The organism is Maribellus sp. YY47, assembly GCF_023111095.1.
Lineage (GTDB): Bacteria > Bacteroidota > Bacteroidia > Bacteroidales > Prolixibacteraceae > Draconibacterium.
In genome coordinates this window covers 1-57,671 of record NZ_JALGYW010000008.1, presented here as the reverse complement: position 1 = coordinate 57,671, position 57,671 = coordinate 1, and the positions used below count along the sequence as shown (strand labels likewise).

At 41.7% G+C, this 57,671-nt stretch carries 45 protein-coding genes and 1 tRNA gene (1 of these 46 running past the window's edge); 24 read left to right on the top strand and 22 right to left on the bottom strand.

Annotated elements, in window-relative coordinates:
* Nucleotides 1-1,115, bottom strand: the 5' portion of a protein-coding gene (locus MR764_RS08110; protein WP_247978907.1) for a DUF3857 domain-containing protein. It extends 796 nt beyond the left edge of the window; the window shows 1,115 of its 1,911 coding nt (coding positions 1-1,115); the start codon lies at nt 1,113-1,115; its stop codon lies beyond the left edge, outside the window.
* Between the two features lie 63 nt (nt 1,116-1,178).
* The gene (locus MR764_RS08105; RefSeq protein WP_247978906.1) at nt 1,179-3,209 is read right to left on the bottom strand and encodes a DUF3857 domain-containing protein; all 2,031 of its coding nucleotides are present in this window, start codon (nt 3,207-3,209) and stop codon (nt 1,179-1,181) included.
* 516 nt (nt 3,210-3,725) lie between these two features.
* Here MR764_RS08105 and MR764_RS08100 point away from each other — a divergent pair.
* The 7 genes from MR764_RS08100 to MR764_RS08070 all read left to right on the top strand — a co-directional run bounded on the left by MR764_RS08100 (nt 3,726) and on the right by MR764_RS08070 (nt 16,806).
* Complete coding sequence (locus tag MR764_RS08100; RefSeq protein ID WP_247978905.1) at nt 3,726-4,346, top strand: sigma-70 family RNA polymerase sigma factor; 621 nt, start codon at nt 3,726-3,728, stop codon at nt 4,344-4,346.
* Between the two features lie 50 nt (nt 4,347-4,396).
* Complete coding sequence (locus tag MR764_RS08095) at nt 4,397-5,581, top strand: FecR domain-containing protein (protein WP_247978904.1); 1,185 nt, start codon at nt 4,397-4,399, stop codon at nt 5,579-5,581.
* 148 nt (nt 5,582-5,729) lie between these two features.
* Complete coding sequence (locus MR764_RS08090) at nt 5,730-9,098, top strand: TonB-dependent receptor (RefSeq protein ID WP_247978903.1); 3,369 nt, start codon at nt 5,730-5,732, stop codon at nt 9,096-9,098.
* Between the two features lie 18 nt (nt 9,099-9,116).
* On the top strand, nt 9,117-11,081 hold the full coding sequence (locus MR764_RS08085; protein WP_247978902.1) for a RagB/SusD family nutrient uptake outer membrane protein: 1,965 nt from the start codon (nt 9,117-9,119) through the stop codon (nt 11,079-11,081).
* A 128-nt stretch (nt 11,082-11,209) separates the two neighbouring features.
* Nucleotides 11,210-12,484 (top strand): DUF4959 domain-containing protein, encoded by a 1,275-nt coding sequence (locus MR764_RS08080; RefSeq protein ID WP_247978901.1) that lies wholly within the window; start codon nt 11,210-11,212, stop codon nt 12,482-12,484.
* Between the two features lie 34 nt (nt 12,485-12,518).
* On the top strand, nt 12,519-14,156 hold the full coding sequence (locus MR764_RS08075) for a DUF4998 domain-containing protein (RefSeq protein ID WP_247978900.1): 1,638 nt from the start codon (nt 12,519-12,521) through the stop codon (nt 14,154-14,156).
* A 343-nt stretch (nt 14,157-14,499) separates the two neighbouring features.
* Nucleotides 14,500-16,806, top strand: coding sequence for a GH92 family glycosyl hydrolase (locus tag MR764_RS08070; RefSeq protein WP_247978899.1), 2,307 nt, complete (start codon nt 14,500-14,502; stop codon nt 16,804-16,806).
* 408 nt (nt 16,807-17,214) lie between these two features.
* Here the strand turns inward: MR764_RS08070 and MR764_RS08065 are convergent, their stop codons facing one another.
* Complete coding sequence (locus MR764_RS08065) at nt 17,215-18,906, bottom strand: Na/Pi cotransporter family protein (protein WP_247978898.1); 1,692 nt, start codon at nt 18,904-18,906, stop codon at nt 17,215-17,217.
* Nucleotides 18,907-20,027: 1,121 nt separating this feature from the next.
* On the bottom strand, nt 20,028-20,255 hold the full coding sequence (locus tag MR764_RS08060; RefSeq protein WP_247978897.1) for a hypothetical protein: 228 nt from the start codon (nt 20,253-20,255) through the stop codon (nt 20,028-20,030).
* Between the two features lie 313 nt (nt 20,256-20,568).
* Here MR764_RS08060 and MR764_RS08055 point away from each other — a divergent pair, with 313 nt between their 5' ends.
* The gene (locus MR764_RS08055; protein ID WP_247978896.1) at nt 20,569-21,975 is read left to right on the top strand and encodes a sulfatase-like hydrolase/transferase; all 1,407 of its coding nucleotides are present in this window, start codon (nt 20,569-20,571) and stop codon (nt 21,973-21,975) included.
* Between the two features lie 224 nt (nt 21,976-22,199).
* Entirely contained in the window at nt 22,200-22,826 is a 627-nt protein-coding gene (locus MR764_RS08050; RefSeq protein ID WP_247978895.1) for a carbonic anhydrase, read from the top strand.
* A 72-nt stretch (nt 22,827-22,898) separates the two neighbouring features.
* Here MR764_RS08050 and MR764_RS08045 read toward each other — a convergent pair.
* From MR764_RS08045 to MR764_RS08035, 3 genes are all read right to left on the bottom strand, one after another.
* Nucleotides 22,899-22,971, bottom strand: a tRNA-Arg gene (locus tag MR764_RS08045).
* 70 nt (nt 22,972-23,041) lie between these two features.
* The gene (locus tag MR764_RS08040) at nt 23,042-23,344 is read right to left on the bottom strand and encodes a thiamine-binding protein (protein WP_247978894.1); all 303 of its coding nucleotides are present in this window, start codon (nt 23,342-23,344) and stop codon (nt 23,042-23,044) included.
* Nucleotides 23,325-24,077, bottom strand: coding sequence for a hypothetical protein (locus MR764_RS08035; RefSeq protein ID WP_247978893.1), 753 nt, complete (start codon nt 24,075-24,077; stop codon nt 23,325-23,327). The genes MR764_RS08040 and MR764_RS08035 overlap by 20 nt, the downstream gene beginning before the upstream one ends.
* A gap of 146 nt (nt 24,078-24,223) precedes the next feature.
* Between MR764_RS08035 and feoB the strand changes: the two genes are divergently transcribed.
* Together feoB and MR764_RS08025 are read left to right on the top strand one after the other, a co-directional pair.
* The gene (feoB, locus tag MR764_RS08030) at nt 24,224-26,689 is read left to right on the top strand and encodes a ferrous iron transport protein B (protein WP_247978892.1); all 2,466 of its coding nucleotides are present in this window, start codon (nt 24,224-24,226) and stop codon (nt 26,687-26,689) included.
* A 4-nt stretch (nt 26,690-26,693) separates the two neighbouring features.
* Nucleotides 26,694-26,954: a hypothetical protein gene (locus MR764_RS08025; protein ID WP_247978891.1), complete on the top strand. Its 261-nt coding sequence runs from the start codon at nt 26,694-26,696 to the stop codon at nt 26,952-26,954.
* Here MR764_RS08025 and rpe read toward each other — a convergent pair.
* From rpe to bcp, 7 genes are all read right to left on the bottom strand, one after another.
* Nucleotides 26,934-27,584, bottom strand: a complete 651-nt coding sequence (rpe, locus tag MR764_RS08020; RefSeq protein ID WP_247978890.1) for a ribulose-phosphate 3-epimerase — start codon at nt 27,582-27,584, stop codon at nt 26,934-26,936. The genes MR764_RS08025 and rpe overlap by 21 nt on opposite strands.
* Nucleotides 27,585-27,594: 10 nt before the next feature.
* A complete protein-coding gene (locus MR764_RS08015) occupies nt 27,595-28,461 on the bottom strand; it encodes an RNA polymerase sigma factor RpoD/SigA (RefSeq protein ID WP_247978889.1) in 867 nt (288 codons plus the stop codon).
* A 153-nt stretch (nt 28,462-28,614) separates the two neighbouring features.
* Nucleotides 28,615-29,940 (bottom strand): threonine synthase, encoded by a 1,326-nt coding sequence (gene thrC, locus MR764_RS08010; protein WP_247978888.1) that lies wholly within the window; start codon nt 29,938-29,940, stop codon nt 28,615-28,617.
* A 97-nt stretch (nt 29,941-30,037) separates the two neighbouring features.
* The gene (locus MR764_RS08005; RefSeq protein ID WP_247978887.1) at nt 30,038-31,249 is read right to left on the bottom strand and encodes a cofactor-independent phosphoglycerate mutase; all 1,212 of its coding nucleotides are present in this window, start codon (nt 31,247-31,249) and stop codon (nt 30,038-30,040) included.
* A 131-nt stretch (nt 31,250-31,380) separates the two neighbouring features.
* Nucleotides 31,381-33,801 carry a bifunctional aspartate kinase/homoserine dehydrogenase I gene (gene thrA, locus MR764_RS08000; protein ID WP_247978886.1) on the bottom strand — a complete coding sequence of 807 codons (2,421 nt, stop codon included), beginning with the start codon at nt 33,799-33,801 and terminating at the stop codon, nt 31,381-31,383.
* A 78-nt stretch (nt 33,802-33,879) separates the two neighbouring features.
* Nucleotides 33,880-34,905 carry a recombinase RecA gene (gene recA / locus MR764_RS07995; RefSeq protein ID WP_282189166.1) on the bottom strand — a complete coding sequence of 342 codons (1,026 nt, stop codon included), beginning with the start codon at nt 34,903-34,905 and terminating at the stop codon, nt 33,880-33,882.
* Between the two features lie 6 nt (nt 34,906-34,911).
* The gene (gene bcp, locus MR764_RS07990) at nt 34,912-35,376 is read right to left on the bottom strand and encodes a thioredoxin-dependent thiol peroxidase (RefSeq protein ID WP_247978885.1); all 465 of its coding nucleotides are present in this window, start codon (nt 35,374-35,376) and stop codon (nt 34,912-34,914) included.
* Nucleotides 35,377-35,531: 155 nt separating this feature from the next.
* Here bcp and MR764_RS07985 point away from each other — a divergent pair, with 155 nt between their 5' ends.
* Genes MR764_RS07985 through floA form a run of 4 tightly spaced genes read left to right on the top strand, consistent with a single transcriptional unit; the run spans nt 35,532 to nt 38,640 of the window.
* Nucleotides 35,532-36,911 (top strand): SPOR domain-containing protein, encoded by a 1,380-nt coding sequence (locus MR764_RS07985; RefSeq protein WP_247978884.1) that lies wholly within the window; start codon nt 35,532-35,534, stop codon nt 36,909-36,911.
* Nucleotides 36,908-37,186 carry an ATP-dependent Clp protease adaptor ClpS gene (locus MR764_RS07980; RefSeq protein ID WP_247978883.1) on the top strand — a complete coding sequence of 93 codons (279 nt, stop codon included), beginning with the start codon at nt 36,908-36,910 and terminating at the stop codon, nt 37,184-37,186. Before MR764_RS07985 ends, MR764_RS07980 begins: the two co-directional genes overlap by 4 nt.
* A gap of 1 nt (nt 37,187) precedes the next feature.
* Nucleotides 37,188-37,661: an NfeD family protein gene (locus MR764_RS07975; protein ID WP_247978882.1), complete on the top strand. Its 474-nt coding sequence runs from the start codon at nt 37,188-37,190 to the stop codon at nt 37,659-37,661.
* 1 nt (nt 37,662) lies between these two features.
* The gene (gene floA / locus MR764_RS07970) at nt 37,663-38,640 is read left to right on the top strand and encodes a flotillin-like protein FloA (protein WP_247978881.1); all 978 of its coding nucleotides are present in this window, start codon (nt 37,663-37,665) and stop codon (nt 38,638-38,640) included.
* Between the two features lie 1,460 nt (nt 38,641-40,100).
* Here floA and MR764_RS07965 read toward each other — a convergent pair.
* Together MR764_RS07965 and MR764_RS07960 are read right to left on the bottom strand one after the other, a co-directional pair.
* Nucleotides 40,101-40,814, bottom strand: a complete 714-nt coding sequence (locus tag MR764_RS07965) for a LytTR family DNA-binding domain-containing protein (RefSeq protein WP_247978880.1) — start codon at nt 40,812-40,814, stop codon at nt 40,101-40,103.
* Nucleotides 40,798-41,874, bottom strand: a complete 1,077-nt coding sequence (locus MR764_RS07960) for a histidine kinase (protein WP_247978879.1) — start codon at nt 41,872-41,874, stop codon at nt 40,798-40,800. Before MR764_RS07960 ends, MR764_RS07965 begins: the two co-directional genes overlap by 17 nt.
* A 209-nt stretch (nt 41,875-42,083) precedes the next feature.
* Here MR764_RS07960 and MR764_RS07955 point away from each other — a divergent pair, with 209 nt between their 5' ends.
* From MR764_RS07955 to MR764_RS07945, 3 genes are all read left to right on the top strand, one after another.
* Nucleotides 42,084-42,440 carry a MotA/TolQ/ExbB proton channel family protein gene (locus tag MR764_RS07955; protein ID WP_247978878.1) on the top strand — a complete coding sequence of 119 codons (357 nt, stop codon included), beginning with the start codon at nt 42,084-42,086 and terminating at the stop codon, nt 42,438-42,440.
* 115 nt (nt 42,441-42,555) lie between these two features.
* Entirely contained in the window at nt 42,556-42,858 is a 303-nt protein-coding gene (locus tag MR764_RS07950) for a DUF5995 family protein (protein WP_247978877.1), read from the top strand.
* The gene (locus MR764_RS07945) at nt 42,813-43,313 is read left to right on the top strand and encodes a DUF5995 family protein (RefSeq protein WP_247978876.1); all 501 of its coding nucleotides are present in this window, start codon (nt 42,813-42,815) and stop codon (nt 43,311-43,313) included. Before MR764_RS07950 ends, MR764_RS07945 begins: the two co-directional genes overlap by 46 nt.
* Before the next feature lie 44 nt (nt 43,314-43,357).
* On the opposite strand, the gene ftcD is transcribed toward MR764_RS07945, so the two are convergent.
* Both ftcD and hutI read right to left on the bottom strand, forming a co-directional pair.
* Nucleotides 43,358-45,055 carry a glutamate formimidoyltransferase gene (ftcD, locus tag MR764_RS07940; protein WP_247978875.1) on the bottom strand — a complete coding sequence of 566 codons (1,698 nt, stop codon included), beginning with the start codon at nt 45,053-45,055 and terminating at the stop codon, nt 43,358-43,360.
* A 97-nt stretch (nt 45,056-45,152) separates the two neighbouring features.
* Entirely contained in the window at nt 45,153-46,415 is a 1,263-nt protein-coding gene (hutI, locus tag MR764_RS07935; protein WP_247978874.1) for an imidazolonepropionase, read from the bottom strand.
* Nucleotides 46,416-46,821: 406 nt separating this feature from the next.
* On the opposite strand from hutI, the gene MR764_RS07930 reads away from it, so the two are divergent.
* On the top strand, nt 46,822-48,417 hold the full coding sequence (locus MR764_RS07930) for an AbgT family transporter (protein ID WP_247978873.1): 1,596 nt from the start codon (nt 46,822-46,824) through the stop codon (nt 48,415-48,417).
* Between the two features lie 79 nt (nt 48,418-48,496).
* On the opposite strand, the gene MR764_RS07925 is transcribed toward MR764_RS07930, so the two are convergent.
* Nucleotides 48,497-48,667 carry a 4Fe-4S binding protein gene (locus MR764_RS07925; protein WP_247978872.1) on the bottom strand — a complete coding sequence of 57 codons (171 nt, stop codon included), beginning with the start codon at nt 48,665-48,667 and terminating at the stop codon, nt 48,497-48,499.
* A gap of 315 nt (nt 48,668-48,982) precedes the next feature.
* Between MR764_RS07925 and MR764_RS07920 the strand changes: the two genes are divergently transcribed.
* Complete coding sequence (locus tag MR764_RS07920) at nt 48,983-49,633, top strand: hypothetical protein (RefSeq protein ID WP_247978871.1); 651 nt, start codon at nt 48,983-48,985, stop codon at nt 49,631-49,633.
* On the opposite strand, the gene MR764_RS07915 is transcribed toward MR764_RS07920, so the two are convergent.
* A complete protein-coding gene (locus MR764_RS07915; protein ID WP_247978870.1) occupies nt 49,627-50,769 on the bottom strand; it encodes a glycosyltransferase family 2 protein in 1,143 nt (380 codons plus the stop codon). The genes MR764_RS07920 and MR764_RS07915 overlap by 7 nt on opposite strands.
* Nucleotides 50,770-50,890: 121 nt before the next feature.
* Nucleotides 50,891-51,493: an OmpH family outer membrane protein gene (locus MR764_RS07910; RefSeq protein ID WP_247978869.1), complete on the bottom strand. Its 603-nt coding sequence runs from the start codon at nt 51,491-51,493 to the stop codon at nt 50,891-50,893.
* 269 nt (nt 51,494-51,762) lie between these two features.
* On the opposite strand from MR764_RS07910, the gene MR764_RS07905 reads away from it, so the two are divergent.
* Nucleotides 51,763-52,638 carry a proline dehydrogenase family protein gene (locus MR764_RS07905; RefSeq protein ID WP_247978868.1) on the top strand — a complete coding sequence of 292 codons (876 nt, stop codon included), beginning with the start codon at nt 51,763-51,765 and terminating at the stop codon, nt 52,636-52,638.
* A gap of 49 nt (nt 52,639-52,687) precedes the next feature.
* Here the strand turns inward: MR764_RS07905 and MR764_RS07900 are convergent, their stop codons facing one another.
* Entirely contained in the window at nt 52,688-53,257 is a 570-nt protein-coding gene (locus MR764_RS07900; RefSeq protein ID WP_247978867.1) for a nitroreductase family protein, read from the bottom strand.
* 275 nt (nt 53,258-53,532) lie between these two features.
* Between MR764_RS07900 and MR764_RS07895 the strand changes: the two genes are divergently transcribed.
* From MR764_RS07895 to MR764_RS07885, 3 genes are all read left to right on the top strand, one after another.
* Entirely contained in the window at nt 53,533-54,528 is a 996-nt protein-coding gene (locus MR764_RS07895) for a winged helix-turn-helix domain-containing protein (protein WP_247978866.1), read from the top strand.
* 111 nt (nt 54,529-54,639) lie between these two features.
* The gene (locus MR764_RS07890) at nt 54,640-56,124 is read left to right on the top strand and encodes an FGGY family carbohydrate kinase (protein WP_247978865.1); all 1,485 of its coding nucleotides are present in this window, start codon (nt 54,640-54,642) and stop codon (nt 56,122-56,124) included.
* A gap of 44 nt (nt 56,125-56,168) precedes the next feature.
* The gene (locus tag MR764_RS07885; RefSeq protein WP_247978864.1) at nt 56,169-57,521 is read left to right on the top strand and encodes a Gfo/Idh/MocA family oxidoreductase; all 1,353 of its coding nucleotides are present in this window, start codon (nt 56,169-56,171) and stop codon (nt 57,519-57,521) included.
* The last annotated feature ends 150 nt before the right edge of the window (nt 57,522-57,671 follow it).

Sequence of the window (57,671 nt, the reverse complement as noted above, 5' to 3'; positions counted from 1 at the left end):
AAACCCTGCGAAGGAAAATCGGCATCGATGTTTCCTGCATTTGATCCTGCTTTTACAAGGGTATAATAGGAATCAATACCAATGCTCTCCAACATCGATTTCATATAATTTGTTAAGGCCTTACAATCGCCATAGCCAACTTCATCTACCTTTTGGGCCGGAAAAGGCTGAAATCCGCCAATCCCCAACTGAACACTGACATAACGGGTCTTCTCCTGCATAAACTGATATACCCGTTTCACTTTTTCAGCAGTATCATCCGCTTCTTTCGTTAAACTTTTCAGAAACTGCACCCTTTCTTCAGGAAGATTGTTTTTATCTGCGATTAAGCCATATACCCAATCACCGAAATCCTTCCAACTGGTCATACTGCCTGATGTGCCATAAAACTCAAAACTCGAAGGCGCAACTACCACACGGGGAACAAAATTCGCCATCGATACCGATAATGGCTCGTGTTCGATGGCTTCCATGTTTTTCATTTCCCACAGATAAGTTTTTATTCCATCAACCAAATCACCGTTTTCAACAGTGTGCGCAAACTTGTTGGGTTTAACTCTGACTCCCTCTGCTTCGTAATCCAGTATTTTATAACTGGCATACTCGACTGATTTATTGTAGGAATCACAAGGCATCCAATCTAAGAAATCGATAGCACCTTTCAAATCAATCGAAAATTCGTATTCAACAGTGTAAGGATAAGTACTTATTTGAGGAGTTATCCTCTTAAATCGTCCATCAGTGTACAGCGAAAATCCATCAAATGAACTTTGATCGTATACATCACTTTTCTTCACCTTCTTTATCAGCTCTCCGTCTTTGTTGTAAAAATTCGCTACAGTAATATCAATCTCACTATTGGAATCATAAGGTATGTAAAGAATTCCCTCTCCTTCTCCGTTTTCATTGATCACGGTGATTACTTCCTTGCAGGTATACCTGATTTTGGTTTTTGAGAAGATTTCAAGTATGGTCTCACTCGTTCTTGTTACAGAGTTGGCCTCAGTCAATAAATTATCAGCAATTTCCGATACCGGATAAAAAATATCTTTTGCTGAAATTCCGGTGACAACAAATAATAATATTGCAGATAAAAACAGATGCTTTAGCTTCATAGATAGCTGTCTTTATTAAAAATCAAATCGCTTAGGTTGAGCATTCTCAAAAACGGCCTGAAATCAAATCTTTTTCAGTACAATTTGCTGGTTTTGCTTTTCAATGATCATATTGAAAAGTTCTTTGAGGTTTCCGTAATCTTCTGCCATCAATACCGGTTTATTGATCGACAATGTGGCAGTAAGATGGATCTGTCTATCCCCTATTTTTTGGGCAGAGAACAAAAACAATGCTTTATTTTCAGGCAAACTGGCTCTTAGCGATTCGGGAACTTCTTCCACCACATAACCTTCCGGAACATTGAAAACAGTCATTTCGCTTTCTTTAAATACAAATCCAAAATCAACCGGGTACTTTCGTTCCATCAGTTTAAAGGGATTTTCGTCTAATGCATTAAAGATAATCGGAGAAACATATATTTTGTCACCGGCAAAAATACTTTTATTGGTAACGGAAAGTTCTATCGTCTCCAGCACTCTTTCGTCCAAAGCATTCACTCCTTCCAATTCGTGGGTAGTAATCTCCCAGTCCTGTTTTTTTTCTGAAAAATCCTCGATATACTTTTCCACACTGTTAAAACCATCAACTTTATCGCGAAACGATTGAGCAGAATAGCCTTTGCGTCCTATTTTTAAAGATCCCGACAACTTACCATCCGTATTTACATTTAAAATGGCTACATAGTTGGCATCTGATCGGCCTAGCTCCATCAACTCAACCCACTCAGGAGCGGCGCCGCCGACAACTAAGCCCTGTGAATTCAAACACTGATACGGAAGTTCATTGATTCCGCTGGATTTATTTGCAGCATCCAGCAATAGTTTCTCTCCGTCCACCTCGCAAAGCAACACTACGTAGTTGAATCCGGTCACTGTTGGAAAAACAAAAGCACCGTTCGAACGGGTACTTAATACCACTGGTTTTACCTCAAATCCGGCAGCCCTCAGGTAACCCGCCAATAAAAAGTTAATATCAGCTACGTTCCCGTTTTTGTCTTTTATGACATTTCGAAGACCTTTGGAGTAAATATTATAAAAACCGTTAAATTTATAATTATCCCGCACATGCGTAAGCAATATTCCAACTTTCTCTTTATTGCTACCGGCACCTGCCACTAAACTTTGAGTTTCTTCCTCAAGCAACTTTACCGGCCCAAAAATAATTTCCCCGAATTCATCATCTTCGGCAAGATCCTTATTTATTGACTCCCAGGATTGAGAATAAGTGTATAATTTATCGCCGGGAAACTGAACATACTGCAACTCAAACTGTACCTGCTGAATAAAATTATCAACGGTTGAGGTATAAGCTTCCTCCTTAAATTCAGGCATATTCTCGGCGATATAATGATAGTTTGCAGAATTAAACGTAATCACATCGGTATTAAATTGGGTTTGAGTGGCACTCATTGAGTTTCCCCCCGATCTCATCTTCGAAGTTAGTGTAACTTTATCCGGGACTTTTGTTTCCTCTGCAAGTGTAAAACGCTCAAATCCGAGGGTAAACTGTCTGAACCGGAAATACTCCGGGACAAGAACTTCATATTCGCTGTATACGGTTGGAATGGAATGTTGAAAACGCCAAGGCCGCATGTTCCGGAAGAAAGATTTACAATCGATGGTATATTCGACATCAATTACCGACCCTACTTTTACATTTGGCAATGAAAAGCTTTGCATATTGTGAAATTTATTCACCTCTTCCAAATGAACATCTTTCCGGTTTAATTCATCTTTTATGATTTTTCCATCTTCGAGGTTAAAAGTTATCGCCTTTAAACCATTTACTTCTTCTTTACTACTTTGACTGGCATTTAGTCCAATCTTAAAGTCGGCGTACTCAACTCCCTCCTTCTTTAGAATTTTTATCCGTTGGTGTTTTGTAAAATACAATTTCCATCCCTCGCCCTGAACATATCTGATCGCAGAATTTCCTTTTTCATATAAAATAACAGCCGAAGCAGATGTATCCTGATCATAAACCTTCATTTCAAGGTCACGTTGTTCAATTTTCCCAAACTTGACTTTGTTATTCTCTGCAAATGAAATAATGCTGAAATTGCAAATAAGGGCCAACATTAATAAGCTTTTCATAAGTCTCTGGTTCACTGGTTAAAAATTAGTTTATCAATCTGTTGAAATTAGAAAAAAAAACTTTCTGAACAACCTTGTAAAAAAAAAACATTCAATTTAGATCAATTCTATGCACCCTTGTCTCAATTATACACCATACTTGGTCTAACTAAATTAAAGACAAGCTGCTGACTGAAAATTAATGCCATTTTTTTTCAAAGTGAGCCTTCAATGAAACAGCGAAATTATCACGAAACTTAGGGACTTATACAAATAGAAAATTAAAGAGGGTTGAAGATTGTAACAAATTTAGATTCAAATCAATTGTTATTCAATAAAAGTACATATTGCGATGACCGTTATCGTCATGTGACTAACAAAACATTACTTATGCTACAACTCCTTTAATCAAAAATTATCAGGCTTTTGTGCTGTTACCCCAATTAATATTTTGATTACTTTTGAAAATATTTTTCTAATTAATAATGTTTTATAAATTAGAAAGAGTGAACTTTGCCGACAACCAACTTGTGACGAATGGACAATTACCATAAGGGACATATTTTATACTTGTGGGAGGCGTTTTTAAACGGAGATGATAAAAGTTTCTCTTCTTTGTACGAGCTCCATATAGATCAATTGATTTCTTATGGCTATAAGCTTTGTATCGATCACGAACTAGTCCACGACAGCCTGCAGGAAATTTTTATAGATTTATTTCTAAAAAGAGAAAAGCTAAATGCTGACATCAAACACCTTAAAGCTTACCTTTTTGTCTCGTTACGAAACAGTCTGATAAAAAAAATTAAAAGCAGTAAAAGAATAGAACTGTTTGACATTAAAGACAACAAGTTCGAATTCGACTTTAATGTTGAATATAGTTATCAGGACCGGCTTATCGATGAAGAAATATCTCAGGAAATAAGAGAATTACTGGAGGCAGCTACCCAAAAACTTCCGGCAAAACAGAAAGAGATAATTTACCTCAAATTTGAAGAAGAGATGAGCTATCCTGAGATAGCCGAAATCATGAACATTTCAGTTGAGTCAGCACGAAAACTTCTGTACAGAGCCTTACTTACCTTAAGAAGCGAAATTCCTTCCGATAGCTTCACTTCATTATTTTTTATTCTTTTTTCAAAAATTTCTCAGAATTAGTGTCCATGTTTTAATAGATAAGATCCCTTACTAGTAAGTCTCTTACTCTAATGGATAAATTTTTAAAATATTACGAAGACCAGAACTTTGTCAGATGGGTGCTCAATCCCACCAAAGATCTTGATGAATACTGGAACGACTACATAAAAAAACATGAAGATGAACAGGAACAGATTCGCGTTGCCCATATGATCGTTTCTCATCTTCAATCCACACCTACTCCCAATGTATCAAAAGTATCAAAAGAAGTTTTTACATCAATTTTGAAAGAGCTTGATAACAAAGGAAAAAAATCGAAGAAAAAAATCATCTTGTTTTCGTACTTCCGCTACGCGGCAGTAGGTATTCTCTTTTTTGTGCTTGGCGTAGCGATCAATCAATATTTAAATAAAGAGAAAAACAACGGACTTCAGCAAAGTCTTCAGGTAAGCAATAATCCGGCCTATTCGACATTAATTCTTTCTGATGGAAGTAACGTTCAGATACCGGATAAAAAATCGGAGATCGAATATAAATCGAACGGACAAATTGTGATTAATAAAAAGGACACTGTCCGTTCCCCCGGTATAACAACAGATCAGAATCTTAATGAGCTTTTTGTACCCTATGGTAAAAATGCTTCAATAAAACTACCTGACGGGACATTGGCTCACTTAAATGCGGGATCACGTTTGATTTATCCGTCAAAGTTTCAAGGTTCTCAAAGAACAGTGTCGTTAATCGGTGAAGGTTATTTTGAGGTAGTTCATAATTCCGAAATGCCGTTTATTGTAAAAACTGAAGAACTTAATATTGAAGTACTGGGAACTAAATTTGACCTGTCAGCCTACCCAACGGATAAAATCGTAGAAACCATTTTAGTTGAAGGAAAGGTTAAAATAAGCAAACCGGGCTTTCATTTGGGAAGCAAAGATTATGTTTTGGAACCTAATCAGCGCGCGGCGTTCAATGTCGATACAAAGGAAACTGACATTTCAAATGTTGATGTTGAAAATTACGTTTCGTGGCACGAAGGCTATATGATTTTCGAAACTCAGGAGTTAAACAGAGTCATCAAAAAAATCGAGCGTTATTACAACATCCGGATTGGTTTGGTCGATCCTACCTTGGGCTTTTTGAGGATCACCGGGAAACTTGAATTAAAAGAAGACAAAGAAACAGTATTAAACATATTTGCCAAAGCTGCATCGTTGGATTTGGTTCATACAAATGAAACGGAGTATGTATTAAAATAAATAAAAGAGAAAAAGCCAGGTCGTGAGCCACCACTTCCCGGCTTTAAATAGTGTAATTAATAAATTAAATTAACCTAACAAATTTATGAGAAAATTACGAAAGAAATACCTTTTCAAAAGGAAAGGTAACGTTCTCAATTTCAAAAAAATGAAACTAACATTTATCTTCTCCTTCTTGATTTTCACAGTAGGATGGGCCAATTCCTATTCTCAAACCACGAAGTTGAGTCTCAATTTAAAAAATGCAACGGTAAAAGAATTAATTGATCAGATCGAAGGTCAGACCGATTATTTCTTCCTGTACCGGGACGAAATCTTCAATCGGGATCAAAGAATTACCATTCAGGCCACAAACCAGTCACTGGATATTGTTTTGAAGGAATTCTGTGATCAGGCTTCAGTATCGGCTGAGATTGAAGAAAATCAAATCATTCTGAAAAGAAAAATGAATGTCGACCAACCCGCAAAACAAGATCCCCAAAAACAAGTAACGGGGATTGTCAGTGGTGTTGACGGACAACCGATTCCCGGAGTTTCCATTATGGTAACAGGAACCACAAGAGGTACTGTCACCAACTTTAACGGGGAATACAACATTAACGTTGCCCAGGGAGACACCCTGCTGTTCTCGTTTGTGGGAAAAAACCGGGAACTTAAAGTTATCGGCACACAAAACATTCTGAACGTCACGATGTACGACGACGACACACAACTGGAAGAAGTGCAGGTTGTTGCATTCGGAAAACAGCGTAAAGAAAGTGTAATTTCGTCGATCGAAACTGTACGTCCGGGAGAATTAAAGCAGCCTTCGTCAAACTTAACGACTGCTCTGGCCGGTAAAATTCCGGGGATTATTTCCTACCAAACTTCGGGTGAGCCGGGAGCCGACAATGCCCAATTCTTTGTGCGCGGGGTTACCACGTTCGGCTACAAAACCAATCCATTGATCCTTATTGATGGTTTTGAAGGTTCGTCAGACGACTTGGCTCGTTTGGAACCTGATAACATCGAAAGTTTTTCAATTCTGAAAGATGCCTCTGCAACGGTACTTTACGGAGCCCGGGGAGCAAACGGTATTATTATCGTTGAAACAAAATCAGGTCGCGAAGGTCCTGCTAAAATTAACGTTCGACTTGAATCTCACCTGGCTACTCCAACCATGATGAATGACCTGCTTGACGGTGTAGACTACATGCGTTTATACAACGAAGCCAGAATCTCAAGAAACCCAGTATTGGGAGCCTATTACAGTGAGCAAAAAATTCAATCGACAGCCGATGGCGTAAATCCAATGATTTATCCGAACATTGACTGGTACGACGAATTATTTGAAAAATCGACGATCAACAAGAAAGCCAATTTCAACGTTTCCGGTGGGGGTAAAGTGGCAACCTACTATGTTGCTGGATCTATTGAAAATGAAACGGGTTTGTTAAAAGTTGACTCAAAAAATAACTTTAACAACAACATTGACATCAACCGTGTACAATTGCGTAACAACATTGTAATTAAAATTACTCCAACTACCCGACTTGATACAAGGCTGCAAGGTAGATTTGAAAGATATAACGGGCCAAACTCATCGGCAAGTGATATTTTCAGGGCAGTAATGAATTCAAACCCGGTTGACTTCCCCGCTGTTTATGAACCGGACGAAGCACACGTTTATACCGACCATATCCTGTTTGGGAACACATTTGTAAACGGTAGTTTAAAGCAAAACCCATACGCTGAAATGGTTCGCGGATACGAAGACAAAAACGAAAGCTCCATTACCGCGATGGCTACTCTTTCTCAGGATTTAGATTTCATTACTGAAGGATTAAAATTACAGGCAAAAGCTTCGGTAAATACATGGAGTCTATACTCGAGTAGAAGATCATACAGCCCGTTCTTTTACGACCTTGAAAGCTACAACCAGATAACCGGAGAATACAAACTCTTTGAATTAAATCCAACTGGAGGACAGGTTTATCTGGGCGATGTTAATCCTGGTCGCGATGCTAGTGCGCATTATTACTATGAAGCACGTTTAAACTGGGATAAAAAATTCGGAAAACACAGTGTAGGAGTTATGACCGTTGGTATGTTCGAAGAATACTTGCTGACCAGCGGTAATAGTAGGTCAATTTATGAAACGCTGCCAGAAAGAAACATGGGGAACTCAGGTCGTTTAACCTATGACTACGATACCCGTTATTTCTTCGAATTTGCATACGGCTATAACGGATCAGAAAAATTCAGTGGTTCAAGAAGATATGGTTTCTTCCCATCATTTGGTGGAGGTTGGTTAATCTCGAATGAATCATTCTGGGAGCCAATGAAAAAAGTAATCAATACGGCTAAATTGAAAGCAACCTGGGGACAGGTAGGTAACGATGCTATCGCGGGCCGCCAGGATCGTTTCTTCTACCTATCTGATATTTCAAAAGGAGGAAACGGATACCGTTGGGGAACTACCTTTATGAATGAATACGGCGGCTACAATGTTAACCGTTATGCGAACCCGGACATCACCTGGGAGGTATCAACCAAAATGAACCTTGGGCTTGAACTGAGTTTCCTTGATGAATCATTGAAAATTCAGGGAGATTTATTCAAAGACGTAAGGGATCAGATCTACCTTCAACGCCAAAACTTCCCGGCTACCGCAGGTCTTGAAGCAACAATCAGTGGTAACGTTGGTAAAGTTGAATCATGGGGTTATGAAGCCTCTGTCGATTACCAGTACATTTCAACCAACAACTGGTGGTTAACCGGCCGTGCCAACCTGACTTTTGCGACCAACAAATATGTTGAGCTTGATGAAAAAGAATACGCCGATGAATACCTGAAACAAAAAGGTCACTCCATAAACCAATGGTGGGGACTAATTGCAGAAAGGCTTTTTGTTGATGAAGCAGAGATTGCCAACTCTCCGAAACAGGACTTTGGAACTTACCAGGCTGGTGACATTAAATACAAGGATGTAAATGGCGACGGCGTTGTAAACTCGAACGACCGCGTTCCTTTGGGATTGCCAACTGTACCAGAAATGCAATATGGTTTCGGAGCATCGGGTGGTTACAAGAATTTCGATCTATCCTTCTTCTTCCAGGGTAATGCCAGGGTATCACTTTTCATCAATCCCGGAACAAATGACAATGGTATTGCTCCATTTGCATCAAGAAGAAATGCACTTGCCTTGATTGCTGAAGACCACTGGTCTGAAACCAATCCTGATGTTCATGCATTCTGGCCACGTTTATCGGTTGATCCGTTGGAAAACAATACCCAGACTTCAACATGGTGGTTAAGAGATGGTGCTTTCCTGAGATTGAAAACCGTAGAAATGGGTTATAACCTGAAAAGTAAAACGTTTGAAAAGATCGGCTTGAAAAATACAAGAATATACTGTAGTGGTGTAAACCTGTTTGTAATTAGTCCGTTCAAATTATGGGATCCTGAAATGGGACGTGCTGGATTGGGATATCCACCTAACAGAAGGTTCAATATCGGTATTCAATTAGCATTTTAATCATTAAAAATTTTTGACATGAAAATATTGACAAAAATATTCGCAATCATATACATTCTTTCGATAGTACCTTCGTGCACAGGATACCTGGATGTTGTACCGGATAATACCATTACGCTGGAGGACTTATTCAAAAAGAAGGAAGAAGCATGGGATGCCTTGGCTAAGGTGTATAACTACATGCCCAGAATAGAAAAAACACATGAGAGCATGTGGCTTGCCGGAGACGAGTACATCGGACGTTTAGACCTGAATGACAATACCGGAAACTTAAGGGGAATTCGTATAATGAGGGGCTTGCAGTCAGCAAATAATCCTGTACTTGGGAACTGGTCCGGAACTAACGGAGGAAAAAGGCTTTATGCTGGTATCAGGCAAGCCAATGTTTTTCTTGCTAATATCGACAAGGTTCCTGATATGACAGAAGATGAAAAAGCTGAATGGAAAGCACAGGTTAAATTTTTAAAAGCCTATTACAGCTTCCTATTGGTACAGAAATACGGTCCGATCATCATCGCTGATGACCTTATCTCTCCAGATGCCGGTAAAGAAGAATTGTTCCAGGAGCGTTCAAAAGTGGAAGATTGTTTCGATTACATCATAACGTTAATGGATGAAGCCATCCCTCAATTAAAAGAAAAGGTAACAGCTACTTTACTCGGTCAGGTTGACCAGGTGGTAGCAAAGTCGATTAAAGCAAGAGTAATGTTATTCAGGGCCAGCCCTTTCTTTAACGGAAACATGGAATATTTTGGAGACTTTATGGACAAAGACGGACAGCCATTCTTCCCGACAACATATGACAAAGAAAAATGGAAAGATGCTATTGATGCCATTGATGAAGCAATAGAAGTTTGCGAATCGAATGGTATTGAACTGTACCATTACAAAACTCAGGCCTATGTTTTCGACCGTGAAGATATGGTTGATAATGAAGAAAATGTACAGCGAATTTACGATCTGAGGATGGCCATAAACGACCCTTGGAATAGTGAATTAATCTGGGGATATTCAAACCTGGATATATATAATCAAGGTGAAATTGGCCACTCAACCAATATGAGACTACCTGAAGGTTACGGAGGAGGCATTACCAATACCCCGGAATATTCGTGGCAATGGTTAGCCGCCACTTATCGCATGGCTGAAAGATACTATACTAAGAATGGTGTACCAATTGAAGAGGATCTTACTTTTGATTTGGATAAAAAATGGGAAATCACAACAACACCGGCAGCAGATGCTCCTGAGTACACTGAATTGAAAGGGATTATGCAGCCCGGAGCTGAAACCATTCGTTTATACCTGAATCGTGAACCTCGTTTTTATGCCAACCTGGCTATCACTGGCGGATACTGGCGTTCTCATGGTGTTCGTATCAACACCAAAATGTATGCAGGTAGCGATGGTGGTTTTAATTCATCACAACATACTACTGACTTTTTCGAAACAGGAATCGGTATTAAGAAATTTGTTCATATGGAATCGAAATCGGGTCACTGGGCAAGAACAGTAAAATATCCCTATCCGATCATGCGACTGGCAGATTTATACCTGATGAAGGCAGAAGCATTGAATGAATACTTAGATGCACCAACACAAGAAGTGTATGATGCCATCAACCTGGTTCGCGAAAGAGCAGGAGTTCCGAATGTAGAAACCGTTTGGGCCGATGCAAGTATTGTTAAATCGGTAAATAAACACAAAACAAAAGAAGGTATGCGTGATATCATTCTTCGTGAACGGGGAATCGAGTTAGCTTTTGAAGGAAGCAGATTCTGGGATATGGTTCGTACCAAAAGAGCTACTATGGAGTTTTCTTCTCCTGTTTGGGGGTGGACTTATACGGGAACTACAGGTACAACTTTCTTCAATCTTGAAGTTAAACAATCCAGAAGATTTACAATCACAGACTGTTTATGGCCGATTGATTTGAATGAAATGAACACGAACTCAAACCTCATTCAAAATCCTGGATGGTAATTTTAATAAATGATTGAAAAACCGAATAATGAGAAGCAAAGTATACCTATTCAAATTGAACAGATTTTCAGATCTCGTAATTGGTATGTATAGCTATCTGGTTTTTCGAAAATAAAAAATGCTTAATTATGAAAATTACGATTAACTTATTAGTAGTTGCCGCATTTATACTGTTAATGTTTTCCTGTGAAGAGGAAACGGTGCACTTGGCAACAAGCAATGATAAAACGCCTCCAAAGCAGCCCACAAATATTACCTACACGCCACTTTACGGAGGAGCCAGATTTCACTATACTGTTCCTGATGACGAAGATTTATTAAGCGTTGAAGCCAGGTATACCAACAAACAAGGGCAGTCATTCTCTTTCTCTGCATCTTATTTTGTTGATTCGCTGGACATATACGGATTTGGAGACACCATTAATTATGAAGTAGAATTATACGGTGTAGACCGGGCCGGAAACAAATCAACGCCAGTAATGGTGAGTGTAAAACCACTTGAATCAGCTATAGCGCGTGTTATTAAGTCGCTGGATCTTAAACCGGCTTTTGGAGCTTTCTTTATCGACTGGGAGAACGAACTGGAACAAAGTATCAATATCTACGTTGATTTTAGCTATACTCAAAACGGAGACGTTAAACAGTTCACTTCTGTTTTTTCATCTAATCTTGAAACAGACCGTCGTTTTATTGAAGATCTAGCTTTGGGTCAGGATCAACCAGTTGACGTTCAAATACGCGTTTCTGATATTTATGGCAACACATCTGATCCGGTTGACATGGGACAAATTACCCTGCTTGAGGACGGAGCAATTGATAAGACAGATTGGTTCCTGCCTTTGGCCAACGACTCAGTTGGAGGTGTTCCTCAGGCTTTTGGAGATAATGTAGAAGGTCGTTTAGTTAGCGTTATCGACGGAATTATTGATGAAGGTTCGAACCTGAACTTTATGCATACCGGAGGTAGAGGACGTACCGGTTTAAGCAAAGACGGCAACATGCCGTGGAATGTCATTATCGATTTGGGTGATTATTATGAACTAAGCCGTATTGTGACACATCAACGTCATATGGACTTTTGTGGTGACTTGTGTCAGGGACAGTACTTCCGTGGTGAAAATGTAGGCATTTATGAAATGTACATATTTGATGAAGCTACCCAGGAATGGGAATATGTTTCGCAAAATAAAATAGCACAACCTGTTGGGCTAAGTGAACTCGAAATTGTAAAAAAAGGAAAAGAGGGCGACATGGCCTACATGTTCCCGGATGATCCTCAGTACACAAAACCAACACGCTGGTTCCGTTACAGAGCGATGAAAGGATTTGGGGGTAATTACACTCTTGATAATGCCAACTGTCTGTCAGAGATCACACTATACGGCAGAAAAGCTGGCAATTAAGTTCAATTAACTGCGATTAAAAACATTTGAACATATGAGAAATATAATATTATCATTAATAGTTTTAACAGCTTTAATGTGGTCATGCGAAGACATGTATGACAAACAGGAAAAGTATGAAGGAGAGGTTGTTTATCCTGCCAAATATGACACCGTAATAGGACACATTGGATATGAAAGGGTAGAAATCGACCTCATGAAAGCCGGTCGTATTCCAAGTAGTCAAATTATTCTTGGTAAAGCGAAAAAAACAAAAATTACATACGACGATCAGGAGATTATTATTGATTCACTGGTATCGTGGATAAACATTCCAGGACTGACTCAATCAAAACTTTACCGCTTCCATATTACAACAATGGATGAGTTTGGTAATGAATCGGTACCACAGGAAATTGCACTGATTCCGTTTACCAGTACCGATCTGGATGGTTTTGCTGTAAGTCCCCCAAGGGTATTGGCATCGCCATCTGCTGCTGTAGTTGACTGGCCAAATGGTATTTCTTCGGTATTGATGAACTATTACGGATTGAAATTCAGCTACCTGGATAAAGAAGGTGACACACAAAGTGGAGAAAGAGGCGCTGACTCAAGGTTCTTTGTTGGAAACCTTGAAGCAGGAAAACCGGTTCAAATAAATATGGAATACAAAATTATTCCAATTGTAAACCGCACTCCTATTCTGGATACTGTAACCTTTTCCAGTGTTTTAAATATCAATATGCCCACCAGTTCCACTGAATTTTCACCGGCGGAAAGAGATATATTGCAAAAAAACGGTGTAACTGTATTTACTGCAGATGGAGTGTCTGATGTAAATGAACTAGTATATCCGGTTCATGCTAACTCGCTTCAGGATATTTTCTACTTCCCTAATTTGAAAACACTGGACTTAACAGGTGGCAATTTATTCACAATTACAGAATTAGCTTACGACAGAAATGGAGTTCAGGATGTAGTTGGGGGAGGTAATTATACACCTTGCATTAGGAAGGTTAGTGATACTGGAGGCCAACAAACACTGAAAGACTTTTTGGAAGCCGGCATTTTGGAGAAAGTATACTACTATCCAAATTCAATGGGACTGGATGATGTACTTGCACCATATGTTGCTAGTGGAGTGGTTGAACTAATAGAAACTCCACAGTCTGTGTTGCTTGACAATCAATTCCACTTGGATGGAATCGTTCAGGATCGCAATTTCACGCTTGACTATACTTTTCCTGCAACTGATGCCCCCGCAGGAGAAGGACTTGAGAATGTTTACAAACTTATTCCTATTAAAAGGAGCGCTTCTTTTGTAATTGCCCTGCCACGAGAATATAAATTTAATATTGCTGAGTATAAATATTTGAAATTTAAAATTTACACACCGACTTTAAGTGAATTATCAGGAGCAGATGAACCTTGGAAAAGGTTATGGCCAAGGATAATGAACCGGATGTGGTCATTTGGCAGCAATAGTGATTTTGGTCAGGAATACTGGGATATACCTCGTTTCTATATTCCGGATGAGGATTTACACAAGTGGACCGATATTACATTAGATCTGTCAACAGCACTGGGCAGACACAACCGTGTTATTATATTGAATATAGGTGGTGAACCATCACCAGATCCTTCAAAGGAACTGGTTTACTATTTTGCCAATATTCGTTTCGAGAAAGAATAGGCAAGTACCGATAATTACCTCATATAAAAAGAGGACCTCAAACCAACTAAATTCATATATTATTTTAAGGTCTTTTCCTTCCCGGTTTCGGGAGGGAAATTTCCTTGAAATAAGATAAACCAACCGAATGATCCTCCGGGATCCATAAGCCAACTACACCTGTCCCTTCACATCAAATGGTCAGAACGCCTATTTTTCAGTCAATCAACCGGTTCAACTAATATGAGATTATAAGAAACCGTATAAAAAAACCGTTAAATAAAAACTTAGCAGAGTTTGAATTACGGAAATAGAGCCATAAACTTTACATTTGCCTTTATACTAAAACTGACATTCATCTAAAATGAAATTATCGATCTTCCTTGTCGTGCTGGCCTTTTTTCTGGGCTGCACCCAATCAACAACCACCAATCAACATCACATCAATAGCAACACCAGTTTGGTAGAGCTGGTAAATCCGCTGATGGGTACCGATTCCGAGTTTATTCTTTCAAACGGAAACACCTACCCTGCCATTGCGCGCCCGTGGGGAATGAACTTCTGGACACCGCAAACCGCGAAAAACGGCAACGGATGGACTTACGCATACGATGCGTACAAAATCCGCGGATTCAAACAAACCCATCAGCCCAGTCCCTGGATTAACGATTATGCAGCATTTTCATTGATGCCGGTTACCGGCGATCTGAAATGGAACGAAAACGATCGGGCTTCCTGGTTTTCGCACAAAGCCGAAATGGCCCTCCCCCACTATTACAAAGTGTACCTTGCCGATCACGATGTAACTACCGAGTTTTCGCCCACCGACCGTGCGGTTGCTTTCCGCTTTACCTTTCCTGAAAACAATAATTCCTATGTTGTTCTGGACGCGTTCGACGGCGGATCGATGGTAAAGATCATCCCCGAAGAAAGAAAAATCATCGGTTACTGCCAGAACAACCACGGCGGAGTGCCCTCTAATTTCAAGAACTACTTTGTGGCCGTGTTTGATAAAGATTTTGAAGAAGTAAAAACATGGAAAGACGATGAACTGCAAGACAGCAACGAGGTTAAAAGCTTCCATGTGGGCGGAGTTGTAGGTTTCAAAACCAAAAAAGGCGAACAGGTTAATGTAAAAATAGCTTCTTCGTTTATTTCTCCTGAACAGGCAGAACTCAACCTGAGCCGCGAAATTGGCGACAAAACTTTGGAACAGATCAAAAACGAAGGCGCGGCCATTTGGGAAAAAGAACTGTCAAAAATTAAAGTGGAAGGCGGAACAGAAGCACAGCAAAAAACATTCTACTCTACTTTGTACCGTGTGCTGCTCTTCCCGCGTAGTTTTTACGAGTACGACAAAGACAACAACATTGTTCATTACAGCCCCTACAACGGAGAAGTTCTACCGGGTTACATGTACACCGATAATGGTTTCTGGGATACTTTCCGCGCTGTATTTCCCTTCTTTACGTTGATGTATCCGCAACTCAATGCACAAATCATGGAAGGGCTGGCAAACACCTATAAGGAAAGCGGCTGGCTGCCCGAATGGGCAAGTCCCGGTCACCGGGGTTGTATGATCGGCTCCAATTCAACATCGTTAATTGCCGATTCTTATTTAAAAGGAATTCGGGGTTACGACATTGAAACCTTGTACGAAGCCATTCTGAAAAACACCGAAAGCTGGATGGAGAACATTACCTCTGTTGGCCGTTATGGCGCCGATTATTACAACAAACTGGGCTATATTCCCTACAATGTTGGCATCAACGAAAACACGGCCCGCACGCTCGAATATGCGTATGCCGACTACTGTATCTGGAAACTGGCAAAAGAGCTGAAACGTCCGCAGGAAGAAATCGATCTTTTTGAAAAACGTGCCCGCAATTACCGCAACGTGTTTGATCCGGAAACCAAACTGATGCGGGGTAAAAACGAAGACGGAACTTTCCAGTCTCCCTTTAGCCCGTACAAATGGGGTGATGCTTTTACCGAAGGAAACAGCTGGCACTACACCTGGAGCGTTTTTCAGGATGTGGAAGGATTAAAACAACTGATGGGCGGCAACGACGGTTTTGTGGCCATGCTCGATTCTGTTTTTGTGGTTCCGCCAATCTTCGACGATTCGTATTACGGCGGTACCATCCACGAAATCCGTGAAATGCAGATTGCCGGAATGGGCAACTATGCACACGGTAACCAGCCGATCCAGCACATGATTTACCTGTACAACTATTCAAATCAACCCTGGAAAACACAACACCACGTGCGCGAAGTATTGGACAAATTGTATTCGTACCAGGCCGATGGTTATTGCGGCGACGAAGACAACGGACAAACATCAGCCTGGTATGTATTCAGTTCGATGGGCTTCTATCCGGTTTGCCCCGGAACAGATGAATATGTGCTGGGTTCGCCACAGTTTGATAAGATAACGTTGACACTCGAAAACGGAAATACCTTTGTGATTAACGCAGCCAACAACTCGAAAGAGAATGTTTATGTGGACAACGCAACGCTTAACGGCGAAAGCTACACTAAAAATTACCTGAAACATGCCACCATCCAAAACGGTGGTGAGATAACGTTCACAATGTCGGAAAAGCCCAACAAGAAAAGGGGCGCTGAACCGGAAAGTTATCCTTATTCCATGACCAACGAGGTGGAATAAATATTTCGATAAACCACCTGGCTAAAGTCAGGCTATTTAAAATTCCATCTTTGCTTTCTTTTGAAAACAGGGATGGAATTTTTATTTCTGATCGGAGATATACAATATTCCTCCTTTCACCCCGCTTTTCAGGTTCGGAAATCCATTTTCCTTTCCCATTCCGATAATTTCAGACCAATACTTTGGCTACACGTCCCTTTTTATGCCGTAATTTCATGGTTAGCTCATCAGCTTATCGTACTTGAACCGCCTGATCGTCATAATCAGACTGCGGAAGATCTGCTACACCTCAACTACCATTGCCAAGTGGCTGGTATTATTTTGAAGAAAAGACCTTTTCATAAAAATAAACCCGGTAATTTCTTTAAAGAAAAGTTACCGGGTTTACTTCTGGTTTGATCCTAAATGTTAGGATTCGGCATAATCAACGATCGACATGGTAACGTCGTAAATATGATCGCCCATTCGTTCCAGTCCCGAAAAAATGTCTTTATACAAGGTTCCCAGCTGGTACGAATAGGTATCGCTTTCGATATCTGTTACATGCTCTTTCCTGAGTTTATCCCTAAACCTGTTGATTTGCTTTTCAATGGCTTCCGTAGCTGTTTTGTCTACTTCGTAATTGTTCTTATTCAGGTTCTCGATCATGATATCCATCGATTTTTCAACCAAAGCAAACATCTCCGTGAGTTTCTTTTTCATCTCCGGAGTCAGCTTTTCTTTTTTATCGCTGATACGCAACAAGGCACGTGCAATATTCAAACAGGAATCACCAATGCTTTCAATCTCGTCAACAATGCGCAACATCGAACTAATGTTTCTTGACGACTGTTTACTTAATTCTCCTTCAGCCACTTTGGTCAGATATTTGGCAATCGACACTTCCATTTCATCGCTTTTATCTTCGCCAACCTCAACTTTCCCGAACTGTTTTAAAATCTTACGTTCGTTTTCTTCATTGAGCATTTGGGTAAGCCGTCCAAACATTTTTTTGGTATGCTGCGCGTAAACCACAATTTCTTTTTTAGCCTGAAGCAACGAAAGTTCGCGGGTACTAAGCATCCCGAATTTGATGTACTTTAACTTGAATTCCTGTTCGTCTTCACGTTCAGGAACAATCTTCTGTACAAGGCTTACCAGGTATTTTACAAACCAGATTTGCAACAAAACATTCAGGATATTAAAACTCGTATGAAAAAACGACAACGCGATGGGTACCGCTCCCGTATTGGTAAATGCTGAACTTCCGGTAAAATATTGGGTGATACTATCTACACCCCGCAAGAAGTAGGGAAATATGGTAAGTACCAAAATTACTCCCACCACATTGAAAAGAAGATGGATTCGTGCCGCTCTTTTCGCCGATGAATTGGCAACTACCGCAGCAATATTGGCGGTAATGGTGGTTCCGATGTTTTCACCCAAAACCATGGCTGCTGCGCTGTCGAAGTTAATCCAACCATTGTTACACATCACCAGGGTCAAAGCCATGGTAGCGCTCGACGACTGAATCACAACGGTCAATATTGTACCAATCACCAGAAAAATCAAACTGGAACCGATACCCATCCCCGTAAAGTGTTTCAGAAATTCGAGGATCTCGGGATTCTCGCCGATATTTGGTACACTGGTTTTTAAACTCTCCAAACCGATAAACAACAGTGCAAACCCCACCAGTACTTCCCCCCACGACTGATTGCGTGTCTTTTTTGAGAAGATCAGTGGGAAACCGATACCAATGATCGGAAACGCCAGCACACTCATTTTTACCTTAAACCCAAGAATCGAAATGATCCACGCCGTAACTGTAGTACCAACGTTGGCGCCCATAATTACCCCGACTGATTCGGTAAGCGTTAACAGGCCTGCGTTAACAAAACTCACGATCATTACCGTGGTGGCACTCGACGATTGAATGATGGCCGTAATGGAAAGACCGGTGATTACCCCCATAAACCGGTTGGAGGTCATCGCTGCCAGAAAATTTCGAAGTTTGCTGCCGGCTACTTTTTGCAAGGCTTCGCTCATTAATTTCATTCCGTACAGGAATAAGCCAAGCGCACCGATTAACGTTAAAAAATCGATTAGAGAATAATTCATGCAGTGTTTTTTTTTGACCCGCCGAAAATAACGATTATCATAAAAATCACCGTCAAAAAATAAGATCTATGTGCTAAAATACAGAATATTCCGTTCTGAAATCGCGAATTCTATCTCAGAAATGGGAGTCACATCATCCAGGCACTACGTATAAAAGGAACTTCAGCCAATGATAACCGGAAGTTAAAAGAACGTTAAAAATAGTCATTGGTCACTGGGCACTGGTCATTGGAAATTGGAAATTCAACTTATCAATCTTCTTCAATCTAATTCAATCCCTCAATCCCTCAATCCTTCAGTCCTTCAGCAAAAATGCTTAAATGCGTTAATGCTTGAATAGCCACAAGCGGCAAGCTACAAACCTCAAGTTACGAGCTGCTAGCTCCGAGTGGCGAGTCATTGGTCATTGGTCATTGGGCATTGGTCATTGGAAATTGGTCATTGGAAATTGGAAATTCAATCTCATCAATCTTCTTCAATCCCTCAAAACAATGCATAGATGCGTTAATGCCTGAATGCGAAAATGAGCAATGAAACACGACAGATCGCATACATTGGCCTCGGGCGGTGAGCCGAAAAACAAGTGAAGACGGCGTTAAAAGAGTTCAGCTGTTTGACCCCGAGTACTCGGGGGAGTTCTGAACTCTTAGCCGGCAATACGTAGCTTTTTCGTGCGAAGCGGACGCAGCCTAGACTTTTGTGTTTACTATTTGTGTCATGACAAATAGTAAAATCAGGCTGATAAGCCAAAAACCAGAAACAGAAGCTCCTTTGTTTACTTCCTCTCTAAACTCTGAACAATGCTTAAATGCTTGAATAGCCAAAAGCGGCAAGCTACAAGCCTCAAGTTACGAGCTGCTAGCTTCGAGTGGCGAGTCATTGGTCATTGGTCATTGGGCACTGGAAATTGGAAATTGGAAATTCAATCTCATCAATCTTCTTCAATCTAATTCAATCCCTCAATCCTTCAGCCCTTCAGCAAAAATGCTTAAATGCGTTAATGCTAAAATGCTTGAATAGCTGCAAGTCATTGGGCATTAGTCAGCAGGGGTCAATCTGTATCAATCTCATCAATCCTTTTTCTCTGAACTCTGAATTCTAAACTTTGAACAATCAATCCTTCAGTCCCTCAGTTCCTCAATCCCTGCCAACTGCGACTGCACCCTGAACTCTAAACTCTGAAGTCTGAACTGTTTTTTCAAATAGCCATCCGGTTTTATAAAGTAAGCTTCCCATTTATTCAAACAGGCTTCCGGTTTTATCAAACGAGCATCCTGTTTTATGAAATGATCTTCCGGTTTTATCAAACGAGCATCCGGTTTTATCGAATAGGCAATGTTATTTAGCAAATTAACAGGTTCACTTTTCAAATAAAGAGTGTGCAAATACAAACAGGCATCTTACCTGTGCACAACAGAAAGCTAACTATCCGATCTTACCTTCGCCACGCACACTATTCTGCAATCGGGGAACAACTCCCGAAATTGATGTTCCGCCCCCGTCTCTTCGGGTGCTGTAAAACAAATGTTCGGAGAAGAAACAATTTGTTCCCTCTCAAATAAGCCAGTCTAACGAAAAACGCCTTAAATCTTTTAAGCAATTACTTACAATCCTTATATTCGTTGGTCGAAAGCGGCCAATAAACCTTAAAGCTTGCCTGAAATGAAAAAAACACTAAACCTGATTATCGCCTGTACCCTGTTTTTCACGCTTGGATGTACCTCGAATAAAGTCAATAAAAAGCCCAACATTATCATGATACTTATCGACGATATGGGATGGTCAGATTTGTCGTGTTTTGGCAATACCGATGCTCAAACCCCGAATATCGACGAACTGGCTTCGGAGGGCATTTGCTTCGACCAATTCTATGTGAACTCGCCGATCTGCTCGCCGTCGCGGGTAGCCCTTTCAACCGGAACCTATCCGCAGCGCTGGAACATTACCTCTTACCTGGAGTTCAGAGAAAGAAACCGGGAACGCGGTATGGCCAACTGGCTTGATTCTTCGGCCCCCACGCTGGCAAAAAACCTACACGATAACGGATACGCAACAGGGCATTTCGGGAAATGGCATATGGGAGGTCAACGCGATGTAAACGATGCTCCGCCGATTACCGACTATGGCTTCGATCAGTCGCTCACCAATTTTGAAGGAATGGGCCCCAAACTGCTTCCATTAACAAAAGACGAAACCGGTAAAGTGGGACGGATTTGGGAAGGAGCAGAAAAGCTGGGACAACCTTTTACCTGGATGCAACGCTCCGAAATAACCACTGGCTTTATTGATGCTGCCATTCAGTTTATCGGCGAGGCCCAAAACGCTCAACAGCCCTTTTATGTAAATATTTGGCCCGATGATGTGCACAGCCCCTTCTGGCCGCCTTTCGAGCAATACGGATTGGCAAAGGAAGCCGGGAAAAGAGCCTTGTACCTGGCTGTTGTAGAAGCCATGGATAAACAGTTTGGAAAATTGTTTGAATACATTCAAAGCAACGATGACTTACGCGATAATACGCTGATTTTACTGTGCTCTGATAACGGCCCCGAAAAAGGCGCCGGAAAATCAGGAAACCTGAAAGGCTTCAAGGGACAATTGTACGAAGGAGGCATCCGTTCGTCGCTGATTGTTTGGGGGCCCAAATTTATAAACAGGGAAGCCAAAGGATCACGAAACTCAGCGTCCGTTTTATCGGCTATTGATATTCGCCCTTCAATGCTCAAATTCGCGGGAGTAGATGCACCTGAAAATTCGCTTTGCGACGGCGAAAACCTGCTCGAAGTCCTTCTTGCTAAATCGGCATCTTCACGACAGGCACCCATTTTTTACAGCCGTCCTCCAGACAGAAAAAACGCTAACGGCTTTAAAAATTTACCAGACCTTGCTGTTCGCGAAGGAGAATGGAAACTACTATGCGACTACGACGGCAGCAGACCCGAATTGTACAACATTGTTACCGATCCGGGAGAAAACAATAACCTTGCTACCGAGAGCCCCGAAAAGGTGGAAGAGATGGCTCAAAAAGTAACAACCTGGTATGAGTCGATGCCCAAACTGGACGAGAACTAGTTGCCAGTCATGAGCGATGAGCAGTTGAATATGCGTTATTCGAAATTCAATCTTTAAGTAAAATGCTAACCGCAGCAACCAAATGCGATGTGAGTTGTTATGAAAACAATTATCGGGCGAGAACTGCCTGAACATGCAAATCGGAAACTGCTAATGTTTTGTATATTGCATGGCGGCCCCGATAACCGACACTGAATTTTAAGTTCGAATAAACAGACATAACAATGGACATCAAAAAGATTTTCGAAAACAACCATACCTGGGTAAAAGATAAATTGAATCAGGACCCGGATTACTTCAAGAACCTTTCGAAAGGTCAGAATCCGGATATCCTCTACATCGGTTGTTCCGACAGCCGGGTAACGGCGGAAGAACTGATGGGAATTTCGGCAGGAGAAGCTTTTGTACACCGGAACATTGCCAATATGGTTCCGAATACCGATTTAAGTTCGATGTCGGTGATCGATTATGCCGTTGTCCATCTGAAGGTGCAGCACATTGTAGTTTGCGGTCATTACTACTGTGGCGGGGTAAAGGCAGCCATGCAGTCGCAGGATTTGGGAATCCTTAACCCGTGGCTCAGAAACATCCGTGATGTATACCGTACGCACAAAGATGAATTAAACCTTATCGAAGACGAAGATTCGCGCTATAAACGGCTGGTTGAGCTCAATGTCCAGGAACAGTGCATCAACGTAATCAAAACGGCTGAAGTGCAACGGGCTTACCGCGAAAGAGGAATTACCATACATGGCTGGGTGTTTGATATCCACACCGGAAAATTGATTGATTTAAAGATTGATCTCTCCAAAATTATGGCCAACGTTATGGAAATCTATCATCTTGATTAGCTCATCAGAAGCATTGGAATGGGTTAAAACGAAAAAAGAGCTGAAGTAAACTTCAGCTCTTTTTTTATAAGGTGACCCCGGAGAGACTCGAACCCCCAACCTTCTGATCCGTAGTCAGATGCTCTATCCATTAAGCTACGGGGCCGTTGGCGTTTTGCCTTAAAAGCGGTGCAAATATATAACTAATTTGTAAAAATCCGAACACTCAGGAAAAATTAAATGTATTTTTCCATTTTATCTTCAATCGTGACGTCGTTCGAGAAGTTTACCTGAACCTTCAGGTTGGTCAGCATTCTCTCGGTTCCGGCGCTGGCACAGGCCTGATGAACGGTTTCCAGCAAAACAGGAAGCTGCTCATAATCACACTCTACCACCGTTTCGAAGGGGCAAACCTGGTATCTCATCCCCGACTCTGCAATGGCTTTGATGGCTTCATCCACCAGCGAATATTTAATTTTTCCATCGGCCTCAGGTAAAACCTGAATCGCCACATTTATTTTATTTTTCTTCCAATTCATCTCTTTCTTTGTCCTTTTTTTGATGTAAAATTTGAATAATCTCGCCCCGCGACAGCACTTTTACGTTCGTAATAATCAAATCTTCCTGTAAAAATCCTCCGTATTGATTGCATTCTTCGATTATATTCTGGAAAACCGACCGGATTTCTGCCGTTAGAGGAAGCATCACCAGAGCCGATGAAAAGCCTTCCATAAAATCCATCGACTCAAAAATGCCTTCGTGCTTGTTCAATTCAAAAGCGAGTTCGTCTTTTAAAAGTTTTTGTTGTGTAGCAGAAAGCAACTCTTCGGCATTCCGGTTCAGAAAAACCACAAAATACCTCAGCTTTTTACCCTTTCCCCCCAATCCGGTTGAAATAAAAACCTGCTGTTCGTCGAGTAACGAGCTTTGCAGCAACATTCTGCTCTCCTGCAAAGCCAGTATCGCCCATTGCTTTAGTTCCCCCTCCGACTCTGCCACAAATTTTTCGAGTGTCCGGTAAGCCTTTACATCGTCGAAAACTGCAATCGAAGTAAGGATTTCCTTTTTACGGCCTTCCTCTACATCTTTATCAAAAAGCTCGTCGCGGTGTTCAAAACATCCTTTGGCATCCACTTTCTCCCGATTCGATTTTGTGTATTCAAAATATTTCATCTGAACCTCAATATCGATTCGCTCCTCCAGTATACTGAAGTTTTCGGGCAGATCTTCGAGTGCTTTCTGAATGTTCTGATAGAATTTATCTTCCTCCATATTCTGTCTCTCCTTAAACAAAAGTAATTACTTGCGCTTACTATGTGAAGAACATTGTTATTTTATTTTAAATGATAACAAATTCAATATCTTTGTTCGCTTATTTTTATTTAATTTAAATTCAGAAAAAGAAGGAAGCAGGGAAAGTGAAGCTGAGTGAGGTAAAACATAATGAACCGGTAATAATCACCAAAATATTAGGCCATGGATCTTTCAGGAAACGCATCTCTGAAATGGGATTTATCCGGGGGAAAGAAGTCAGGGTGATTAAAGATTCTCCGTTCAATGGCCCAATCGAATTTAAAATACTGAATTATAACGTATCGCTTCGAAAATCGGAGGCCGATCTGATAGAAGTCGTTCCCCTTCATGAATTTAATCTGGAAGCTCAAGATAATTTTGAAGGGACCATTGATCGCAACATCGAGCTGATTAATCAGTCGGAGCGAACAAGAACGATCAATATTGCGCTGGTTGGTAATCCCAACTGCGGAAAAACAACGCTTTTTAATTTTATTTCAGGCTCGAAAGAAAAAGTAGGAAACTACAGCGGTGTTACGGTTGGTATTCACAAAGCAACGTTTAAGGCAAAGGGATATACATTTAATTTTTATGACCTTCCCGGAACCTACAGCTTAACCGCTTATTCAACCGAAGAAATATTTGTTCGAAAGTTTATTTACGAGCAAACACCCGATATCGTTATTAACGTACTGGACTCCACCAACCTCGAGCGAAGCCTGTTCCTCACTACTCAATTGATCGACATGGATTTGCGCACCATTATTGCGCTGAACATGTTTGACGAAATGGAGAAAAACAAACTGGAGCTGGATCAGCAACGACTGGCCCGTTTGGTGGGAATTCCTATTATTCCTACCATCAGTTCGAAAGGAAAAGGAATTGACGCGATTGTTGAAAAGGTGATCGACGTTTTTGAAGGCAAAGACAAAACTTCGCGCCACGTACACATCAATTACGGAAAAGAGTTGGAAAACTCCATTCAGAAAATCAGGCTGAAAGTAAAGGAAACCAAACCGATTACCGATAAAATTTCATCGCGGTTTATTGCCATTAAGCTGCTCGAAAAAGACAAGCAAATACTGGAACTGCTGTCGGATTATCCCAATCATAAGGAGATACGTGAAGTTACCGACAAGGAAATAGCCAAGATTGAACTACTTGAAAACGAAGACAGTGAAACCGTAATTACCAATGCGAAGTATGGTTTTATTACGGGAGCGCTGAAAGAAACGTACAGTAATCCGATTGAGGGCGAAAAAACACGCTCTGAGAAGATCGACGGTTTACTAACACATCGTTATTTGGGGTTCCCTATTTTCACGGCCCTGTTGTTCCTGATGTTCTGGACCACTTTCACCGTGGGAGCCTATCCGATGGATTGGATTGACCTGGGCATTTCAAAAATCGGAACTTTGGCCACCAACATCATCCCCGACGGGATGCTGAAAGACCTCCTCGTGGATGGTATTATCAGCGGGGCCGGAAGTGTTCTGGTATTTTTACCCAACATTCTGATCCTGTTCTTTTTCATTTCGCTGCTCGAAGGCTCGGGGTATATGGCAAGGGCAGCCTTTATTATGGACAATATCATGCACCGGTTTGGTTTGCACGGAAGATCATTTATCCCGATGATCATGGGATTCGGATGTAATGTCCCTGCCATTCTGGCTACCCGTTCGATGCGCAACCGGGGCGACCGGATTCTGACGATGCTCATCATCCCGTTTATGTCGTGCAGTGCCCGTTTACCCGTTTATATTCTGATTATTTCCGCCTTCTTTTCGAAATACCAGGCCTTAATCCTGATTGGCATTTATGCTGTGGGGATTGTATTCGCCTTTTTAACGGCTCAGATACTCAACAAAACGGTATTCAAAAACAAGGAAACGCCGTTTGTAATGGAACTCCCCACCTATCGGATGCCTACATTCAGAAACGTTGTTTACCACATGTGGGACAAAACCCAGCACTACCTGAGAAAGATCGGTACGATAATTCTTTTGGGCGTAATCATTATCTGGGCCTTGGAATATTTCCCGCGCGAATCGAAAAATACGCCACTCTTCGCCCAGCAAATTCATACGATTGAGCAAAACGCTCAACTGAGCGATCAATCAAAAGAAGAACAAATTCGACTGGTTGAACAGGAACAGGAGTCTGACCGCCTGATTAATTCTTACCTCGGAAGAGTAGGAAAAGTTATTGAGCCGGTAATGCGCCCACTGGGCTTTGACTGGAAAATGAGTATTTCGTTGCTGGCAGGACTTCCGGCCAAAGAAATAGTAGTAAGCACCATGGGGGTTTTATACCAGACTTCGGGTGACGAAACCACCGTGAGTCTTCAAAGTAAACTTCAGGATGAAGTCTATATGAACGGAAAAATGAAAGGAGAAAAGATTTTTACAGGGCCCGTTGCCCTGGCTTTTCTGATCTTCATTCTGATCTATTTTCCGTGTATCGGGGTGGTAGCGACTATCAAAAACGAGTCAGGCTCGTGGAAATGGGCCGCTTTTTCGGTACTGTATACTACAACCTTAGCATGGGTTGCTGCGTTTATAGTGTATAACATCGGAAATCTGATTGTTTAAAGCTATGCTACAGGAAATTATCACATACATGATTATTGGTTCGGCAGTTACACTTGCCGTTCTGAAAATGGCGAAAAAGCTGGGCGTTAAAAAGAAAAAGATCCAACATCGGGCTACACGGATCAATCCGGCCGAGATTCATGTCCACAATTGTGCGGAATGCTCAGCCGATTGCCAGTTACGTGATCTGCCTAAATATATTATTCAGAAGAATATTGATGAATGTGTTCAGGTAGAGCAAAAATCAAAGCTGCTGCAATCCTGAAATCACTTCCTTTGGATTTTCAGAACCAAAAACAAAACTTCCGGCGACCAATACATTGGCTCCGGCTTCATACAATTTTGCTCCGGTTTCAAAATTAACGCCGCCATCCACTTCAATCAAACAATCCGGATTTACCGCGTCAATCAAAGCTCTTAACTGCGCTACCTTTTTGTAGGTATTTTCGATAAACTTTTGTCCGCCAAAACCAGGATTTACCGACATCAGCAGAACCATATCCAGATCCTGAATGATATCTTCCAAAACCGCAACGGGTGTATGCGGATTCAAACACACACTGGCTTTTGCGCCAAACGATTTGATAAGCTGAATGGTACGATGTAAATGTGTACAAGCTTCGTAATGAACCGTAATAATCGATGCCCCTGCTCTCGCAAACGACTCTATAAAATGATCGGGATTAACGATCATCAGGTGAACATCAAGTGGCTTTTCGGCCATGCGTTTTACATGCTCAACAATGGGAAATCCGAAAGAAATATTGGGAACAAAAACGCCGTCCATTACATCAACGTGGATATAACCGGCATCGCTCTGGTTAATCATTTCAATATCTCTTCCAAGATGGTTAAAGTCTGCGGAAAGAATGGAGGGTGCGATAATTCGCTTCATCAAATGTGGATTATTTTCCCAGATAAGATTTCAATAATCTGTTCCGGTATTGGTTTTTTAACTTCTTAATTGCTTTTTCTTTGATTTGCCTTACCCGTTCCCTGGTAAGACCAAATTCGTCGCCAATTTCTTCGAGGGTGTGTTGCTGATAGCCCTTTAAGCCAAAGTAGTAACGCAGAATCTCTGCTTCGCGCTCGCCCAAAGTTGCCAGCGAACGTTCAATTTCCTGACGTAACGAAAGATCCATCAGTTGTTCATCCGGATCCGGAGAATCTTCGTTCATCATTACATCGTACATATTGTTGGCTTCCTCTTCCCGCAAGGGTGCGTCCATTGATACATGAACATTTGAGAAATTCATCGAGTCTTCCACCAAATCAGGCTTCATTTCCATCAATTCTGCCAGTTCTTCAACGGTGGGTTCTCTTTGAAATTCCTGCTCCAGTTTATTAAAAGCCTTGTTTATTTTGTTGATGGATCCGATTTTATTTAATGGTAATCGAACAATTCGAGCCTGTTCTGCCAAAGCTTGCAGGATTGATTGCCTGATCCACCATACAGCATAGGAAATAAATTTAAATCCGCGGGTTTCATCGAATCGTTCAGCAGCCTTAATTAAACCAAGATTCCCTTCGTTGATCAGGTCGGGTAAACTCAAACCCTGGTTTTGATATTGTTTGGAAACAGAAACCACAAAGCGCAGATTTGCTTTAATTAAAGTCTCCAATGCCGCGCGGTCACCCTTTTTTATGCGCTTGGCAAGTTCAACTTCCTTTTCTGCTGACAACAACTCTACCTTCCCGATTTCATGCAGGTACTTATCCAGCGACAAGGTATCGCGATTCGTGACCTGCTTGGTAATTTTAAGCTGCCTCATAGTTTGACTTCGTTAGCATTTACAAAAAGAAATGTTGTTCTACTACATCTTGCTCTCCACAAAAATAGTATTCTAATTTAATTAATGTATCGACCAATAGGGCAATAACACTAATTTAAAACATAGCTCACGCTAAAATGTTCATATACAGTGTCATAAACCTTTTTTAAATAAATATTTCCTAAACTGCTCATAATCAGTCTTTAGTTCATCAACCCGGCGTGTGCCTTTCATGAATTCGGCCAATTTACCGGGCAAAAGCACTTTTCCTTCTCCAATCACTGCCTCCACCGTTTCGGTAAACTTAGCAGGATGGGCTGTTTCCAGAAAAACCCCGATCTGATTCTCTGACAGAAATTCCCTCAAAGCCTGAAACCCGCATGCACCGTGCGGATCACACAAATAACCGGTTTTGGAATACACCCGTTCAAGCACTTCCCGAATCTCCTTATCGGAGTAACGAAAACCTTTAATCTTCTCAGCAATTTTATCATGCGAGCCTTCGTACAAGTCGAGTATTCGGGCAAAATTGCTTGGCGCCCCCACATCCATTGCGTTGGCAATGGTTTCAACTGACGGACGCGGATTATATTTTCCGGTCTTTAAATATTCAAAAACCACATCGTTTTCATTATTGGCAGCTACAAACTGCTGAATGGGAAGCCCCATTTCCGCTGCGATCAATCCTGCGGTAAGGTTTCCAAAATTTCCGCTCGGAACAGCCACAACCAATTCTTTATTTGCCAGTACTCCGGCTTCTTTTAAACGCGCATAGGCATTAAAATAATAAAATGCCTGCGGCAGGAAACGCGCGACATTGATTGAATTGGCTGATGTCAGGATTACCTGATCGTTCAGTTCCTGATCCAGAAAAGCAGTTTTTACCAAATGCTGACAATCATCGAAAGTTCCTTCAACTTCCAATGCTGTAATATTTTGTCCCAGCGTAGTAAACTGAGCCTCCTGGATACGGCTAACTTTTCCCTTGGGGTAAAGCACGTGCACATGAATTCCCTCCACGCCTAAAAAACCATTGGCAACGGCACTCCCCGTATCACCTGAAGTGGCAACCAAAACATTGACCAACTTTTCCTTTTTTTCGAGAAAATGATTGAGCAAACGCGCCATAAAGCGCGCACCCACGTCTTTAAAAGCCAACGTTGGCCCGTGAAATAATTCGAGCGAATAAATAGTATCGGTAACTTTTACAACCGGGCAATCAAACGACAATGTATCGAAAACGATCTCATGCAGTTTGCCGGATTCAATATCCTCTCCAAAGAACTTCTGTGCCACTTCGAAGGCAATTTCCTGAAAACTCAGGTTTTGAATGTTCTCAAAAAAGGAAGGATCGAAAGCTTCAATTCTTTCGGGCATAAAAAGTCCGTTATCCGACGCCAGACCTTTCACAACTGCTTCTTTTAACGAAACTTCGGGTGTATTTTTATTCGTGCTGTAGTACTTCATAATTGGATTCAAATGTATAATTTTAGCTTGATCCCACCACATAATCCACCCACCAAATATGACTTATGTCATAAATTTAATAAAATGGATGGAATGAAATTATTGCGTATTATGCTTTTCCAAGAAATGTCCGGATAAATTCATCACCCTTTAACCAGCCTAAAGCGCCGTTTCGGGGATCAAATTCATCGTAAACATTAACCAAATCAGGTGTTATACCGGGTTTATAAATGGAAAAAGGCACCGAATCGCGCGTATGTGTTTTTAATGCACAAGGCGTTGGATGATCGGGTAAAATGGCAATAGCCACTTCCTCGTCCATTTTAGCCGTTTCTTCCAAAATGTACTTTACGACACGCCGATCGAGGTATTCAATGGTTTTGGTTTTAAGTTCCACATCGCCTTCGTGCCCGGCCTCATCGCTTGCCTCGATGTGCAAATAAACCAGGTCGTTTTCTTTCAGCGCGTCGATCGCAGCTTTGGCTTTACCTTCATAATTTGTATCGTACAAACCGGTAGCACCTTCTACATGAATTACTTTCATACCGGCATAAACGCCAATTCCATGAATCAGGTCAACGGCAGAGATAACAGCTGAGCTTCCAATTCCAAACATCTCCTGCAAAGTTGGCATGGCCGGTTTGTAGCCGGGTGACCACGGCCAAATACTGTTTGCGGAGTCTTTACCTGCAGCCTTTCGTTTTTTATTTACCGGATGATTCGCCAACAAAACCTGCGATTTCAGGATCAGTTCATTCAACAATTCGGTGGTTGCATCTGCCGCCTCCGTTTTCGACACGGGCATCACATCACGAAACGGTGTTCCGGGAACATCGTGCGGCGGGGTGGTTTTAATTGCTTTGTCGCCTCCTTTTATCACCAACAAATGACGATAGGAAACGCCCGGATAAAATTTAATCCGATCGTTGCCCAGTTTTTCATCCAGAAAGTGGATCAATTCCGCCCCCTCCTCGCTGGAAATATGCCCGGCCGAATGATTTTTTACAAGTTCGTTCTCAATACAAATCAGATTACAGCGCAATCCCACATCTCCGGGTTCCAGTTCCACGCCCATACTGGCCGCTTCAAGGACTCCCCTGCCCTCAAAAACTTTCTCCACATCGTAACCCAACACTGCCATGTTGGCGATTTCACTTCCCGGATGCAAAGAATCCGGTACCGTTTTCAACATTCCCGATTGTCCGTTTTTGGCCAGCCAGTCGATATGTGGTTTATTGGCCAGCTGCAATGGAGTTTTGCCACCATAGGCTTCCAACGGCTCATCCGACATTCCGTCGCCAAGTATTATAATATATTTCATAAATCCTAATTTTTAGTTTGTAACGAAACACATGAAATTCGCAGTACTGCCAAATTCCGCACTTCAGAAGAATTCGGGGCCTTACTCCTTTCATGATTCAAGTCACAACGAATAAGTAACAAAAAACAGATTTATATGTTTGAAACCTTGATCAGGTCGGCAAAAACACCGGCCGCCGTTACCGAGGCTCCCGCTCCGTATCCCTTGATCAGCATCGGAAACTCCTGGTACCGCTCGGTTGTGTACATCACCAGGTTATTACTTCCCTCCAAATCAAAAAACGGATGGGTAGCATCAACTACCTCAAGTCCTGCCTCCGCTTTCCCATTCTCAAAACGGGCAACAAACCTCCATTTTTTATTTTCAGCTGCCAGCTTTTTCCGCTCTGCTTCAAATCTCGCGTCCAGCGCCGGTACCCCCTTCCAAAATTCATCCAGCGTACCTTCAAACAAAGCATCCGGCACAAAGCGTTTAATCGAAACATCATCCATTTCAACACGATAACCGGATTCTCGCGCCAGGATCAAAATCTTACGCGCCACATCCACTCCGCTTAAATCAATACGCGGATCGGGTTCGGAATACCCTTCCTCTTTGGCCATCATAATGGTTTTGCTGAGCGGAATCTCTTCGGATATTGTATTGAAAATATAATTTAATGTCCCCGACAAAACGGCTTCAATCTTCAAAATCCGGTCACCCGAATTCACCAAATCGTTCAATGTATTAATAATCGGCAAGCCTGCCCCTACATTGGTTTCGAACAGGAACTTCACACCTTTCCGCTTGGCTATCTTTTTAATTTCGGCATAATTTTCATAATCAGACGATGCCGCAACCTTATTCGCCGCAACAATGGCGATGTTGGCATTGAGAATTTCTTTATACAGCGACGCTGTTTTTTCGGAAGCAGTGCAGTCGACAAAGACCGAATTATAAATATTCATTTCTTTCATTTCGTCGACAAATCCCTGCATCGACGAAACTTTTTCTGACTGATTGAGTTTATCCTTAAATTCTCCAATATCAATTCCTTCGCGTTCAAAAAGCATTTTCCGGGAATTGGCAACACCGGTCAACTTTAAGCGAAGGTGTTTCTCTTTCAGCAGTTTTTCCTGCTGCTGTTTGATCTGTTGCAAGAGATTGCCACCAACCGTTCCAATCCCCATCAAAAAGATGTTCAATTCAACAAATTCGGAAAGGAAAAACGATTCGTGAACAACATTCAGCGTTTTGCGAAGTTCTTCGTTTTTAACCACCCACGAAATGTTCAACTCCGAGGCGCCCTGTGCAATAGCGATAATATTCACGCCGTTACGCCCGATGGTCGAAAATAGTTTACCGGCAACACCTGTGGTTTTTTTCATGTTTTCGCCGACAATCGCAACCACCGAAACTTCTTTTTCAATGTCAAGTTTATTTACCTGACCACTTGCAATCTCTTTCTCAAATTCTTCCCGAATCGCTTGCTCTGCCTTGTCCAGCATTTTTTCTTCTATCGCAACACTGATGGAATTTTCGGATGATGCCTGCGAAATCAGGATCACGTTCACATTTACTTTGGCCAACGCAGTAAACAAACGCATCGAAATTCCGGTAACTCCCACCATGCCAATCCCCTGCATGGTCAAAAGTGATATTCCTGAAATCGACGATATTCCTTTGATCGGACGGTCAAAACCGTTTCTAACATCCTTCACAATCCGTGTTCCCGGATTTTCGGGTTCAAAGGTATTTTTGATCAGAATTGGGATTCCTTTCTGATAAACCGGCAAAATAGTTGGCGGATATATCACCTTTGCGCCAAAATGCGAAAGTTCCATTGCTTCGGAATAAGTAAGTTCCGGAATGGTATAAGCTTTTCGGATAACACGCGGATCGGCCGTCATAAAACCGTTTACATCGGTCCAGATTTCCAGAATTTCCACGTCGAGTGCAGCGGCAATAATGGCAGCAGTAAAATCAGAACCGCCACGTCCCAGTGTAGTAAATTCGCCTTTGCTGTTTTTTGAAATAAACCCGGGAGCCACTATAATCCCCTTAAATCCGGAAAAAGCTGCTTTTATGTTTTTATTGGTCACTTCAAAATCGACAGAAGCTTTTCCAAAATTGCTGTCGGTCTGAATTAGCAACGACGAATCTTTGCGTTCGGCCCCGATAAAAGCGGCAATAATATGCGACGACATCCGCTCGCCAATTCCGGCGATTCGATCGAGCGTCTTTGCAGTAAGCTCTCCCACTAAAGTAATACCGGTAAGAATCTGTTCGAGCTCGTCCAGCAGTTTCTCCACAACTTCCCGAACCGGTTCATTTCCGTCAAAAAGTTCCTGCATGGTATCGCGATGCCTTTCCCTGATTTCCGTAAGTTCCGTATGAAAGTCACCGGTACCCGTGGCAGCGTTGGTCGCTGCCTTCAGTATTTTATCGGTTATGCCGCCCAGCGCGGACACTACAACAATTACGTCATCGTTCTGAGCCAGAACAATGTCTTTAACTTTTTTGATGTTTGTGGCGGAACCTACGGATGTTCCACCAAATTTTAAGACTTTCATACAATATATATTTATAAAAAAACCGGATGAATCGACAGAAACAATTCATCCGGCAAATTCTTTCTATGTATAATACTATTATTCCATCGTAACGGCTCCCGTTATGGCTTCAACTATTTTCGTTTCCAATTCCTGTGCTAATTCAGGGTTATCCATGATAAGGTTACGCACCGTTTCGCGTCCCTGACCAAGTTTTGTTTCCCCATAGCTGAACCATGAACCACTTTTTTTGATCAAATTATACTGAACTCCCAAATCGACAATTTCACCTGATTTGGAAATTCCTTCACCATACATAATATCAAATTCGGCTTTACGGAATGGCGGCGCCACTTTGTTTTTCACCACTTTTACACGCACATGGTTTCCGTTTATTTCCTCTCCGTCTTTGATCTGGCCAATGCGACGAATATCCAAACGCACGGAAGCATAGAATTTCAGCGCATTACCACCGGTAGTTGTTTCGGGATTTCCGAACATTACACCGATTTTCTCGCGCAACTGGTTGATAAACACACAACAGGTTTTTGTTTTGTTGATGTTGGCTGTCAGTTTCCGGAGGGCCTGTGACATTAAACGAGCTTGTAACCCCATTTTGGAATCACCCATTTCTCCTTCCAATTCAGCCTTCGGAGTTAAAGCTGCCACCGAGTCGATCACCACAATATCCAACGCTCCGGAACGAATCAGGTTGTCAGCAATTTCAAGTGCCTGTTCCCCGTTATCGGGTTGAGAAATCAGCAATTCATCAATATTCACTCCGAGTTTTTTAGCGTAATACGGGTCGAAGGCATGCTCTGCATCGATAATTGCAGCAATACCTCCTGCCTTTTGTGACTCGGCAATCGCATGAATCGCAAGCGTGGTTTTACCCGAAGATTCCGGGCCATAAATTTCCACGATACGACCTTTGGGGTAGCCACCAACTCCCAGTGCCACATCCAGAGCAATGGAACCCGAAGAAATGGCCGGGATATCCACCTGCGGATTGTCTCCCATACGCATGATGGATCCTTTTCCGTAACTCTTTTCAATTTTATCCATGGTAAGCTGAAGCGCTTTCAGCTTTTCCTTATTCATCAGACTTTTTTCTTCGCTAGTCATTTTTGGTTATAAGTTAAGTGTGTTGATGATTTGGTTACTGTGATCTTTTGTATCTACTTTTTCGAAAATTTCCTGAATTACGCCCTTTTCATCAATCACGAAGGTTGTGCGTAAAACACCCATGTACGATTTTCCATACATCGATTTTTCGCCCCAGGCACCGTAAGCTTCAAGTATTTCTTTCTCCGTATCGGCAATCAGGTTAAACCGGAAACCAAATTTCTCGATGAATTTCTGGTGCGATTTCTCACTGTCCGGACTAACTCCAACTACATCAAAGCCTTTTTCGAGCCAGGCATCGTAATTGTCGTTCAGGTTACAAGACTCTGCGGTACAACCGGGTGTGTTGTCCTTGGGATAAAAATACAGGATCAGTTTTTTCCCTTCAAAGTCTTTCAAAGCGATTTTTTCACCGTTTTGATTTACCCCTTCAAACGCAGGAGCTTTATCTCCAACTTTTAAATTTGTCATGATTTTGCTTCGTTCTGTTCTACAAATATAACTGATTAAATGATAAAACTCAGGTCTCCATTTCACTTCTTGTTCATCAATTCAGCGTAATTTAAATTCTTCGAAACATTGTTTTTTGTTAAATTTGACTATCGAAAACATAAACGACTTCAGGAATGGAACTGAGAAAAATCAACATACTCTTAACAACATCAATCCTTTTATTGTTTGCTGTATTTCCGCTTTTCGCCGGAGCACAGAAAAACCCACTCGTCGAAGCCATTCTGCGTTTCGATGAAGGAAAATACGCAGAAGCAGAATCGTTGTTAGCTCCGCAAATCGCAGAAAATCCCGACAACCTGATGATCAACTATTATTACGGTGCTTGCCGAACCGAAAACGGTCATTACGGAGCCAATGAGATCAATTATTTACTAAAGGGAAGCATGGGTGAGTCGCCCTTAAAAACAAACTACTACCTAGGCGTTCAATACCAGGCGATGCTGCAATGGGACAAGGCATTGAGTTGCTTCGAGAAATTTGCAAAAACATCCGATCAAAACGAGCAGGCCTCGCTGGGTCTGTCTGAAAAAATTCAGCAGTGTAAAGATCATTTCAGTCCTGTTGAAGTTAAACAGGAAGACATTGCACCGGTTCCGTTGGCCAGAGAAGAAGAACCAAAACCGGACAGTGACTCAATAATATATACAACTCCTGCTGACACGAACGCACCTGATACTTTAAACCAGGAAGAAGAGCTTGTTCCCGAACCCAAAACGAAACCAGATAAAACAAACAGAACCGCCCCTATCAATTTTGACATCAACAGCGAAATGACCTATATAGATACGTCCAATTTTCAAACTATCGATGGACTCCAGGCCTATTTACAATGGAAAAAACTCCGTCACGAACTGGACTCTGTCACCCGACAACTGGACGACTGGCGTCAAAAGTATGCCGAAGCCAACACTGCATCGTTTAGAGAAGCTCTGGGACAAAAGATTGTGGACGCTGAAGGTGGACTTTTCAACCTTCAACGCGACACACGGGAAAGCTTGCAGAAAGCCCGTCAAACCGAATCGGATTACTGGAATACACAACCTGAGGAGATCCGAAATGAATTCAAATTGCGGCTCAGAGAACTGGCGACTTCGTATAATCAGCCAGAACCTGCTAAGGCTGAAGTCCTTGACACTTCGCTGATCATCTCCGCCGAAATACTCCCTGATGCCGTTGAACCAACCCCACAGGCTGCAACCGAACAGGAAGACGAACTTGTGTACAAAATTCAGCTCGGAGCCTACAGCCGTGGTTTGCCCGCATACATCAAAAGGCAATTCGACAAGCTGTCGCTTATCCGAAAAATTGATCAGTACACCGACGAAAAAGGAGTTGTTGTCTACACCACGGGAAGCCTCTCAAATTATGAAGATGCGCTAAAAATGCAAACACAGGTTCGCCGCGAGGGCATACAAGATGCATTTGTTGTGCCGTACTTTAACGGAAAAAGAATAACTTTGAATGAAGCTAAAAAACTGGAGGCAGAGCAATGACATTAAAGGAACCAAAGAATATTCCGACACAGAAACCAAACGAAGAAGTTTTAAAAGAGAATTCGTTGATTTTGCATAACGACGATGTGCATACTTTCGATTATGTAATCGACGCGTTAATCGACATCTGCGATCACGAGATTGAGCAGGCAACCCAATGTACTTACCTGGTTCATTACAAAGGAAAATGCGATGTAAAAAAAGGTACATTCTCCACCTTAAAACCGATGAAAGACGCACTGATTGAACGAGAACTAAACGCTACCATAGACTAACATGTCAATATTTGCCATAATACTATTGATCTTACTCGGACTCGTACTTTTATTGATCGAGTTTGCAGTAATTCCCGGAGTTACGATTGCCGGAATCGGCGGATTTCTGCTATTGATTGCGAGTGTTTACATTGCCTTCACCGATTTGGGAACCGGGGCCGGTTTTATAACACTTGCTGTCGTTCTGATACTGGCGCCTGCAATGGTGTACTATTTCTTTAAATCGAGAACCGGGAAAAAGATGATTCTCGAAAAAAACATCGATGGAAAGGTAGAACTTATAAACATTGAAAAAATCAAGATCGGCGACACCGGAAAAACCATCGGGCGGCTGGCACCTACCGGCAAGGTAAGGGTGAATGGAGAAGTTGTGGAAGCTCAATCCACCGGATCATTTATCGATCACAACACTTCCATTAAAGTTTTAAAAATCGTTTCCAATAAAATAATTGTTGAACCTATAAAGAATAATTAAAATGACAGAAGTAGCAGGCACCTGGGGATTGATCGTGGGAGTAATCGTATTACTGTTCATCATCCTCTATTTTATTCCAATCGGACTTTGGTTTTCGGCACTTGTTTCGGGAGTGCGAATTTCATTGATTCAGTTATTTCTGATGCGCTTTCGTAAAGTACCTCCGGGAGTTATCGTTCGTGCATTAATTGAAGGGACAAAAGCAGATGTGCCGCTCGTTCGCGACGCACTGGAAGCCCATTACCTGGCAGGCGGACATGTTGCCAGAGTTGTACATGCCCTTGTTTCGGCGGCAAAAGCAAATATTGATCTTACTTTTAATATGGCAACAGCTATCGACCTGGCCGGACGTGACGTTTTTGAGGCCGTTCAAATGTCGGTAAACCCAAAAGTAATTAATACTCCACCGGTTACTGCAGTTTCCAAAGACGGTATTCAGCTGATTGCAAAAGCACGTGTAACCGTTCGCGCCAATATCCGCCAATTGGTTGGAGGTGCCGGAGAAGAAACAGTGTTGGCCCGTGTTGGCGAGGGAATCGTATCTTCTATCGGATCGTCACACTCGCACAAAGCCGTACTTGAAAATCCCGACTTCATTTCGCGTGTTGTATTGGAAAAAGGCCTGGATGCAGGAACAGCCTTTGAAATCTTATCGATCGATATCGCCGACATTGACATCGGCAAAAACATAGGTGCAGTATTACAAATGGATCAGGCGGAAGCAGATAAAAACATTGCACAGGCCAAAGCAGAAGAACGCCGCGCCATGGCTATCGCGCTGGAGCAGGAAATGATCGCCAAGGCTCAGGAAGCCCGTGCAAAAGTTATCGAAGCTGAAGTTCAGGTACCCCTGGCAATTGCTGAAGCATTCAGAACCGGAAACCTCGGCGTTATGGATTATATGAAATACAAAAACATTATGGCCGATACTTCTATGCGCGACTCAATAGCGGGCGAAGGGGCTAAACCCAAAGAATAAAGGAACACTTCTCAAAATAACCAAAAGCCTTGTTTTTCGAAGCAAGGCTTTTTTTATGACCTGTTTCTGCAATTATTATTTTCATATTCCTTTCTTCGCTGACGATCTGCAGACGGCTACGATTCTGTGTCGTACCCTTTTATTGTCTTGTTCTCTCACTCTGAAACAATTAAAATTATCTTTCTATAAAACACAACAACTACATTCGATCATTATGATAGATTATTGTTATATATGATAGATTTTTGTATTAAAATAAATCCATTTCTCAACATTATGACCGTATTCCAATCAAATATTTGCCTTATACTTGAATCATAAATTTAGTTCATAAGTTTAGGTTTGATTAGTTTTATTGGTTTAGTTAGAAAAAGGATGGGTGTTACTCATCCTTTTCTTCTTTATCTCAGTAAACAATCTTGAAAACCGCTCACAGTCCGTTTCTCAACAATCATTTTCATTTCATTCTCACCATTCCAAATACGCATAAATCCCGCCAAAGAGCCATAAATTAACTCTATGCTATAAAACATGTTTTTTAACATTCGCTTAACCTCTGTCTGCTATTTTCACTTTACATTTGTCACAGTTTTAGTTCATAAGTTTAGGTTTGATTAGTTTTATTGGTTTAGTTAGATGAAAGGATGGGTGTTGACCCGTCCTTTTTTGTTTTTCTTTCTTTATCAATCCTTCGAGCAGCACACACCCGTTCCCCGAATACTTTCACTTCATTCTTCACCATTAAAATCCTTCATAAATACCGTCGAAGAGCCATAAAATAACTCTATGTTATAAAACATGTTTTTTAACATTAGCTTAACCTCTGTCTGCTATTTTCACTTTACATTTGTCACAGTTTTAGTTCATAAGTTTAGGTTTGATTAGTTTTATTGGTTTAGTTAGATGAAAGGATGGGTGTTGACCCGTCCTTTTTTGTTTTTCTTTCTTTATCAATCCTTCGAACAGCACACACCATTTCCCAAATACTTTCACTTCATTCTTTGCCATTAAAATCCTCAATAAATACCGTCGAAGAGCCATAAAATAACTCTATGTTATAAAACATGTTTTTTAACATTCGCTTAACCTCTGTCTGCTATTTTCACTTTACATTTGTCACAGTTTTAGTTCATAAGTTTAGGTTTGATTAGTTTTATTGGTTTAGTTAGATGAAAGGATGGGTGTTGACCCGTCCTTTTTGTTTTCTGGCTGCTACACTCGTTTGCTCTCCCACTCCTTCAGCTCATCATATAAAATCACCGATAGATTTGATCGAAAGCACATAGATAACTCATATGTTATAAAACACACTTTTTAACATTCGGTTAACCTCTGAATAACATAACCGACTTATCTTTGCAGCATAGTTTTAGTTCATAAGTTTAGGTTTGATTAGTTTTATTGGTTTAGTTAGATGAAAGGATGGGTGTTGACCTGTCCTTTTTTGTTTTCACCAATCGTTAAATTCCCAATCTTCCCATAACCTGTTCTCTGTAACCTCTGCTAATGGGTAATTGTCGCTTCCCTATTTCAACGTATTCAGCTGTATATGAATCGATGCTTTTCAAAGCAACAATATAAGACCTGTGAATCCGCAGAAAATCGCTTTGGGGTAGTTTTACTTCGATATTGGAGATAGTTTCGCGTGTAACTACATTTTTATCCTGAAAATGAATCCGTACGTAATCGGCAATACTCTCAATAAAATTGATTTCCGAAAATTTAATCCGGACCATTTTACGATCCGAACGCACAAAAAAGAAATCGGAATCATCGGATTCTGAAACAGTCTCTGTTACCTGACTGACAGGAACATTTTCGACCATGTATTTTTGAATTCCCTGTAAAAAGCGCTCAAAAGAAATGGGTTTCAGTAAATAATCGACCGCCTGCAAGTCAAATCCGTCAACAGCATATTCGCGATAAGCAGTCGTAAATATTACTTTGATGTTCTTATTTATTGATCGGGCAAACGACAATCCAGACATTTCGGGCATATTAATATCCAGAAAAATCAGGTCGATTGACTTACTACTGATAATTTGAAACGCCTGAAGGGCACTTTTACACGATGCGACCAACTCAAAGCTTTCGAGTTTTGCCAGATGGCTTTCCAGAATCTCCCGGGCAACGGGTTCGTCGTCCACTACCAGGCACTTAACTTTCTTGCTCATTTTGTATTTCCAGGTTTTCGATTGTCAATTCGGCCCAATACCAGTTCTTTTCTATTTGCTTACTCAGTTTATACCGGTTTCGGTAATTGAGGTCAAGTCTTTTTCTGATGTTTTCCAATCCGATTCCGGCTTTCTCCTTCCCGTTTTTATCCTCCAGATTTGTATTGCCTACCCTAAAACGTAACCGATTATCACCGATCTCAATCTTCACGATAATTTGCAAAAAGCCGTTAACCAGATTCCCGTGTTTGAATGCATTTTCAACAAAAGGCATCAGCAGCATCGGAGCAATTTGTATCCTCTCTCCAATCTCCTCCGATTCGAACTCCACTTTCAGCGTATCCTTAAAACGTATTCTTTCCAATTCAACATATTCCTGTATGTGCTGCACCTCTTCGCGAAGGTCAACCATCGGCTTGCTGACCTGATATAAAATATAGTCCAATAAATTGGATAGCTTTAATATTATTTCGGGGGTTTGCGCCGACTGTTTTAACGCAAAGCCGTAGATGGTATTCAGGGTATTAAACAAAAAATGCGGATGAATCTGCATCTTCAGGTAATGCAACTCCTGATCCTTCATCTGCAACTGTGTTTCCAGTATTTTATTTTGCAGCTCCCGGTTTTGAGATGCTGTTTTAAAATTGGAATTCAGTAAAGTAAAAAAGCTAACAACGCCCGCGACCATATACACCAGCAGAAGAATAAAAAGGAAATTTTTACTCATCGGCGGCATTACCGCAGTATTAAAACTTAAAAGAAAAATGAGGCATCCATACAACACCAACACGATGATATACGACGAAACTACGATGGTGTAAAAACTGTAAAGCGCAAACAACAGGTACTTCTTCGCCAGCAAATATTTTGGGATCAGGTAATACACCACAAAATAGGTGACCGCCATGGTTACCGGAAGCAAACAACTCGAAAACCAAGTGATGTAACGCTGATCGTTTGAATTATAACTAAAAAAATAATAGAAGAAAAACCACACTCCAATCCAGAATATTGAGTGCAGAAAAATGGTTTTTGAGTTCTGTTTTTTTAGCCTGATCATACAACAATATTACTGAAAATCTGCTGATTTACTTTCATTTATCGACAGAATGCAGCTTAAAGGGGAATTTTGACATAATCTCAGTATAAATTTCCGTTTATACCTTTAAATTTGTTGAAAAGCACTTTATTTAAGGCATCTGTCTGATTAAAAATTTTGCGGTTCAGGCTTTCTTTAAATTTGAATCATTAACCATAAAAACAGAAAAAATGAAATCAATTATCGGAAAATTTATCGATGGAGGTCCTGCTTTTACTGTACTCATTTTTGCATGTTTAATCATCGTTCTGATTCTGTTTACTGCAGGCCTGCTAAAAAAAGAAAGCCGCCCAAAGCTCATGGAATTAATAAAACACATTGGCTGGTTTGCTGTAGCCTGGGGATTTATGGGGCGAACTTTTGGTCTGATCCATGCTTTTGACGCCGTTTCTGCTCACGGGGAATTGACCCCCAGTTTGCTTGCCGAAGGCTTAAAAATGGCGCTGGTCGATCCGTTAATGGGAATCTTTGTTTTTGTCATCGCCCGCCTCTGCATTATTGTAATGGTAGCGATACAAAAGCGTTGAACGAAAACACTCCAACCAAAGACGATAAACTGGATAAACCTAGTTTCAAGCGATTTTTAAACTGGAGTCAACTCTTATGGCGGTTAACTGTTTATTGGGAAATAACTTTTCAAACATGAACAGAAAACCGCTTAACTCAATCGACGAAGTCATCGAAATTCTTGATTCAATCGTTGAAGAATCCATCCAAAAAGAAGATACACCGGGATATTTTGCAGTGTTGTACCGAAGGGTAACAATCGAGATAAAAGAAGGGATTGAAGCCAACCGTTTTGAAGATGGGCAACGAATGGAAAAGCTGGATGTCATTTTTGCCCAACGGTACATCGATGCCTATTACAATTGGAAAGACGGTAAGGCTGTAACATCATCATGGAAAAGGCTTTTAAGCAGGCAAAAAACAATCAGTTACTGGTGATTCAACATCTGTTATTGGGAATAAACGCCCACATTAACCTCGACCTGGGAATTGCCGCAGCAGAAGTATCCGAACCCGGTAAAATCAATCGTATTGAAAATGATTTTAACCAGATCAATCAAGTCCTTTCGTCTCTGGTGGAAGAAGTTCAGGGAAATCTTTCTTCAATTTGGCCATTTCTACAGAAAATACTTTCACTATCAGGCAAGATCGATAATTTCGTTATTGACTTTAGCATGAAACTGGCACGCGACGGCGCCTGGAAATTTGCAACTGATATCGCAAACCATGATCGATTAGAATGGCCGGAGCAAATTTCAATCCGCGATCAGAAAGTGGCCAAAATTGAACAAATAATAATTCGTCCGCGGAAATGGATTCAATTTATAATCTGGATAATTCGGCTGTCTGAAAAAGGAACCGTGGCCGAAAAAATAGAAAAACTAACGCGGTAACTTAACATTGTAAGCCACCGCGTCTTTTTTATTTCAACTAAACTCTAAGATTTAATTTTCCCGTAGACTACAGCCAGTATTTCCTCCTCTTTTTGTTTGGCCGACTGCAGCAGCTTGTCAGCAAGCGCGAGTTTTTCATTCAGAAATTCCTTGTCTCCAAAACCGGCGGCATTGATTTTTACGTTTAAATACGCTCCTTCAACAGCTGTTCGCGCACACAGTGCACCAACGCCCGCATCCGAAACTGAGTTTGGATTTCCAAAATCGGCCATGGCTTTCATCACTTCCAGCGAGTCATGCGCCAGCTGCATCACTTTCAGTGGAACCTCAATGGCATTTTTTGTGGCATCCTGAATCGCCTGTTTTCGTTCAACCTTTTCCTGATCGCTTGATTTGGGCAAACCAAAGGCCGCCATTATTTTATTGAAAGCGTCGGTATCTTCATCCACACACTGCAACAACGCAGCATGAAAGTGCTTCCCTTTTTCTGCCCAGTCAGAGAATTCTTCCCAACGTTCATCCCATCCGCGTTTGTGAGCTGAGAGATTGGCCACCATCGACCCGAGCGCTGCACCCAAGGCTCCTACATAAGCGGAAATAGAACCGCCTCCGGGCGCGGGAGATTCGGAAGCTGTCTCGTCTTTAAACTGCGACAAAGTCAGATCCACCAGCTTTCGTGCATTTTTATCCTCGATAACATACTCGATTATTTTCTTTCGGGGATCAAATGGGCCAAGATCATCCAGCCCAAGCGATTTTACGGCAATTTTGATAATCTCCTCATCCGAAATTCCGGTTGAACGTTGTTGTTTGCGCAGGAAATATTTTCCGGCCTCCAGCATCGACTGCAAAGGAATCAGTCCGACCAATTCAGACCCGGTTGCCCGGAGTCCGCGCTCCCGAGCCTTTTCTGACACTTCATCAAATGCAACATGAACCGGCGTTACAGTGATATCGGTAAGGTTAATCGAAATCTGGGCGATGCCATATTCTTCGATGTACCATCCAATTGCACGTGTCTTTTTTAAACTACCGGGAATCCTGACCGGCTCACCGTTTTCATCGGTTACAATTTCACCGGTAACCGAATCTCCTTCGCGTTTTACACGGCCCGCTTCCCGGATATCAAAAGCAATGGCATTTGCCCGCCGGGTAGATGTGGTATTTAAGTTCACATTGTACGCCACCAAAAAATTACGGGCACTAATTGCCGTTGCTCCACTTCCTTTTACACGCTCGTTCCAGGCGTCGGGACCAAAATCAGGCTTCCATTCAACCGACGAGATTCTGTCTTTCAAACCTTCGTATTCTCCTGAACGGCAGTTTGCCAGGCTTCTTCTTTTTTCGTTAAACGCTGCAAACTCGTAGCAAAACACCGGTATTCCCAACTCATTCCCTACCCTTTCGGCCAGTTTTCGCGCATATTCCACGGCCTCATCCATGGTTACATTGGCAACAGGCACCAGTGGACATACATCGGTAGCACCAAAGCGCGGATGCTCACCTTTGTGCTGGCTCATATCAATCACCTCGGCAGCTTTTTTTATTCCTCTGAAAGCAGCTTCCACCACATCATCGGGTTCACCAACAAAAGTTACCACTGTACGATTGGTTGCCTTGCCCGGATCAACATCCAGTAAACTAATGCCTGCCACACTTTCGATGACATTGGTAATTTCCTTGATTATACTCATATCGCGGCCTTCAGAAAAATTAGGCACGCACTCGATAATTTTTTTCATAGTTTAGCTTTTATGGAGCAACATTAAGTTGCCGCCTTTACTCAATTACCCTTTAAGAGGCTAATTTAAGACATGCGCAAAGTAAAGAGAATGATTTTTAACAGCGTTCGAATGTTTGAATTTCTCCGTTCAGGATAACCGTTTCCACCAGGCTGGATCCATAATAATACGGGAGATATTCAATTCCGGGCACTTCGGAGGTGATAAACAGGTTGGCCACTTTTCCCCGGGCAATACTTCCGTATGAATCGTTGATTCCCATGGCATAAGCGCCATTGATGGTAGTCGCGTTGATCACCTCTTCGGGAAGCATTTTATAGTTGATACATCCCATTGATGCAATGAGGTTCATGTTACCGCTGGGCGAAGATCCGGGATTAAAATCGGAGGCCAGCGCTATGGGCAGACCGGCATCGATCATTTCGCGCACCGGAGACAGTTTCATACCTAAAAAGAAAGCAGCTCCCGGTAATACCGTCGGCATGGTTTCGCTGTCTTTTAATGCAGCAATTTCGTTCTCCTCGATAAATTCGAGATGATCGACCGAAAGTGCGCCGTATTTTACCCCCACCTGAACACCGCCGGTTAACCCCAATTCGTTGGCATGAATTTTTGGTTTCAATCCGTATTTAATTCCGGCCATCAGAATCCGTTCGGTATCTTCTACCGAGAAAAATCCCCGATCGCAAAATACATCAATGTAATCCGCCAGTTCTTCAGTTGCCACTTGTGGAATCATTTCATTGATCACCACATCTACATACTTCGAGGGATTACTTTTATATTCAACCGGAATGGCATGAGCTCCCAAAAAAGTAGCCCTGACGCAAATTGGTGCGGTTTCCTTTATCCAGCGAATAACCCGAAGCATTTTGAGCTCGTCTTCCGTATTTAAGCCATAACCACTTTTAATCTCCACCGCTCCGGTTCCCATCTTCATTATCTCTATCACCCGCTCCATCGCATCATTATAAAGCTCTTCTTCCGATGCTTCGTGCAAACGTTTCGCCGAATTTAAAATACCACCACCGCGGCGTGCAATTTCTTCGTACGAAAGTCCTTTTATGCGATCGACAAATTCCTTTTCGCGCGACGAAGGATATACCAAATGCGTGTGCGAATCGCAATAAGCGGGATACACCAACCGCCTCGAACAATCAATCTCTATCAATAAATCATCGTCGCGATACACATCTTTCAACTGATCCATTCGCCCAAATTCTTCAATTACTTCATCGCGAATAATTACAAAGGCGTTTTGGATGGTCGTTACCTTCCCCATTTCCCTACCTGCCCGGTACGATACAGGATCGTCTTCCACCTGAACAAGTTCTCTTATATTCTCGAGTAATAGCTTCATTGTAAAAATGCTTTTAAATCATCATTCTGCAACAAGGACACAACTTCCAACCGGATCCTTATTTCTTCCCGCTGTTTACCTTCCAACAAAAATTCAACTTTTGGCAGGCTGAACGTTCTTGTTAAGCGATGTTTGACTTAGTTCTTAAAATTCTTTTCAACTCATTCTGACAGAGCCACCAAAGTCAGCAACCTGCACTAATTTTAATAATAAGGTACAAAAATGCCGGCATAAATCAAGCTTTAAATCACATAAATTCAAATGACAAATTTCACCCTGTTTAACGTAATTATTCAGATATTCAGGAATAAAATCTATCCTGAGCGAAATAATACAAAGGCAGAAAAGATCATTTCGAAATGAATCCGGCAGGAATTGCTATTTTCGGCATACAAAACTTGCGACCATGCTCAAAAAAGTACCTCATACTTATGTTATTGTTTTCGGATTGATTGTTTTATGCGCTGCATTAACATGGGTTATTCCGGGTGGAGAATTCGAAAGAAATGACGTAGTGGTGAACGGTGTGGAACGCAGTGTGGTGAAAGTCGGCTCGTTTCATTTTACCGAGAGTAAACTGCAAACCTGGCAAATCTTTTCCTCCTTTTTCGACGGTTTTTTGCGTACTTCCAATATTATTGCGCTGATTGTAATGATCGGCGGTGCATTTTGGATTTTGAACGACAGCAAATCCATCGACATCGGCATCCTTTCGTTCCTTCGTTTCCTGAAGCGTTGGGAGAAATCAAAACTACTGGCTCGAATAGGCGTGAACAACATTATTCTAACAGGAGTAATGACTGTATTTAGCTTGTTTGGAGCCATTTTCGGAATGAGCGAAGAAACCATTGCCTTCACCATTATTTTTGTTCCGCTTGCCATTTCGATGGGCTACGATTCGATTGTTGGGGTGTCGATGTGTTTTGTTGCGGCAGCCCTTGGTTTTGCCGGTGCATTTCTGAATCCTTTTACGATTGGCATTGCGCAGGGCCTGTCCGACATCCCGCTGTTTTCTGGTATTGAATACCGTATGATCATGTGGTTGGTCATCAACATTGTCGGGTTCACCTATATTCTTCGATATGCTGCCAAAGTGAAAAAGACTCCCCAAAAATCGCCGGTATACGAAGACGACAATTACTGGCGTTCGCGAAGTGAATCCCTACATTCAGGAAGTCGAAATATAAACTCAAAACCGGCCTGGTTTGTATTGACACTACTTTCGATCAGCCTCATTGTTTTTTCGGTGTTGATCCCTGAAAGTCATATCCTTGTAGGCAACCAAACCTATAACTTCCCGGCACTACCTGTTGCAACGGTACTGTTCGTAGTCATGGGAATCTTCACTCTACGGCATTCGGTCCAGTATTTTATTCTTACGTTACTTACTTTTACCATCGTTTTTTTAGTGATCGGAGTGATGGGACACGGGTGGTACATCAAGGAAATTGCCACCATTTTTCTGTCCATGGGTATTTTCTCCGGAATGGCAGCCAACAAATCGCCCAATGCAATTACCAAACTTTTTCTGGATGGGGCAAAAGATATACTTCCGGCAGCTTTAATTGTTGGATTGGCTCGTGGAATTGTTGTTATCCTTGAAGACGGAAATGTGATCGACACCATTCTTTTTTATGTGTCTGATTCGATGAAAGATTTTGGAGAAGTAGGGTCGATGACGCTTATGTATGCCATTCAAACTTCGCTAAATGTATTTATCCCCTCCGGTTCGGGTCAAGCCGCTCTGACCATCCCGATCTTGTCGCAAATTTCTGATTTAATTGGCATTTCGCGTCAGGCAACCGTAACCGTTTTCCAACTGGGTGACGGCTTTACCAATATGATTACGCCAACATCCGGAGTTTTGATCGGCGTATTGGGAATTGCAAGGATTCCTTACGAAAAGTGGTTTAAATGGATGGCACCGTTTATGGTAATTTTGATCGTGCTTGGTTTTCTGCTACTATTGCCCACCGTCCTGATTCCCCTGAGCGGATTCTAAAAAATTGAAGTAATCGGTAAAAAATAGCATAAAAAAAGCCCGTATAAAACGAGCTTTTTGAATTTCTTATGTTGTCCGGCTATTCGTCGATTGAAATTGCTTCTACCGGGCAAACTTCTGCGCAAGAACCACAATCAGTGCAAAGGTCCGCATCAATGGAGTAGATATCACCTTCCGAGATCGCGTCAACCGGGCACTCATCTATGCAAGTTCCGCATGCAATACATTCATCTGAAATTTTGTATGCCATAACAATGAAGTTTTAGTTAAACATTAACGTTTCAGCAAATGTACAAGTTTTGATAAAAAAACAAACGCCATCGTTCATTTAATTCCCCCGATTTGTCAAATACACACATAAGTGACTGATTATCAACAGATAAAACTCCCCTGCACTGTTAATATTCAATTAATTTATATCACCATTTCTTTTCTTATGAAAAAAGCCGTGAAGCACACCGGTAATGTCGTAAATTTGATTGAGGTATAATTATTGTTGTTTTTCGATACTCGCAATGAGATCAACATAGGTAAGAAAACAACACAAAATCCAAAAATTAAACGAATGAAAAAGATCGCCTCCTTGCTGCTTGTTTCCATTTTATTTTGCTGGAGTTGTAAAAGTCCCAAAAGTGTTATAGAAGTTGCACCGACAAAACCACCGGTAGTAACGAGCGAAATAACCTACAGCTATTCAGCCGACCAGATCCGCTACGGGAAAAACAACTTTAAACGGGCTTGGGCCAATAAAAACAATGTTCAACTTCTTCACCTTTCCATACTAAATAACGCTGATGATGCCATTCACGGAAGCCAGCTCGGTTTTTATTCGGATGGGAACAAGCTCGAAATGGTCAATAACAGACTCGCGGCCGAGAAATTGGGCACCCGGCGCTTTCCCAAGGCCGCATATGTAATTCCCGTTGCCATTGTGTTTTATGTTGCATGGGAAGTAATTTTGGAAATGGTGGGAGTAAACGACGATCTCGACGGTGACGGATTTAGCGACTATCCCGACTTTCCGCAAAATAAGGAAGAAAAAGCCCCCACTGAAAAAATGAACTTTGTGCAACGCGAACTTTACCTCTTCAATATCGCCAGCGAAATTATTTATCCCCATAAAAAGGTGGAAGGATTTGTTGCTTTCCGCTCGAAAAAGCCCATCACAGAATTAACCATTAAACTGGAAGACACCGATTACAAAGTGGTTCAATGATTCGTTTCAGCATCCAGTTTTTCACATTGTTCTTCCAGGTTTGCTTTTTCATAGAAGCCTGCGTGGGCAAAATTCAAAAACTTCAGAATTCTGAAAGCGTTGAATTTCTGGAAGAAACGCTTTTGAAACATACCGACAGAAGCACAGTTCGCATTTAATTCAGCCAGATCTTCGTCAAAAACATCCTCGGTTAAAAATGCAGCCACCGACTTGGGTAATTCGCTGATGATCTTTTGGTATCCGGATTCATCAATAAGATACAAATCTGCTACCCGATCAAAAAATGCCTTTAAGTCGCTGAAAGCATCAAAATTATATGTCGAAGTCAGGTCTTCTTCTCCAGCGAGCCACTTCTGCAAAATAGGGCCGGTACCAAACGGCACCCTATCAGACAACCGTGCCGATGGCTGGACTGTGGTAGTAAGAATTTCTCCCACGCGTCCGATTTGAACGAGGTTTTGCAGGAAGTAAAAATCTTCCCCAGCCTGCCGACGGTTCATTCCCCCGCGTTTTACATAGGCCTGTGCCGTAACAGCAAAGGCCGAGCCCACGGTGAACATCGAAAAAGGATAGCCCGCATAATCCAACGCTCGTTTATAATAGCCGAGGTACTTTTCATACAATTCAATTCCCTGCAGTTGTTTGGATTCGAGATTTTCGGTTTGATGCGAAAACGAGATGGTAGCCCCCACTTCCTTTGGATTATTTCTGAAATGGTTCTCAATTTCAACCAAATAATTCGGCTCTACCAATGTATCAGCATCCAACGAAACAATAATACCATCGTTCTTACCTATGGCATTAAACCGAAGAAGGGCTTCATCCATTCCTTTTTTTCGCGCCAGCCCTGCTCCTGCCCACTTTTTTCGGAGTTCCACAGGTCCAATGGCAAAGAATGACAATTTGCTTTTGCAGTTTTTGCCGATCCACACATCCAGTTCCGTTCTGGTTTTTTGGTTAAACGATTGGGTTGCTTCTGACGCTACCTCGGAATGGTTGATCAAAACAAGTACTTCAACCGCCATTTCCGGCAAAATACATCTTTCGAGCGAGCGCAATGTATTCAAAACAGCAGGTTCGCGCAGGCACGGAATTACTACAACGATCCCGAGACCACTATCAGGCTTCTGCGGCAACAGAGCCTCTATGTTGTTTTTGATTATATATTGATTGGCAAACACAGTAGTACAAAACTAAAATAAACGGCAAAAAAAATCCGGGCTATACCCGGATTTAATTTATGTTGAATGTTTTTGTCTATTTGTCTTTTGCAGCCTTATGCTCCTCATTCAAAGCAGCCAGCACTTCTGCAGTAAGATTATGCGCTTCCGGGCCAATCAAAACCTCCCCCGAGTTGAAGATGAAATCGTATTTGGCGGTTTCGTTGTAACGTTTCAGGTAATCCATCAGGTTATCCAGAATCTTCTTGTTATTTTCCTGCTGAATTTCCATCAACTTAGCCGACAATTCCTGATCAAGTTTTACGATTTCCTGCTCTTTTCCAAGTAAACGATCGCGTTCTTTAACGGCAGTTTGCTCGGTTAAAAATCCTCCGCGTTGTAATTTTTCCTGAAATGCAGCAGCTTCTTTTTCAAATGTCTGACGTTTTGTTCCGTATTCACTGTTATAAGCTTCCTGTTTCTTTGAAAACTCGTCGTGCAGCTCCTGGGCCAAATCATAATTAACAATAATCGAGTCGGCTTTGACATATGCTATTTTCAATCCGCCAAGTGATTCGTTGCTCTTACTTCCGTCTGTCGCGGTTGTATCATTACCACTGCCTCCTGTAAAATGAAGAACATATAACACGGCAACTGCCACAAATAACACTGCACTAACAACAATTGATGATCCTTTCATTACAATTTTACTTTAAATTCAAACAAGTAGGTTTATTCTTTTTATAGACCGAACAAAGATAATTTTTTCGTTGAAACGCAATATAGCAAACCTGTTTTTTTAATCTTATTAACAACCGCTACGTCGGGAAACCTGCATTAAATCATAATTCGTGAATGATAAACGTCATTGAATTAAAGTTACTGCCGATACTAATTTTACCGTGGAAAAAATAGTATTAATTAAAATTTGGAATGTTGAACAAGATCATATCAAATATATTACCCTACATGCCAAAGAAATTGGTGTGGGTATTTTCGAAACGGTATATCGCCGGCGAAACGATTGAAGACGCAGTACTGGCTTCAAAATTGCTTAATGCGAAAAATATTGAAGTAACCATCGACATCCTGGGCGAGTTTATTAAAAACCTCGACGAAGCAGAACAAAACTGCAAGGATTACCTGGATGTGATTGAGCGGTTCACAACAGAGAATGTAAAAGGAAACTTTTCGGTTAAGCCCACGATGTTTGGCCTGCTGATCGACAAAGAAGTATGCTATAAATATATGCGCGAGGTTGTAAAAATGGCAGCTTCTAAAAATTCGTTTATCAGAATCGATATGGAAGATTCGCAGTGTGTCGATATGGAAATTGAAATATTCAGGAGACTACGTACCGAATTTCCGGCCAACGTAGGACTGGTTTTACAAGCCTACATGAGACGGACAAAGAGCGACCTGGAAGCGTTAAACGACCTGAATACTGAAGCACACCCGATCAGTTTCCGCCTTTGTAAAGGAATTTACATTGAGCCTGAAAAAATTGCCTTCAAAGGCTACCAGGAAGTCAGGGACAATTACCTGGCCGACCTGAAATTCATGTTCGAAAACAAGATGTACGCCGGTATCGCCACGCACGATAAATACCTGGTAGATGAAGCCATCAAAATGATCCGGGAAATGAACATTCCGAAACACATGTACGAATTTCAGATGTTGTACGGCGTTACCCCGGAACTTCGTCAAAGCATTGTTGACGACGGTCACCTGATGCGCGTTTATGTTCCCTACGGGCTAAAATGGTTCAACTATTCAACCCGCAGGCTCAAAGAAAATCCAAAAATGGCGCAACACATTATTAAAGCACTTTTTGTAAGAGGATAATTTTCTGAACATTATACAATGAAAAAGGATGGCTATAAACCATCCTTTTTTATTTCTTCAGCACCAGCACTTCAGTTAACGCTCTTTTGGGTACATGATGAATATCCTTTTCATCGCGCCAGTACTTAATATCGTCGCCGGCAGTGTCAATCACCACTTCTTCTGCAGGTTTACCCAGCGCAATTGCCCAAAGCAATTCCAAATGGGAAGGCAATTCCAGCAGTCGCGCAACCTTGCTCTTGTTAACAGAACCAATAATACACCCGCCACAACCGTCTTCCACTGCAGCTAAAAGAATACTTTGCATGGCAATTCCATCGTCGCAGTAATGATTGTCTGAAATCGTTTTATCTTTTAAAACCATAACATAAGCCACCGGCCGTTCGTGTTCGGCTGGTCCTTTCCAATCGCTTAAATACCCCGCCCAACCTAAAAACGGGAAAATGCTTTCACAAAGCTCGGGTTCCGTAACAATGGCATATTTTAACGGTTGCATATTTCTTCCGCTGGCTGTTAAGCGGGCTAAATCGATCCACTTTTCAATTTGTTCGGGCAATAACTTAAAATCAGGATTAAACCTGCGGTAACTGCGGTTTTTTAGAATTAGGTTACGAAGCATGTTTTTATTTTTGAAAATCAAAATTAGAAGAAAAAAGGATAAAAGTGAAGCGTAAAAAGAATTGCTGACCAAACTTAACCACTAAGAAAAAAACACTACACCCTATCCTTTGGTGGATAAACGCCGGGCTTAATCGCTTATTATTACCACATCATTAATAAATGTTAAAACGTATTACCTGAAATAATTTTCAGTACAAACAAATCCAAACCATTTATTTTTAGCTTTGCATAACAGAACAGAACACTTTTACACAACAAGACTGATTTTATACGATGAGTAAATTAAACATTAAGATCGACGAAAATTCGAACGTGCTGAAATTCCAGCAATTGGTTGAATCGATTATCGATGCCATTAGTCAGAATCAGCTGAAAGAAGGAGAAATGCTTCCTTCGGTAAATCAATTGATCAAGGAATCACAATTATCCCGCGATACGGTTTTTAAAGCATACGCCGAACTGAAAAAAAGAGGAGTGGTGGAATCGGTTCCGAACCGCGGTTATTTTGTTACCAAAAAAATTACCAAAGTCTTTCTTTTCCTCGACACGTTTAAAGCTTACAAAGAAGTCTTGTATCATTCGTTTGTTAAACAGCTGAATAAAAACGTAAGTGTCGATCTGCAATTTCATCATTATAACATTGGTCTTTTTGAAAAGATTATTGATGAGAGCCTCGGAAAATACAGCAAGTACATCATCATGAATTTTGATCACCCAAAAGTGAATCAGATCATCCAAAAAATTCCTGCCGATCAGCTTTTGATCATCGACTGGAACATCCGATCCGACGAAAACACCAATACCGTTCGGCAAGACTTTGGACAAGCAGTATACGATTGCTTTGCCGACAATCTGGATTCGATAAAAAAGTACAATAATTTTGTTTTTTACTATCCACCTTTTACTTACCACCCCAAAGATGCCATTGAGTATTTCAATAAATTCTGCAACGACTTTAAGATCAAGCATGAAGTGATCTACAATGCCGAAGATTTTCGGATCAAAAAAGGCTCACTTTATTTCCTGGTAAGCGACCGCACCCTCGCCCATTTACTCGACCAGTGTGCCGAAATGGGCTACGAGCCGGGACAACAGGTGGGCGTAATTTCCTACAACGAAACTCCCATGAAGAAATATGTAAAAAATGGCATTACCGTAATCTCTACCGGTTTTGAAATAATGGGGCAAAAAGCAGCGGAGTTTGTAAACGCCGGCAAACCGATGAAATTTACGGTCCCGACATCACTGACCATACGTTCTTCGTTGTGATGTTCTAAAACACTTTTTTATTGTTTTGAAAGCTTGGAAACAGGCTTTAAATTTGGCTTACAACAGAACAGAACAGATTAAAATAACTAAAACGACTAAACAATCATAACCATGCACTTATTAGGATTCGATATTGGAAGCTCATCGGTAAAAGTTTCGCTTATTGAAGGAGAAAAAGGCAACCTGGTTGCCAGCGCTTATTATCCAAAACAGGAAATGAAAATTACGGCCCTCCAATCAGGGTGGGCAGAACAAGCCCCCGAACTTTGGTGGGAAAACCTGAAACTGGCTTTGCCAGAAGTGTTATCCCTCTCAAAAGTTTCTCCTGAAGATATTGAGTCAATTGGCATTTCGTACCAAATGCATGGGTTGGTAATGGTCGACAAAAACCTGGAAGTCATCCGGCCTTCCATTATCTGGTGCGACAGCCGCGCCGCTGCCTATGGCGATAAAGCATTTTCTGAAATTGGTGAGCAACGTTGCTTAACCAAGCTGCTGAATTCTCCGGGTAATTTTACCGCATCGAAACTAAAATGGGTAAAAGAAAACGAACCGGAATTATTTGACAAAGTCTACAAGATCATGTTACCGGGCGATTATATCGCCATGAAATTAACCGGGCTGCCACAAACCACGGTCAGTGGTCTTTCCGAGGGGATCATGTGGAATTTCCATGAAAACTCGCTTGCCAATCTGCTATTCGAAAACTATGGATTTTCATCTGAAATAATCCCGGAGATTGTCCCCACATTCGCTGTTTCCGGTCAGGTTTCTGAAAAAGCCGCAAAAGAACTGGGGCTTTCAACTAAAACAAAAATAAGCTACCGGGCCGGCGACCAACCCAACAATGCTCTTTCGCTCAACGTGCTGAATCCCGGCGAAATTGCAACCACTGCAGGTACTTCCGGAGTGGTTTACGGAGTAAGCGACGAAATAAAATTCGATCCAAAATCGAGGGTAAATACTTTTGCCCATGTAAATCACACCGGTAAAGATCCGCGTTTGGGTGTTCTGCTCTGCATCAACGGAACCGGTATTTTAAATGCCTGGCTAAAAAGAATGGTCGGAGAAAACCTTTCGTACGAAGAAATGAACGAACTGGCTTCCCAGGTAGCTATTGGCGCCGATGGATTGTCAATTCTTCCGTTTGGAAACGGGGCTGAACGCGTATTGCAGAACAGAAATATCGGTTCGCAGTTTTCCGGAATTGACTTTAACCGTCACAGCAAAAGCCACCTGTTACGCGCTGCACAGGAAGGCATTGTGTTTTCGTTCAGATATGGCATGGACATCATGAAAAATATTGGGATCGATGCAGCAGTTATCAAAGCCGGAAAAGCAAATATGTTCCTCAGTCCCCTATTTCGGGAAACGCTGGCAGGAATTTCGGGCGCTACCATCGAATTGTATAACACCGACGGATCGGTTGGTGCAGCGCGCGGCGCTGGTGTTGGCTCGGGGTATTACAAATCCTTTACCGAGGCCTTCATCAACCTGAAAAAACTGGATGTTATTGAGCCCGACACCAAAAATTCAGCAGCCTACCAGGCAGCCTACGAAAACTGGAAAACCCGGCTCGAAAAGGAAATCGGTTAATAAATGCGACTAAACTGTAAACGTAACCTAAATCAATAATTGTCATGAAAAATTTTTCCAGAAGATCGTTTCTAAAATCCGGCACAGCTGCCGGCATTGGAATAGCATTTATTCCAAATTTAATCAGTTGTTCACCCAATACTCAAAAACTGAGATTTGCGATGATTGGTGTTGGTGGCCGGGGACAAGCCAGTTGGAGCCAGGTTCCGGTTGAAAGCCTGGTGGCCATGTGTGACGTTGATGACCGCCAGACGGAAGAAGCGAAAAAAGCAGTTCCCAATGCCAAATGGTACAAAGATTTCAGGAAAATGTTCGACGAAATGGCCAATGAAATTGATGCCGTTATGATCGCCACTCCTGACCACACCCATTTTCCGGCAGCAATGGCTGCAATGGAACTTGGAAAACATGTATTCGTTGAAAAACCACTGGCCCACAATATCTGGCAATTGCGCACATTAAAAAAAGCAGCTAAACATTATGGCATAGTTTCTCAAATGGGCAACCAGGGTCATACCACCAATGGAATCAGATTGGTAAAGGAATGGTACGAAGCCGGTGTTCTGGGCGAAGTAAAAGAAGTGATAGCCTGGCAGGGAAAGATCGATTTTGAAAAAGACAGCTATTTTGCTCAACCCAATAGTTTTCCACCCGAAGAACAAGCCATTCCTGACGGTTTGGACTGGGAGCTATGGCAAGGGCCTGTAAGCGAGCGCCCGTTTAACAAACTGTATGCGCCAAGAACATGGAGAGGTTTTTACGATTATGGCAACGGCAAACTGGGTGATTGGTGTTGCCACACCCTCGATGCGCCATTTTGGGCACTTGATCTCGGCTTGCCTGAAACAGTGGAAGCATTTGTAAAAGATCCTGTCGCCGATCATAGTTTTGTTGCCACTGAATCGGTTGTTACCTGGAATTTTGGAGCCCGTGGAAATAAAGCGCCTGTTACCATGAAATGGTATGAAGGAATAGAAAAGCCGCAAGTAAAACCGGAGTGGGGACTGAATGAACTGCCCGATGCCGGAATGATTATGATAGGTGACAAACAAACCCTGTTTACCGGGATGAGACCCAATAATCCAAGATTGCTGGTTCCCGAAGAAGAATGGAATGTATTTCTGAAAGATGCTCCGGCACAAAAATTCCCCAGAGTGGGAGAAGAAAAGCCGGTTCAGGAATGGGTGGATGCCATTAAAAACGGTACGCTTCCCGGTTCTAATTTTGACTATTCCGCCAGTTTAATGGAAATGGCACAGGTAGGCGTTTTGGCACAACGTTTCGGAGGAAAAATCACCTACGATGCGCAAAACATGAAAGCTTTAGACAGACCGGAGCTGGATCCTTACATCAAGGAAACGCCACGTGAAGGCTGGGCTTATGGCGAAAACATCTGATACAATCATTAAAATCATATTATAATGGAAGTTTTAAAAGGAAACAAAGAGTATTTCAAAGGAATTGACCAAATTAAATACGAAGGGCCGGAATCAAGAAATCCGCTGGCGTTTAAATGGTACGACGAAAACAAAGTAGTGGCCGGAAAA

What these genes read in the sequence shown, in the direction of transcription:
- MR764_RS08105 (WP_247978906.1), bottom strand. Translation starts at nt 3,209, where the DNA reads ATGAAAAGCTTATTAATGTTGGCCCTTATTTGCAATTTCAGCATTATT.
- MR764_RS08100 (WP_247978905.1), top strand. Translation starts at nt 3,726, where the DNA reads ATGGACAATTACCATAAGGGACATATTTTATACTTGTGGGAGGCGTTT.
- MR764_RS08095 (WP_247978904.1), top strand. Translation starts at nt 4,397, where the DNA reads ATGGATAAATTTTTAAAATATTACGAAGACCAGAACTTTGTCAGATGG.
- MR764_RS08090 (WP_247978903.1), top strand. Translation starts at nt 5,730, where the DNA reads ATGAAACTAACATTTATCTTCTCCTTCTTGATTTTCACAGTAGGATGG.
- MR764_RS08085 (WP_247978902.1), top strand. Translation starts at nt 9,117, where the DNA reads ATGAAAATATTGACAAAAATATTCGCAATCATATACATTCTTTCGATA.
- MR764_RS08080 (WP_247978901.1), top strand. Translation starts at nt 11,210, where the DNA reads ATGAAAATTACGATTAACTTATTAGTAGTTGCCGCATTTATACTGTTA.
- MR764_RS08075 (WP_247978900.1), top strand. Translation starts at nt 12,519, where the DNA reads ATGAGAAATATAATATTATCATTAATAGTTTTAACAGCTTTAATGTGG.
- MR764_RS08070 (WP_247978899.1), top strand. Translation starts at nt 14,500, where the DNA reads ATGAAATTATCGATCTTCCTTGTCGTGCTGGCCTTTTTTCTGGGCTGC.
- MR764_RS08065 (WP_247978898.1), bottom strand. Translation starts at nt 18,906, where the DNA reads ATGAATTATTCTCTAATCGATTTTTTAACGTTAATCGGTGCGCTTGGC.
- MR764_RS08055 (WP_247978896.1), top strand. Translation starts at nt 20,569, where the DNA reads ATGAAAAAAACACTAAACCTGATTATCGCCTGTACCCTGTTTTTCACG.
- MR764_RS08050 (WP_247978895.1), top strand. Translation starts at nt 22,200, where the DNA reads ATGGACATCAAAAAGATTTTCGAAAACAACCATACCTGGGTAAAAGAT.
- MR764_RS08040 (WP_247978894.1), bottom strand. Translation starts at nt 23,344, where the DNA reads ATGAATTGGAAGAAAAATAAAATAAATGTGGCGATTCAGGTTTTACCT.
- MR764_RS08035 (WP_247978893.1), bottom strand. Translation starts at nt 24,077, where the DNA reads ATGGAGGAAGATAAATTCTATCAGAACATTCAGAAAGCACTCGAAGAT.
- MR764_RS08025 (WP_247978891.1), top strand. Translation starts at nt 26,694, where the DNA reads ATGCTACAGGAAATTATCACATACATGATTATTGGTTCGGCAGTTACA.
- rpe (WP_247978890.1), bottom strand. Translation starts at nt 27,584, where the DNA reads ATGAAGCGAATTATCGCACCCTCCATTCTTTCCGCAGACTTTAACCAT.
- MR764_RS08015 (WP_247978889.1), bottom strand. Translation starts at nt 28,461, where the DNA reads ATGAGGCAGCTTAAAATTACCAAGCAGGTCACGAATCGCGATACCTTG.
- MR764_RS08005 (WP_247978887.1), bottom strand. Translation starts at nt 31,249, where the DNA reads ATGAAATATATTATAATACTTGGCGACGGAATGTCGGATGAGCCGTTG.
- thrA (WP_247978886.1), bottom strand. Translation starts at nt 33,801, where the DNA reads ATGAAAGTCTTAAAATTTGGTGGAACATCCGTAGGTTCCGCCACAAAC.
- recA (WP_282189166.1), bottom strand. Translation starts at nt 34,905, where the DNA reads ATGACTAGCGAAGAAAAAAGTCTGATGAATAAGGAAAAGCTGAAAGCG.
- bcp (WP_247978885.1), bottom strand. Translation starts at nt 35,376, where the DNA reads ATGACAAATTTAAAAGTTGGAGATAAAGCTCCTGCGTTTGAAGGGGTA.
- MR764_RS07985 (WP_247978884.1), top strand. Translation starts at nt 35,532, where the DNA reads ATGGAACTGAGAAAAATCAACATACTCTTAACAACATCAATCCTTTTA.
- MR764_RS07980 (WP_247978883.1), top strand. Translation starts at nt 36,908, where the DNA reads ATGACATTAAAGGAACCAAAGAATATTCCGACACAGAAACCAAACGAA.
- MR764_RS07975 (WP_247978882.1), top strand. Translation starts at nt 37,188, where the DNA reads ATGTCAATATTTGCCATAATACTATTGATCTTACTCGGACTCGTACTT.
- floA (WP_247978881.1), top strand. Translation starts at nt 37,663, where the DNA reads ATGACAGAAGTAGCAGGCACCTGGGGATTGATCGTGGGAGTAATCGTA.
- MR764_RS07965 (WP_247978880.1), bottom strand. Translation starts at nt 40,814, where the DNA reads ATGAGCAAGAAAGTTAAGTGCCTGGTAGTGGACGACGAACCCGTTGCC.
- MR764_RS07960 (WP_247978879.1), bottom strand. Translation starts at nt 41,874, where the DNA reads ATGATCAGGCTAAAAAAACAGAACTCAAAAACCATTTTTCTGCACTCA.
- MR764_RS07955 (WP_247978878.1), top strand. Translation starts at nt 42,084, where the DNA reads ATGAAATCAATTATCGGAAAATTTATCGATGGAGGTCCTGCTTTTACT.
- MR764_RS07950 (WP_247978877.1), top strand. Translation starts at nt 42,556, where the DNA reads ATGAACAGAAAACCGCTTAACTCAATCGACGAAGTCATCGAAATTCTT.
- MR764_RS07945 (WP_247978876.1), top strand. Translation starts at nt 42,813, where the DNA reads ATGGAAAAGGCTTTTAAGCAGGCAAAAAACAATCAGTTACTGGTGATT.
- ftcD (WP_247978875.1), bottom strand. Translation starts at nt 45,055, where the DNA reads ATGAAAAAAATTATCGAGTGCGTGCCTAATTTTTCTGAAGGCCGCGAT.
- hutI (WP_247978874.1), bottom strand. Translation starts at nt 46,415, where the DNA reads ATGAAGCTATTACTCGAGAATATAAGAGAACTTGTTCAGGTGGAAGAC.
- MR764_RS07930 (WP_247978873.1), top strand. Translation starts at nt 46,822, where the DNA reads ATGCTCAAAAAAGTACCTCATACTTATGTTATTGTTTTCGGATTGATT.
- MR764_RS07925 (WP_247978872.1), bottom strand. Translation starts at nt 48,667, where the DNA reads ATGGCATACAAAATTTCAGATGAATGTATTGCATGCGGAACTTGCATA.
- MR764_RS07920 (WP_247978871.1), top strand. Translation starts at nt 48,983, where the DNA reads ATGAAAAAGATCGCCTCCTTGCTGCTTGTTTCCATTTTATTTTGCTGG.
- MR764_RS07910 (WP_247978869.1), bottom strand. Translation starts at nt 51,493, where the DNA reads ATGAAAGGATCATCAATTGTTGTTAGTGCAGTGTTATTTGTGGCAGTT.
- MR764_RS07905 (WP_247978868.1), top strand. Translation starts at nt 51,763, where the DNA reads ATGCCAAAGAAATTGGTGTGGGTATTTTCGAAACGGTATATCGCCGGC.
- MR764_RS07900 (WP_247978867.1), bottom strand. Translation starts at nt 53,257, where the DNA reads ATGCTTCGTAACCTAATTCTAAAAAACCGCAGTTACCGCAGGTTTAAT.
- MR764_RS07895 (WP_247978866.1), top strand. Translation starts at nt 53,533, where the DNA reads ATGAGTAAATTAAACATTAAGATCGACGAAAATTCGAACGTGCTGAAA.
- MR764_RS07890 (WP_247978865.1), top strand. Translation starts at nt 54,640, where the DNA reads ATGCACTTATTAGGATTCGATATTGGAAGCTCATCGGTAAAAGTTTCG.
- MR764_RS07885 (WP_247978864.1), top strand. Translation starts at nt 56,169, where the DNA reads ATGAAAAATTTTTCCAGAAGATCGTTTCTAAAATCCGGCACAGCTGCC.